Raw genomic sequence first — 57,671 nt, forward strand, 5'->3', positions numbered from 1 at the left:
ACAATATTATTTGCGCTGAAGGTACAAAAAAACCAGTAATCACGGTGTTTATGACACTGCATGAAAACTGGTTAATGGTTTATGATGGGCAGTCAGGGGATCGAACCCTGGACCCACGGATTAAGAGTCCGTTGCTCTGCCAGCTGAGCTAACTGCCCATAACTCAACAAAAAATATAATATCATGAATTTTGAGTTCTGACAACACTATTTCGAAAGTTTTTTCGAAAAAAGTGTTTTTTTGAGTAATTAATTGGTGAAAACGATTGCTTGAACTGGCAAATGATTTCCCGGGAAATACTACGGCCACGCGGATTAGCAATCAAAGAAAGCCAACTACATTTGTGATATACTAAAACCAGTGTTGAATTTAGTTTCAACCAACCCTGACACGAGAAAGGACCTGTTTTCTCGTAATATATCGCGAATTACCCTAAAAATTGAAATGTAAACCTGTTTTCCCCTAAGGAGGAAGAATCGTTATGAAAAAAATCTTAGTAGTTGATGATGAAAAGCCCATCTCTGATATCATGAAATTTAATCTGACCAAAGAAGGCTATGAAGTTCACGTTGCAGCTGACGGAGAGGAAGCCTTACAAAAAGTGGATGAAGTCCACCCTGATTTGATTTTGTTAGATTTGATGTTGCCTAAGATGGATGGCTTGGAAGTTGCTCGACAAGTACGGAAGAACTATGATATGCCAATTATCATGGTAACGGCAAAGGACTCTGAATTAGACAAGGTGTTGGGCTTGGAACTGGGCGCGGACGACTATGTGACCAAACCGTTCTCAAACCGGGAACTCGTGGCTCGAGTCAAAGCAAATCTACGGCGGCAAGGTGCACCAAGTGCTCAACCAGCTGAAGTTGAAGAAAATTCAGACATTGAAATTGGCGATCTGGTGATTCATCCAGAAGCTTATATGGTTTCCAAACGCGGTGAAAACATCGAATTAACGCACCGTGAATTTGAACTGTTACATTACTTAGCCCAACATATCGGCCAAGTCATGACGCGGGAACACTTGTTGCAGACGGTCTGGGGCTATGATTACTTTGGTGATGTCCGGACAGTTGATGTGACCGTGCGGCGGTTACGTGAAAAAGTTGAAGATAACCCGAGTCATCCAAAATGGCTGGTGACGCGGCGGGGCGTGGGTTACTATCTCCGCAATCCTGAAAATGAGTAGAGGTTGCTAAACCGTGTTGAGATTTAAACGGAAAAATTTTTTTAAAACAATTAATTTCAAAATTGCGCTCGTGTTTGCCCTTCTATTATTGATTACGTTGGAAATCGTGGGTGCAATCTTTGTGAAACAGTTGGAATCAAAGAACATCCAGGATTTTAAACAGTCGGTGCAAATTCCAACTTATATTGATAATTCGTTGTCCGAACAATTGACCGTCAGCAGTACGCGCAAGGCCAACGGCCAAATCAAGACGATTTTGTCGAACTACAACAATACGAATGTTGATGAAATCCAAGTTGTTGACAGCAAAGGAACAATTCGTGGGACGAGTGATGTTAATGATCAGTCAGTAGTTGGACAAAAAACGACCGATCGAAACGTCAAGAATGCGATCTATAATAATCGAACTTACACTAAAAGTACCTATGACACTCAGAATAATGGACGCTACTACGTTTCAATCGTGCCGCTATATAGCTCCAATTCAGCGGGTAATAGCAGTCAGTTAGTTGGGGTACTGTATGTACGGGCAAATATGAAGTCTGTCTACAGTACGATTAACAACATTATGGGAATCTTTGTGATTGCGTCACTTGCTGCGATGGTCTTGGGACTGGGAATTGCAATCATTATTGCCCGGGCAATAACTCGTCCAATCGAAGAAATGAAGCAGCAGACGCAACGAATTGCCCGTGGTGATTATGCGGGGCAAGTCCGAGTTTATAGCGATGATGAGTTGGGCCAGTTGGCTAAAGCCATTAATAACTTGTCGATTCGAGTGGAAGAATCGCAAGAGTCGACAGAAGCTGAGCGGCGCCGGTTGGATAGTGTGCTCTCACACATGAGTGATGGCGTGATTGCCACTGATCGCCGGGGTAATATTACCATCATCAATGAAACAGCCTCGGACTTTATGGATGTTACGGCCGAAAAGGCAATCGGTAACTCGATTTTAGATATTTTGAAAATCCGTGATGATTATTCATTGCGTGATTTGATTGAAAATCAAGATGAATTGATGCTTGATTTTTCTTCGAACGAGCGTGACCTAATCTTGAATGCCTACTTCTCGTTAATTCAACGGGAGTCTGGGTTTATTAGTGGGTTAGTCTGTGTGCTCCACGATGTCACGGAACAACAAAAGATTGATAATGACCGGAAACAATTTGTTTCGAACGTGTCTCATGAATTACGGACACCACTGACTAGTTTGCGGAGTTATATTGAAGCACTGAGTGATGGAGCGTGGAAGGATCCTGAAGTGGCCCCAGGATTTTTGAAGGTCACTCAAGAAGAAACCGATCGTATGATTCGAATGATCAATGAACTCTTAAGTCTATCACGGATGGACTCAGGGACCACCCGGGTCGATATGGAATTGGTCAATATTAATGAGATGTTCAATTACGTGCTTGATCGGTTTGATATGATCTTAAAGAAGGATGATAATCCAGCTAAGTATTACACTATTAAGCGCGAGTTTACCAAGCGTGATCTGTGGGTTGAAATTGATACCGATAAATTCACTCAAGTATTGGATAACATTATGAATAATGCGATCAAGTATTCACCTGATGGCGGTGTCGTGACTTGTCGCCTGTTAGAGACGCATAACCAAGTGATCATTAGTATTAGTGATCAGGGCTTGGGTATCCCACGGGCCGACTTAGGACACGTCTTTGACCGATTCTTCCGAGTCGACAAGGCGCGGTCACGGGCCCAAGGTGGGACGGGCCTCGGTTTGGCGATTTCAAAAGAAGTTGTTCAGATGCTCGGCGGTCGTATTTGGGTTGATAGTGTTGAAGGTAAGGGGTCTACGTTCTATATCTCCCTGCCATACGAACCTTATGAGGAGGAGGACCTTTGGGATGACGACTCACAAGCTTAGACGCTTTATCTTACCCATTTTATTGACGATTCTGATCTTATTGAGCGTGGTTTTATCCATGTATATCTGGTTGAATCCGTCACGCTATGAGCATGAAAGCAAGGTTAGTACGACGTCATCGAACTCTTCGTTGACAACTCGGACAATCGATGATATTTATTTACCGACACAATTAATTCACACTAACAGTCAGGGTGGCCAATCCCTGCTGATTAATAAAAATGTCAGCTTAGTCAGTCAATTTAGTGAGCAGTTACGCAAATGGGATGCGCGGAGTATCTCTAAAGTTCGCATTACGTCGGCAAAAAGCTACCGTGCGCTCTTAAATGGAACTGATTCGTACGTATTGAACTTTCCTGACAGTATTACTGTCAGTATGTTTAATACGGTCTTCAAGCAACATCTCAGTAATTTTCGCTCCTCGGAATTTAGTCGGATCGTGATTCCAGTCAATGATACGAATCACATCTACTTTTTGAATGATGACCATCATGAGATTTATAGTGTTCGGTTGAAGAAAAAATCTCTGTCGTCGTTGAAAAAAGTTTTGGCAGTCGACAAGGTCAAACGGATTGCTGTCAAGATGACCTATGAGGATAATACAACGTATATTGATTATCCAAAGCAAGTTACGATGCAACATTATAGCTACTTGATGAGTAAAGCGGCTGCGAGTGAGATTGCCAACCGATTACTAGATGCGGATGGTAATTCGACCGTTTCAGTGCATAATCGCAGTGGTAAACAGGAGTATACAACGGGTAGTTACAAGCGCATGACGGTGGATTCTAAGCTAGGAACAGTGTATTTCGAAGATTATAGTGATTCAGGAACCACGCGGAACCTATCACTGACTAATCAGCTAAAGAAGAGCTTCAATTTGTTAACTAGTCTCGGTGTCCCAATGGATAATATCCGCTACTACGGTTTTGACGCAACGAGTAATAGTGTCATTTACCGAAGCTATGTTGAAGGGTTCCCGATCTTTAATCAGACCGAAAATGGCGATGTCCGGATTCAGCTCACTTCTAACGGGTTAGACCGTTACTACTTCTCACTGTACAGTTTGCAGGTGCCAGTACCAACTACTGGTCAGAAGCAAGCGGTGACCTTACCGAGTTCGACAAGTGTGTTAAAACGTCTGAAGGCCGCTGGTTATAAAGACAGTAAAATTGGCAGTATTGAACTTGGCTACGAATGGTCACAGAACAAGTCGTCCAAACTCGTGATCGACCTGACGCCGACGTATTATGTCTACTATAATGGCACTTGGCGGACATATACGTCGATGTTAAGTGGATCTTAGGAGGTGGCCGCATGAATTTTCGGAGAATTGAGTGGATTTTCCTACTAGCATTTGTTGTTCTAGATATCTTCTTGGGTTTTATGTTCGTGCAAACGAGCTCTAAGTTGACACAAACGACTGGTGATACGGCGACCACGATAATTCGTGAAATGCGCGCAGATAATATTAGCTTTAAAAACCCGGACACGAGCGAAGGGACGGGTTACTATATTGCGGGCAGTAACGAGAGTGGTCTCAAACAATTGTTGAGTCAGTTAACTGAACAGACAGCCCGGGTGCAAAGCGGCGGTAAGCTCGTGAGCACACTACGGGCAACCACCACTATCGATACCCGCAATCCTAAAGCGGACTTGACGACGTTTATGAGTCAGCGGACCAATGTAATCCATGGAACCGAGTACGTCTATGATGCGGATTTGTCGTCTAACGGCGATTACGTTTTTGTTCAAAAGGTTGCGGATGGCGAGATCATGACTGGCGCTGGGCAAGTCCACCTATTTGTTAATAAAAACAAGCAGCTGACAAGTTATACTCAGACGTACGTCAATCACGTCAAAACTTTACGCGAAAAGGCTGTTACGATCAGTGAAAAAAAGGCCCTGGTTGCGTTGTATCAATATAATCAGGTGGCAAGTAGTTCCCGGATCGTTTGGGCAAAGCTTGGGTATTCTCGGTTATTGAAATTGAAGGATAGTAGTGTTTACGTCCCAACGTGGATCTTTGCGGTCCGGGGTAAGAATAGTTCTAACGTTACACTGCACCGTATCAATGCCTTTACTGGTTCTTCAATGAAGAACGGTAGTACGGCTAGTGATACGAGTAGTTTAGATGCGACGGTCGGAATGATGTGGAATGCAATTGATTAGTGAAAACCAGTTTAACGACTAGGTGTCGTTGTCGAATAACGGGTGCTGTGAAGAAGGGTGTTTTTCCTAACAGGCCCGTTTTTTGGTGACTAGATTTTTGACTAGTTGTGATACGCCAATGTCGAGGTGGCATGACGTAGCGTGGATTGCTCAGCGTTGATGTTCGCGGTTTCGTGTGAGTTTAATGGCCGGTAAACTAGTGTGCGCATACACGACAGTAAACTAGACTAACCGCGTGATGGCGATAGTCGTGGACGTTAAGTTTGAGCACTTGCAGGTGGCTTGCTTTTCAACCCCGCTAAAAGCGTGTATCATATGAAGATAGTAATGGATTTCAGAGATAGGAAGAGCCTAAATAATGGTATTAAAATTAGCAACGGATGATATGAAAGTAAGCATTCTGGCATCGGGTAGTACGGGTAACGTGACATACATCGAAACGCCAGAGCACAAAGTATTGGTTGATGCGGGGCTAAGTGGCAAAAAAATTGCTAATTTAATGGCGTCGATCGATCGTGATATTAATGAAGTCGATAGTTTATTTATTAGCCATGAACACACTGATCACTGCCATTCTGCGGGGATTTTAGCGCGGAAGTATGGTATGGATGTTTATGCTAATCAGGGGACCTGGGACGCAATGGCGCATAAAATCGGCAACGTTCCTGCCGAATTATGTCATGTCTTTGACCCGAACACGACGCTTGGACTAGGTGATCTCGACGTGGAATCATTTAGTGTGTCACATGATGCGGCCGAGCCACAATTTTATGAACTACATCATGCCGGAAAATCGTTTGTCATCATTACGGATACGGGCTACGTTTCAGAGCACGTTGAAGGTGTAATCAAAGACGCTGACGGCTATTTATTTGAATGTAATCATGACTTAGAAATGTTGCGGATGGGTCGGTATCCATGGCCATTAAAGCAGCGAATTATTGGTGATGAGGGCCATTTATCGAATGAAGATGGTGCGAACGCCTTGATGGATGTGATTGGCCGGCATACCAAGCGGATTTACTTAGGGCATCGTAGTCAGGATAATAACTTGAAGTCCTTGGCGCATTTAACGGTTGCTTCCATGATGACGGAACGAGATTTTGGCGTTGAGCATGATTTTCAATTGTACGATACGGAGCCAGAACAAGCGACTAAGTTAATTACGTTATAGGTTAGCTTTAATGTTTCACAACGCTTCAGTCATAAAAAAATCACACTTTTTCGCTAAAATAAACTTAAAATAAGCATTAGTAGGGAGGGATCGCGTTTCGACGCGCAATTATGGCTAATAAATCATTAATCAAAGTCGCAGTAACCGCACTAGTAGCTGGTTTAATCGGTGGTGGTGTTGCTTACGGCGGTATTAATTATTTCCAAAACAATAACATCGCAACGTCATCGACCAGTGTACCAACTGGTTCTAATAAATCGGGGTCAACGTCAACGACGAACGTTAAGGTCAATGTCAGTTCACAGGCGACCAAGGTGTTTGAAAATAACAAGGCGGCCGTTGTATCGGTCATTAATCTCCAAAAGAAGAGCTCTTCAAGCAGTTGGAGTGGTATTTTGGGTGGCGATGACTCGTCTGGCAGTGATAGTTCATCCAGTTCAGATTCTAGCTCTAGTAAGCTGGAAGAGTACAGTGAAGGTTCTGGGTTGATCTATAAGAAGAGCGGTGACGCGGCTTATATTGTAACGAATAATCACGTGGTGAGTGGTTCAAGTGCCATTCGAGTGATTATGAGTGATGGGACTAAGTTGTCAGCTAAAATTGTCGGAACCGATTCTGTGACTGACTTGGCCGTTCTGAAAATCAATTCTTCTAAAGTAACGAAGACGGCTAGCTTTGGTAACTCAGATAATATCAAGGTTGGTGAAACGGCCTTAGCCATTGGGTCACCGATGGGCTCTAATTACGCAACGACCTTGACGCAAGGAATCATTTCAGCGAAGAAGCGGACCGTGGCGACGACGAATACATCTGGTCAAACGACGGGGTACGCGACGGTTATCCAAACAGATACGGCAATTAACTCTGGAAACTCTGGTGGTCCGTTGTTCAACATTGCTGGACAAGTTATCGGGATCAACTCGATGAAGTTGGCCTCAGATAATTCTGGGACTAGTGTCGAAGGGATGGGCTTTGCAATTCCAAGTAATGAAGTTGTGAAGATCATCAATGAATTGGTTCAAAAGGGTGAAGTCGTTCGGCCGGCTTTAGGGGTTGCAACCTATGACCTATCCAATATTTCTTCTAGTGATCAGAAGTCTGTTCTTAAGTTACCAACCAGTGTGACGAAGGGTGTCGTCATCATGAAGACGTACTCAGGTTCACCGGCTAAAGCTGCTGGGTTAACGAAGTACGATGTGATTACGGAGCTAGGTGGCAAGAAAGTGACCAGCTTAGCCACGTTACGGAGTGCCCTGTATGCCCATTCGGTTAATGATACCGTGACGGTGAAATACTACCATAACGGAAAACTCAAGACAGCCAACATGAAGTTGACGGAAACTACCAAAACGTTAACTAAACAAAGTAACTAATAAATGAGAATTTCATAAACGTCCCTGACTGGATAAAGCAGTCGGGGGCGTTTTTTTAGGTTAGTAGCCGAAATTATGAAAAAACGAAGAATCGATTTTCAATAATCGACTAAATTTGCGAAAGCTGGCAATGGTTGCGACAAAAGCCGAACAAACTGGTTGAAATAGCAGAAAGCATTTATTGTCGAATTTGATGGTGTGCAAAAGTGTGGACAACTTTGGTGATAAATTTTAGTCGCGTTAGTCGAAATTTATGAACAGCCGGAACCATGGGGTTGAAGCTTGTTTAAAAGTTATCCACAGGCGCCGGACTGTCCTGTGGATTTAATTTTAAAAAGTTATTTTAATAGGCCTCGGTTCTTGATATAATAGGATTTGTAACCGGAATCCACGAACAAGTGTTGCTGTGCAAAACTGTGGATAAGTCGGAAAGGTCTTGACAAAACGAGGCTAAATAAATATTGTGGCGAACTGGTGTTCAACACAATATATTGATTATTGAGTTATGCACCTGTGGATAACTATGTTAATAACTTGTGTAAAGGCGGTCAATTATGAACATCAAAATTATCTGTGTCGGGAAATTAAAAGAGAAATACTTCAAACAGGGGATTGCGGAATATGCGAAAAGAATGAGTAAATTTGCAAAATTCCAGATTGTTGAAGTGCCAGATGAAAAGGCTCCAGAGTCATTAAGTAACGCAGAGATGGAAAATGTGAAGGCCAAAGAAGGCCAACGGATCCTAGAAAAGATCAAGGATCGCGATTACGTATACGCGCTAGCAATTTTGGGCAAAGAACGCTCGAGTGAAGAATTTGCGGCGGAAATTGATAAACTAACGACGTATGGTCACAGTGATATTGATTTCGTAATCGGTGGTTCGCTGGGATTATCACCGGAAGTGCTGAAGCGCGCGGATACTCAGATTTCGTTTGGGCGTTTCACGTTACCTCACCAATTAATGCGGTTAGTGCTGTCGGAGCAGGTTTATCGGGCGTTTATGATTAATGTGGGAAGTCCGTACCATAAGTGATGCTAAAATTTGTTTTTCAATAGTTACGGATTTATTAGGTGAATAGGAATTCTAATCTGTTTTTGATGGTCGTATTTATAACAGTTTAGATAAGGCTGCAAAGAATTACAGTTACCTTACTAAAGTGTAAGCAGTATATAGATATGCAATTACCATTAAATAATGGCGAAATAAAAAAGGACGGTAGCAACGATTTTTCAGATGCTGATATTAAGGCTAGATTGAAATAGCCTGGTTATCACTATACTCAATTGATTGATAATAGCAAAGTAAGCGGCAGGTGCTCCTCAAAAAGGCTTGCCGTTTTTGAGTATACCCAATCCCCAAGATGCTGATTGTAGATTCTCAGGTATATATAGCTAGTGATTTTTTGCGTACAGGTGCCACATCCATAAAATTTCTAATAATTTTAATTGACATTTATTAGGGATAGTTTTATATTATTAATCGAACGTTCAATCGATTAAAAGAGGGTGCCAAATATGCGGGAAAAAGATTTAGACAAAGAGAAGAGTATTATCGATGAAGTAAGTCGTATTATTCTAAAAGAGGGAATTGCGGATGTTTCGATGTCCAAAATTGCCAAAGCGAGTGGTATTTCTTCGTCAACTATTTACGTTTATTTTTCAGATAAAGAGGATCTTCTAAAACAGGTCTACCTTGCTAAAAAGCGACAGTTGGCAGCATTTTTAAGTCAAAATATCAATACCAAACCCAATAACTCAGTTAAGTTTGTCCAACAGTTTATGTATGCGTTATACGATTTCGGCATGCAATATTACGAAGCATTAATGATTATTGAACAATTCAATAATTCGCCCATTCTTGATAGCTTAAAAATCAAAAAGGAGGAATCCTATCAAGGTTTCGAGCAACTTTTTGAAGCAGTCAAACATACACCTGAATTTGTCATTTCTTCACCAGCAGTTATTTTAGGTTTTGTTTATGCACCAATTGTTTTGTTTGTTAAAGCCTTAAAAACACGTCAAATTGATAATAAGACAATTATGATCGATCAAGTGGTTGTGATGTGTATGAATGCACTATTGAAAAAATAAAATATCAGAACATGATATTTTTTTGTCTATAATTAAACGATTGTTCGATTAAAAAGGAGAGCTATGATGACTACAATTAATGAGATGCACCAAATTTTTAACTTGCAAAAGACACAGTATGACCGTGCGCAACCAATGACCTATGAAGAGCGTGTGACTGTTTTAAATCAGATTGAGGCATTGATTCGGGATAATATTTCAGAATTAATCACGGCACTTCAAGCAGATTTTGGGCAGCGTGATCCGCTACAAATTGTAAGTGCTGATTTAACCGGACCACTAGCGACGATTGCATATATTAAGAAGCATCTTCGTAAATGGATACTACCAGCTAAGCAACGGTCGGGTTTGATGGCATTAACTGGAACTAAACAGTATGTTTATAATGAACCATTGGGTGTAGTTGGTATCATGTCGCCGTTTAATGCACCAATCGATCTTGCGCTAGATCCAGCGGTAGAAGCGATTGCAGCGGGGAATCGAGTGATGGTAAAGATCTCTGAGTATACCCCTAAGACAGCGGCACTGGTCCAGAAATTGTCACAACAGTATTTAAATGAAAAGAACTTTGCAGTAGTGACAGGAGAAGCTGATATTGCGGCTCAGTTTTCAGCACTGGATTGGGACAAACTAGTTTTTACAGGTGGCTCTGAAACTGGTAAGAAGGTATTATCGGCGGCGGCTCCTAATTTAACACCGGTTGTTTTAGAACTGGGTGGTAAAAATCCAGCCGTTGTTTTACCAGATGCTAACAAGCAAATGACAGCTGCCAAGATTGCGCGTAGTCGTTCTGGTAATAGTGGTCAGATTTGTTTGGACACCGATTATGTGTTACTTCCCACTGACCAGTTGGATGAATACGTGCGCTTAATCACTGCACAACTTGCGCAAGCATTTCCAACTTACATTAATAATTCTGAATATTCTGCCATTATCAACGATCGTTCTTACGATCGGATTTTGAGAATGCTTACTGAAGCTCGGCAACGGGGAACTAGGCTGATAACGATTAATCCAAATAATGAATTGGTTCCGGACGTGAAAAGACGGCTAATTCCATTAACGTTGGCGATTAATCCTGATCGAGATTTACAGATTGCCAGAAATGAAATTTTTGGACCTATTTTATCGATTTTTACGTATGATTCACTTGATGAAGCCATCGCTTTTATTAACTCTCATGAAAAGCCGTTAGCCATGTACTTATTTGGTAGGAGTTCAAGGCATTTGAATCAAATTATTTCGCAGACATCATCTGGTGGAGTAGATATTAATGAGTTATCCTTGCATGCGGGTTCGCATTCAATGGGTTTCGGTGGTGTGGGTTATTCTGGAATGGGACGCTATAAAGGCGGTAAGACGGGCTTTGAGACGTTTAGTAATCAAAAATCTGTGTATAAGCAAGGTGTTTTGGCAAAATATACTACGCGCTTAATGGTGCCGATCCATAATAAACGTAATGAAAAGCTGCTGAAGCGAATGTTGGGACTATGAAGTCGTGTTTAATCTAGGGCAATAACATGGTTAGGACTTTTCTTCGTGTCTATGACTAATTGATGTAAAATACTAGTATAAGTATGAACATTGATTAGGAGTTAATATGGATCTCTACAAAATAAATCAAAGTAAAAATAGTTTAAATAAGGTTAGGGTCTCAAGTTTTAATATTGAGCGTGAATTACAAGATTTGATTGAAAATAATTTAGAATTAGTTTTAGGGATTCAATTTATTGTCAGTGAATTTACAGTAGGTCATTATCGGTTGGATACAGTGGCGTATGATAGTGAGGTTCGAGCTTTCGTAATCATTGAATATAAACGAACGTCTAAGGATAGCGTAGTTGATCAGGGCACTGCCTATTTAAACACACTTTTGCAACATAAAGCCGATTTTACGTTAGCCTACAATGAAAAGCTTGGTGCACGGGCGCGAGTGGCTGACTTTGACTGGACACAAACACGGGTTGTTTTTATCGCTGGTAGTTATACTAATTATCAAAAAGATGCTATCGATAACCCCAATTTGCCAATTGAGTTATATGAGGCTAGGAAAACTGAGAATGGCTATTTGACTCTGCTTCAAATTATGAATAATAGTGAAAATAGTCGTTTTGCCAATAAGGTTAGTGCGTTATCGTCACAATCCAAAGTAATCTCGAAAGCAGCGGATGTTGATCAGGTAAGTGATTTGAAGCCCTATACTGAGGAAATGTTCCTAGATAAAGCTACTGCTAATATTTGTGACTTGTATGATGAGCTTAAAGCCGCCATTTTGCTGTGGGATTCAGAATTTGAAGTTAAACCGACCAAAGTTTACATCGGACTACGTATTAAACATCATAATGTGGTTGATTTGTTACCGCAAAAAAGCCAGTTAAAAATTTGGATTAACTTATCAAAAGGAGAACTAAACGATCCCAATAATTTATTGAGAGATGTTAGCAGTATCGGCCATTGGGGAAATGGAGATTATGAAGTAATTATAAAAGATGATACTCAGATTGAATATATTCTGAGCTTAATCAAACAGGCATGGGAAAAGTATCGTCACTAAAACTAAAAACGAATCGCAGGTGCATCTATATCACAACAATCAAAGAAATTACTGAAGCTATCAAGGCTGATCCCGATAACGCTGAATATACGGCGAAGGGGTGGGACCCATTATTTCATGTGTTACCGACAGCCACTATTTTAGTGATTAGTCAGGCGCCGGGACGTATTGCCCAAAATACCAAGACGTATTTCAATGATGCGAGCGGCGACCGACTTCGAGATTGGATGGGCGTGACGCGGGAGCAATTCTATCAAAGTGACCGCATTGCAGTTATGCCACTAGATTTCTACTATCCTGGTAAAGGCAAAAGCGGTGACTTGCCACCGCGCAAGGGCTTCATGGATAAATGGCATGAACCGCTGCTAGCAATGATGCCTAACGTTCAACTGACGTTACTTGTGGGCCAATATGCAATTAAGGCTTATTTAGGACGTTCACGGCAAAAGACGTTGACTGCAACGGTTCAAAATTATCAGGATTACTTGCCTGATTATTTCCCATTAGTGCATCCATCGCCCCTAAATTATGGCTGGCAAAAGAAGAATCCATGGTTCCAAGCGACCGTGGTGCCAGATCTTCAACGACGGGTACAGATTGCATTAAAATAAGGTCTATGACAGCCTTGTTAAGGCCAGTGTTCATAGCTTGTTGACTGTAACTTCAAGGGCCTAATTTGGTTAAAAACGTGGTAATACTGAGCATGAATGGCTCGGTATTACCACGTTTTTAGTTTACTGGTTTATGACGATGCGCTTAGCTAGCCAAGCTTTCTCACTTGAAAAAGATAGTACTATCTTTTATAATGATATTTATTCTCTTTGTTCATCACTATTTAAAATATAGGAGCTAAAAATTCATGGAAACAATTAAAGCGGTTCACACCCGGCATTCAGTCCGGGCTTTTAAAGACGACCCTATTGAGCCACAGTTATTAACAATGATTGTTACGGATGCTCAGCAAACCCCCTCGTGGGGCAATTCACAACCATGGCAAGTCTATATTGCAACGGGGCACGCACTAACTAATATTAAACAACACTATGCTACTGCCGCTGAGCAAGGGATTGCGGAAGACGCTGATCTCGCCAAAGTACACCGGGGTGATTTTTCGGCGTTTGCTAGCCAAAATATGGGGCACTGGGTCGGAACTTTTCGGCCCGTGATCGACTCAGACCCGACCACTTATTGGGATAGTCGTGCTAATCTTTATCGCGCACCGGCGATTGCCTATCTCGTACTCGACGCTAACCCTAATAGTTGGTCAATCTATGATTTAGGCGCTTTTTCGCAGACGTTAATGTTGGCCGCAACTGCTCGCGGAGTACAGTCAGTACCATCTTATGAATTGGTTAAATATCCGGCCATTGTACGAAATGCACTCGGGATGCCTGCGAATAAAGTAGTGGCGATGGGGATTGCTTTAGGCTATGAGAAGCCTGAAAAACCGTTAAATCAATTTCGAACTGACCGAGTTGCTACGCCGCAAGTTTTGCATATTATCAACTAATTTAGACTCACTTTTGCAGCAGAAAACCAGCTGTTTACCAGCAGACACTATTGCCAACCGACACCGTTTCATCTAAGATGGAGGGTAACTTGAACCTGATAGGGGAGGCTGGGCAATGCCGACTAAACAACGAACGTACAAAATTAAGTCCTATGTCAACGCTAGCCATGCGGTGCGGTGGGCAACTGGCTCCGGAAAAAAGCACACGCACACGTGGGAAATTGTTTGTGAATTGCACACGGTTGATGCGATGGTCGCTTTTTACGATATTGAAAAAAACTTGCATCAAGCGTTGGATGAATTGTCAGGTAAATTTTTGAACGACTTACCTGAATTTAAAACTGTTAATCCAACTGTTGAAAATGTCACGGAGTATTTATTTACCAAGATTGATAAGACATTGCGAGACAACGGGGCGCAACTGCTGCGAATTGAAGTTAGTGATTCGCCAACACGCGCTTATTGTATTAGTGTCACCGAATAAGATTAATGAAAGGGGCCACCAAGAACGGCAGTTGCAGCTGTTCTTGGTGGCCCTGATTTTTATTTAATTATCGTTTTGGACGGACAACTGCTAAAAAGTCAGCTAAAGCCTGCGGGTTGGTCAATTGTCGATTACACTGATTGCTGTCACGACAAATGTAATTGCCGTTACGCGTGTAAGGTCCGAGACCAGATGACTTGGTTGTCGACATAAAGAGTGCGACGTTGCCAATTGTTTGGCAAATGGCACAGACGCCCTTGACTGTTTGTGGTGCTAAATCTCCCTGGATACCAATGAGACGATCATGATCCGGGATTACTAAATACTTTTTCTGGTTACCACCATCATTCCAACCTAGGTAAGTCAATTCGTGTAATGCTAATTGTGACCATACAGGCTGCTTCAACTTTTTGACCTTGCGAAACAACTTGCTTAGTTGCTTTGTCGTCAAGGATGGAAACGGAATAATTAGCGGAATTAGCGTTTCAAGTAGTTGAGGGGCCTTGGCACGGGTTAGCCGGTCCGTTTGCAAATGGGACAAGAAATTAGCGGTGATTGGATTGTCACTAGGAAGCAGTGGCGTAATCCGCTCGATAGCTTGTGCCCGTACGACGGCTCTAATTTGAAGATCGTTTACGGCGAGCTCGGCGCTAATTAACTGATTGACTTGCTGAGTAATATAACTGTATTGATAGGTGGTAATTGTCGGTTGCATAATATAATTCCTTTCAGATTCAAACCAGACACTTCTCTGAAAGGTTCTGTCGAAAAGTGTCGCTAACGAGCAGCACTTTTGCGTACAGATAATGATGCCATCATCATTAATCATCTCCTTATTGTGGCCGATTATAGCCACAGCGATAAACAGTATAACGTATACTGCTGATTTTGGCAATAGATGGTGTCTGTTTTGATAGGCACCTTGCATAACTTATATTTGGAAATCAAATACCGTAAGTCCTAAAATGTTTCACGTGAAACTTTCGCCATGGGACACTAAAACATCACGCAACTCGTGAGTTACGTGATGTTCTCAAATACATATTCGCTTTGAATTGTGCTTAATTCGTGACTGAATCTTTGACTTGTTTCAGCGCATTTTGGACCGCTTCTTTAATAGCTCGGCTAGATGCAGAGGCACCTAAAACGGCGTCAACGCTAGTGGAGTTGGCTGCCACAATTTCTTGTGGAATTTGATCGATAGCGGTTAAACCAACATCTTCACTTTCATGGTGTTGAATAACATCGACTGCTTGAATTTTATGGTCGTTGTAAGTCACACGCACAATAACTTTGCCACCTAGCCCGGCATTGGAACTGCCGAGATATTGATCAGCGGCCAGTTTAACATTAGATGCTGTTTCGCCATCAACAAGGTCATTAATTCCGTTGGCTTCGTTGGCGGTGACAGATTCACTATCTACCTTTGGACGAGCAGCGTTTTCACCGGCTAACTTACCAAAGATCAAACATTCGGCTAAATTACCACCACCTTGATAGCAGTTTGCAACGATACCGCCTAATTCACCAGCGCCGAACAAGCGTGGAATAGGTTCGTCATTGACGTTGAGAATTTGGGCATTTTCATTGCGTTGTGGCCCCCCTTGCGTGTTGAGGACGTCATTGGCCGCAGCAATGGCATAGTAAGGGCCATCGTCCAGTTGACGCATCGTTTGCGGATCACGACCAAATTCAAAATCACGTCCCACTTCTGTGTAGTGATTAAAGTCAGTTACCGTCTGTTGTAGATTATTAGCAGGAACTCCCAATTTGGCGGCCAATTGTGCAATCGTTGGCGCGGAAACGAGCTTGGTCATGAATTTCGGATACGGTAACTGACCAGCCTGACTTTCTTCTTGTTTGAAGGCATCGTACTGGGTTTGATCAAAAATTAAGTAGGGGTGCTGATTATTCATTGGGATTAGCCAAGAGCCATGTGTGTAAACGTGTCCGTGACGGTGCTTAGCGTCTTCTTGGAAGTAGCGTGTCCCGTCATCAGCGATAACGAAAATACTACCGTTTTTTAATAAAGGCCAGTGTTCAATTTGACGGCCCCGTTCATTGGCGTCTTCTTTGAAGGTGATTCCAGGTAAGATACCGTGAGATTCATAATTGGTCATGTGCCACATTTTGGCATCAACTTCTTGAGCCATTTTGATACCATCACCGCGGTTATAGAGCGTCCCAAGTGGTGTCAGATGATCACTGTGCAAGTAGGTTTGCTTTAACTCAGGATTGTTTTCAAAACCACCCATAGCTAAAACGACGCCATTATTGGCATGGATATTAAGCAGTCGCTCGCCCCGTTTGATTTGGACCCCTTGGATCACTTTAGTATTAGGATCTTGGATCAAATGTTGTGCCCGTGAGTCCAACCAAACGTCAATATTGTCAGCTCGTTCAAGGACTTTTTGCCGGAGTAGTTTCCATAATGCAGCGTCTTTATCACGTTTGTGAACGAGGGCAAAGTCAATCGTATCACTTCCGGCTAGTTCTGGGTATTCCGCCATGGTTTTCTTGATGGCAACGGCATCACCGGGTTTAATATCATGTTTCCAACTAACGGCTTTAATCCCCAGATATTTTTCAAAATATGCTGGAATTTTACTCATGCCGCTTAAATAGGCGTTGAGTGTCTTAGTAGGGGTACTGAATGGCGCGCCCAGTGCTTGATAATAAGCGGTTAGTTTATCTAAGCTTTCACCCGTAACGACGTGTTGGGCGGAGTAGCGGGTGTTGCCACCTTCACGGCCAAATGGTGCCGCATCAACTACTAGTACGTGGGCACCATTATCAGCAGCAAAACGAGCCGCTGAAGCACCGGCACCACCAAAGCCTAAAACGATGACGTCGTAGTTACCGTGCCAGTTCACATTGAGCGCGGGCGTGCCGTTGAGTGCCTTAACGTATTTTTCAAAGTTATCGAAGCACCGTTCCAAGAACTTGATAGAAGGGGCATCGGTCATTTGACCATTCTGATCAAAGGCTTTAGCAGCGTAGCTTAACATGTATTCATTGCCAGGGAGTACCTGAGCATCAACTCCGGGCGCATTGAGAATATTGCGTAAGTCACCTTGAGCACGACACGTCCCCTGTACGCCAAGGGAAGTACCAACTAACATGACCGGTTTATTAGCAAAGGGGTGGAGCTGGTAAGAAAGCCATTCAATAACGTTCTTGAGTGCGGTCGGAATGGCATGATCGTATTCGGGTACCCCGATGATCACCCCATCGGCCTGGCTAATTTTATCATTTAAGGCTTGAACGGTCGCCGGGATATGATTTTGAGTTGGTTCATTAAAAAGGGGAATCCCTGTAATTTCATTAACGTCAATGGTAGCCCGTTGACTAAAATGATGCTTCATAAATTGTAATAATTCACGGTTGTAAGACTGTTGTGCCGCCGTACCAATCAAGGCAATATATTTCATAATTAACATTCCTTTATTAGTTTTTAGTTGGATAAGTATACGAATTGTTTACGCTTTCAATATAAATAGTTACCTAGAAAAAACAACCGTTAATTTTAACGAAGCCAACAGAATGCTATTGTGACAAGGATAACAAGCTGTGATTAACTTGACGGGTTGTCGAAACTTTAGTGAGAATTAAGCAAGTGGCAAACTTTATTTTAGCTTTTTATAAATTCTATTTATAAAAGTGTCCGATAAAAGGCACTAGTCGCTATGATAATTTCAGGTATTTTTAATCGCAAACAGGTCCCTGTAGGCTGTATATAACGGGTTTTATTGCGACACCTCAAGCAACTACAACTAAATTTAAATTGACAGACTTATAAATTAAGTTATGGTGATATTTAAAAACGGCAAACAACCGTTAATGGCAAGATATGTGAAAATCTTAACAATTATATGAAGATTAGGAGGAAGTGCAGATGTTGAGTGAAATAAAATGGAAGGGCTTTCTGTTACCGCTAATTTTTGGAATTGGGTTATGGCTAGTTACGCCACTACGACCAGTAGCAATTAGTATTATGGCGTGGCACTTATTTGCAATTTTTGTGGCAACGATTATTGCTTGTATTACCAAGCCATTACCGATGATGGCCGTCACGCTGATTGGGATTGTTGTCGCGACGTTAACGGGTGTTTTTACGATGGACGAAGTCGCTACTGGTTTTGGTAATTCGACGGCGTGGATGGTTGCCATGTGCATGTTCATGGCTGCTGGTTTTATTAAATCAGGACTTGGCAAGCGGATCGCCTATCTGTTTGTCAGTTTATTTGGCAAGCGCACGCTGAGCTTAGCATACGCCTTATCCTTTGTTGATGCCGTATTGGCGATTGGTATTCCTAGCAATAATGCGCGGGTCAACGGGATTATGTATCCCATTATTGATAATCTTTCTCGTGAAATGGGATCTGATCCGAAACAGGGCACACAGCGAAAATTAGGCTCATTTCTAGTTTTTAATGAATATGAAGTTAATAATATTACATCAGGCTTGTTTTTGACCGGTTTAGCTGGCAACATGGTGGCTATTGGTTTAGCTAAGATGCAGGGAATCACGGTAACTTGGATGCAATGGTTTATGGCTGCTTGTGTCCCAGGTATTTTATCGCTACTAATTATTCCATGGGTACTATATAAAGTCTATCCCCCTGAGGTGAAACAAACGCCAGACGCGCACCGCTGGGCAACGACGCGTTTGGCCGCACTTGGAAAAATGACAGCTAGTGAAAAAATTATGTCAATTACCTTTATTTTAGCGATTGTTTTATGGTTGATCGGGACTAAAATTGGCATCGATGCGACCGAAGTAAGTTTTATCGCAGTTGTTATTTTGCTGATTACGGGCGTGTTAACGACTAACGATTTGCTCAATGAACATTTTGCTTGGAATATTTTAGTCTGGTTATCGATCATCATGATGATGTCTAAGAAGCTAATGATACTAGGCTTTTTCCCATGGTTTTCCAAAACGTTAGGTCATTTACTGAATGGTATGAACTGGATTAGCGTGCTCATTATCCTGTTTTTAGCTTATTTTTACTTACATTACATGTTTCCGAGTGTTTCAACACAGATTTCGGCGTTATATGCTGGCTTTTTATCCATCGCCATTGGTGCCGGTGTTCCCCATGTTTTAGCGGCGTTACTATTGGCATTTGCTGGTTCAATCAACTTGTCAACGACGCCGTACTCGGCCGGGCCCGCGGCATTATTGTCAAGTACAGGCTATGTGACTAGTGCGGAGTGGTGGCGATTGAGTGCAATTATTGGGGTTATTTTTAACGTCATCTGGTTAGGTGGGGGCTTGCTGTGGACCAAGTTATTAGGCTTTTGGTAAGACTAACTGAGCAATATAGATGCGGTAAGTCGTGATTGATCCTGACCACGATTTGCCGCATCTTTCGTGTTAAAATTAGGTATTAAATAGATTGAATGGGGGCGTTGACGTGAATGAACGCGATTTAAAGTACTTCTGTTCATTAGTTGAGACGGGAAATTACACGGCCACGGCGACCAAGTTTCACGTCACACAACCGGCTATTTCTGCAGCTTTACGACGATTGGAAGAAGAATACCAAGCAGTATTACTAACGCAGGCCAACCATCGGGCCCAACTAGTAACGACGGCAGCGGGGCGGACCTTGTATATTAAGTCTAAGCAACTCTTAAAAGACGTTGCGCAGATGGCACTGGAAGTTCATCACGCTAATGAGCAGCAAGTTCGGCTCGGATTTTCCAATGTTGCGGGTGGTATTTGGCTTCCCCGGGTGATAAAAAAATTTATCTCAGTTGATTTATTAGACCAGGTCACAACGACCGTTGCTGATTCAGAACAATTGTTAGTTGACTTGCGGCAAGGCAAGTTAGACGCAGCGGTTTTTTCAACTTTGGTCCCAGAACGTGCCACGGATTTACGGGTGAGCATCTTAGAGGAACATCAGATGCAGGTCTTGGCCAATGTCAATAGTCCATTAAGTCACTTAAAAACGATTCGAGCAACTGACTTACAAGGAGTGCCTATCATCGCTCGTCCTAAACACGCATTACCACGGTTAGCATTAGAACAATATTGTCAGCGCGGCCACATACAGCCTAAAATCGTCTACGAGGCAGCTACCAACGCGTTAGTCGAAGGTCTAGTTGCTCAAAACGTTGGTGATGGGGTGGTCATTGCGGATTCCGTAGTGCTAAGTGATCAGGTTGTAGGGATTCCACTAGCTGCCCAAGAGCAATTACACTGTTACATGCAACTGGCGGTGCGGAAGTCCTTTTTGCCTAACGCTAAACAGCAGCGGTGCATTGACGTCCTACGTCAAATTAGACGGGCTAATTAGGTCTTCAGCACTAATCCAAAAATAGCGCTCGCATTGACTTTTTCAGTCAACGCGAGCGCCGTCAAATCATTATTGAGCTAACATTTTTTGAGCGAATTCCTTAACGAGTTCAATCTGCTCATCTTTGAGCTTGCCGCCAGTACTGCCGATGATTTTCATTCCTTTGCCACCCATGACTTGGTGGAAGTGGCCGATGACGGGAATGCCCTTTTCGGTGGCAATCTTTGTCAGGGCTTTGTCTGAAACCATTTCTGGTCCGCCAGAAGTTGTGAATAGGGCGATTTGTTTGATCTTAGTCGGATCAAGGTTCTTCATAAAAGCAGATGCGGTTTTGTCGGGTTTCATAAAATAAGTACCGCCGCCAAAAAAGAGTGTGTCAGCTTGTTCGACAGGTGTATCGATGGATTGTGCTGGAACACCTGCCACGCTAGCGATTTGTTCGGCAAATGCTTGTGTATTGCCATTGCGAGTTTGATAACGAATTGCTACTGTCATGGAAAAGACCTCCGATAAATTAGTTGAAATAAGACCGTTCTCGCGATGAGTAACTGCTCAGGGGGACTGGTTATAAGTTTAGAATAATATTGTAATATCAATTCTAGTATAAATCGTTTTGAAATCGATTACAAAAATATAGTGAGCGCATTCTTGAGGGTTAAGGCTAGCTTATTCGATTGCTGGAATAGTCACAGCAATCTATCGCGGTTACGCGCATGACGATGTTGTATCTTAATGGTTATTAGCGGAGCAAGCGGGATTCTTGCGGGCATAATATTGGTGATGATACGCGATTAGTGTCGTTATCGTCAGTAATTTAGGAGGACGGCGAAATGCCAAAAATATATTTTTTATGTACGGGCAATGCCTGTCGCAGTCAGATGGCAGAAGGCTTTGCACAGCAATTATTGGGACCAAACTGGCAAGTTGCTAGTGCTGGGGTGGAGACACATGGCCTGAACCCACTAGCTGTTCAAGTAATGAGCGAGGTGGGTATTGATATCAGTGACCAGGTTTCTAAATTAATCGACCTGACCTATCTTAATCAGTGTGCAGTCGTGGTGACGTTGTGTGGTGATGCACGGGATCGCTGCCCCGTCACTCCGGCAACGGTGACCAGGCTACACTGGCCATTGCCTGATCCGGCTCGCACGACTGGCAGTGTTAGTGACCAATTGCTAGTATTTCGACAGGTCCGAGATCAGATCAAAGCACGAGTGATTGATCTGGCACGGACCTTGAATGTTTCGGCAACGTAGCCGTGCACAATGAACGGTTGCAGTATTAAGAAAATAAATCCAATTATAATGATGCGCATGTAAGCTAAGAAGGGCTGGCATGCGTTTTTATGAGCTAATTAAAGTTGGAACCACACTTTAGTTAGTTATAATTGTGAACCAACACACATGTATAAAAGCTACAGTTTAATCGTCGTAAGACTAGTACTTTTATCCATTACTCAAACAAATTTAGTGGGTTAATATGAAAGCGTAGTCAAGATAAATGACCGGTCATCAGGTTAATATTTACTGATAAGTTAATAAAATCACAATTTCGTCGAGGAGGACGCAAAACATCATGAAAGATTTTAAAGATAAAGTTATGTTTATCACGGGTGCGGCCCACGGATTTGGTCAAGTTATTGCTGAAGGCGCCGCGGATCGGGGTATGAAGCTCACGATTGTTGATATCGACGAACCAGCTTTGAAGAAAACGTACCAACATATTCTCGACAAGGGTGCCGAGGTGTTGATGGTTACCGCTGACGTTACAAAGGAAGCTAGTGTCGACGATGCGGTTGAGCAGGCCATGGAAAAGTTTGGGCGGATCGACCTACTGATTAATAATGCCGGGATCGCGCTACCTGGCCGAATTTGGGAATTGCCGACTCGTGATTGGGAATGGATCATGCATATCAACTTAATGAGTCAAGTTTATGCGATGAAGCGCGTTATCCCAATTATGATTCAACAGAAGACCCATGCGGATATTCTTAACGTGGCTTCGATTGCCGGCTTAGTTGATACGCCCGGAATGCCTTCTTATCATGCTAGCAAGTTCGCTTCTGTTGGGATGACTGAAGCGACCGCCTATGACTTACAACGGGCTAATATTGATATCGACATGCACGTGATGTGCCCTGGCTTTGTTCAGACGGATCTCTATCACACTGAAAATCACCGGCCAGCGCAATACAGCGACCCAACGGACCCGTATTATCAAAGTGAAGCGTACTTAAAGGGACAACAATTTGCGAAGTATGTCATTACCAACGGGAAACCAATTGATACGATTGCCGATACCGTCTTTAAAGCCTTAGAGGATAACCGTTTCTACATTTTGACCCATCCAGAATATAATCCACTGATTGAAGACCGAGTTAAACGGATCGTGACGGATGGCGCACCAGACGTGCACATCATGGACGGTATCATGTAAGCTAATCACGCAAACAAAGGAGTGTTTTACCATGGCAAGTTTTATTGCAAGTGATCAGGATGTTAAGAACTTTTTGACAGCACCAAGCATGAATGACCAGGAAGGTATTGGGTTTGCTTATGCCACTGACGAAGCGGTGCTTAAGGCTTTAATTCCAGCACCATTAAAATTAATGGCACCGGTGGTTTGCGGTTATGTCGTTCATATGGGAAAACCGACTTTTAGTGCCCCATACCTTGAAGAAAGCCTATTTGCGTTAGTTAGCTACAAGGATAAAATGATGGGCGCTTACCCGATTAACCTCTTACTCCACGGTCCCGGGGCGGAGAGTGGTGTGATTGCAGGTCGGGAAGGTGCTGGGATTCCTAAGAAATTAGCGGATGACATCGAATTGCGCCGGAATGACAACAGTGCGACAGCCACGGTCGAACGCCATGGCAAGACATTACTGAACGTTTCGTGGACGGCCGGTGAACTGAATGATCCGTCAATTATGAAACAATTTGCGGGGCAGCTCGCGTTAGGTAAGGAAGCCGAAATGAATAGTTTCTTCTATAAATATGACATTGATCAACATGAAGATGGGACGAACCATTTCAGTAATGTCCAATTAGTTGCGACTCAATTACGGTCCTTAGCTGATCAAGTTGAACCTGGGAACCTAAGTATTCAGTTGGAGTCAACCGATGATGATCCATTTGGCGAATTGAAGGTCTTGAAGCCACTCGGTGCCGCTTGGTTTCACTTCGACACGTCAGTTATGTTCAACACACTGAAGTTGGACGAAGTTGATGCTGCGACAACAATGCCAAAGCTCTTAACGGGTCGGTATGACCGGAGTTTCTTCAATCCCAAGGCAGCGACTTACATTATTTAGGCCGATTACGAAAGCGAGGAATAGCTGATGTCAGAAGCAGTAAAAAATTTGGTGAACAATGATTTAGCAGACGTGATGTTTAACCGCCATTCAGTTCGGCAGTTTGACCCGAACGTTAAAATTGGACGTGATGAGTTACAAAAGATGATTGCGGAAGCAGCCACCGCGCCATCGGCATGTAATTTACAGTCATGGCACTTTGTCGTCGTGGATACCCCCGAGGCAAAGGCTAAGTTCAAACAAGCCGTGATGAAATTCAACTACCCACAGGTCGACAGTGCATCGGCCATCGTCTTTATTGCCGGTGACACCCAGTCGCATTATGTTTATCGCGATGTCTGGAACAAAGTTTATGAGGATGGGAATATTACGAAGGAACGCTTGGATCAGATTCTGGGAACCTTCTTACCATTATATGAAAATGCTACACCAGATTTCTTGAAATTCGATGCGACGATTGATTGTTCCGTTGTCGGGATGCAGTTGCTGCTAGTGGCACGGGCTCATGGGTATGATGCCAATGCGTTCTCCGGAATTGACTTTGAAAAGATGATTCCGACGCTGGGTCTTGATCCTAAACGATACGTGCCAGTAATGGGGATCGCAATCGGGAAAGCAGCGCAAGAACCGCTCCATACGACTCGGTACGATGCCAAAACACAGACTGATTTCTTAGCCTAATAGGTTTATGAAAAGAGCGGGATTCCCGCTCTTTTTTGTCCGAATACGGGCCTAAGAAAGCTGAGGGCCTTTCGAGTGGGGTGGTGGGTTGTCAGTAGGCCTCTTTACAAAAGCGCTTACATTATTTATGATGAAGGCGACAAGCGTGAATAAGGAGGTTACTTGAGTATGCAATTAAAGCCGTTATTGCGGCAGTTAGCCACAACGTTTGAGGTGACTGTCGATCCAACATTTACACATAATCCCGAAGTTACTCACGTCCAATTTGTTGATCCGACGGAAGTGTTAGCAAGCCACCGGTTATATTTGTCCCCCGACTCGGGTCAGCTAGTTCAACTTGCTTATAGTTGGCACGGCCATCGTCAGTCGGTCGGACTAGTAAATCTGGGAACCGGTCTGACTACGATCATTGCGGCACAAAATCAGTTATTGAAATTATTAATGACGCTTGGTCAGTGCTTACACCACGATGTTCAAATTCAAGCAGCCATCAATCAGCTCGCTATCCAAGCAATCACGGCGGATTTTGATACCACACTGGCCCAAGCAGTACACTTATTAGAGAATCCGCTGGCGATTATTGATCTGAACGGGGAGATTCTGACACGGTCGCATACGACGCAACTCAATGGGACTAGTATTCACGCTGCAGTTGAGACGAATCGAGTCGGACGCTGGCTGTTAGACCACGGATTTGCACCGGATACGCCGGATTTTTTAACGCAAGTCTATGTGGCGGAAGATCAGTTGTCGGCGGGGCCCATGCTAATTACGCCGTTAGCAAATGGCACCGAGCCGATCGGTTATTTGGTGATGCCAGCACTCAATAAACCACTGAATGATCGACAAGCACTACTGATCAATTCGATTGGTCAGGTTATCGCTGGCTCGTTAGTTAAAAATCAGATTATGCCAACAGCTGAATCGCAACGGGACCGGTTATTAAACTTATTATTGACGGAACATCAAGGGGGAACGTTTGCTGATCAGTTTGCTGAACAACACGTGCAATTACCGACAGCCATGGTGTTAATCCGCTGCGAACCACTAGCTGATCAAGCACCGATGATTTTACAGCAGCGACTACAGTACTTGATGATGCCACGATTCAAACAAGTGTTGGTTTCGACTTATCAGCAACAATGTGTGGCACTGATCCCAATTAGTCTGGTCGCATATAATCAGAATCAATTTAAACTAACGTTGCAGCAAATTACGAAGCAAGCGGATTGCCGCTTGATCGTGTCTCAGCACTACGTTAATCCGGAAGATACCTTTGCCGCGTATACAGTTTGTGAACGAACGGCGCAACTGAAGACTGGCCGTGGTCGGGTGATTTTTTGTGAAGACCAATTCTATAATCTTGCGTTGGCACGAGTTAATCATCTTGAGATCTTACCGTTCTTTATTAATCCAGCCCTACGTTTGTTGTTAGCCTATGATCAGCAAAACCATACAGAACTGGTACCAACATTAGATGTCTACTTACGGGCGACTTGTAATTTGACCCGCACGGCTAAGCAATTATACGTTCATCCAAATACACTGCGTAATCGACTGCACCATATCACAACACTGACCGGATGCGATTTACGGGATGCGGAAACGTGCTTTAAATTGGCTGCTAGTTTTAAATTACGGCAATTTTTAACCCAGCATCAGTACCAGTATCGACCGGATATTCCAATTCCGACCCAAGATTAAGCGGGGCATAAAAGCGTGCAACCGTTTGTGGAAAAATGGTTGGAACAGTCATTATTAGTAAATCCGTAAATTCAGGATGGACGGCAGTAATGGGGCCGCCATTGCGATTTGATCGGCGGGCAGGCGTGTGATTGGCAACAATCGTCATTAAAATCGCTATGCAACCGGTTGCATTGAAACTGAAAGCGTTTTATAATGTTAAGTGAACATTAACGGTGTGCTTCAAAACAAGACGGGTAGCCGTCACTCTTGGCGCATCTATTGATGATTGCGCAGTTGTCCGGTACCCAGCAATCAATTGTGCTGGTAATTAACGAGGAGGAACCATTAATGAGTAAATTTGCAGATATTAAAGGGTTTGTATTTGATTTAGATGGCGTGATTGCGGATACGTCCGTTTATCACTCACAAGCTTGGCATCAATTAGCTGACGAGTTGGGCGTTGCCTGGAGTGAAGAACTTGCCGATAATTTAAAGGGTGTTAGTCGAATGGACTCGTTGAACTTGATCTTAAAAACGGGTGGTAAGGAAAACGACTATACGGAAGCTGAAAAAGTGGCTTACGCAGCCAAGAAAAATACTAATTATCTGAACCTGTTGAAGGGAATGGATAAAACTGCAATTTTACCTGGTATCGAAGACTTCTTAGCCGATCTCGCCAAGCATGGGTATCGTTTATCTTTGGCCTCAGCTTCTAAGAATTCACCATTGGTTCTGGAACAGTTAGGCTTGGCGCATTACTTTGAAGCCCGGGTGGATCCCGCAACCTTGAAACACGGTAAGCCAGATCCAGAGATCTTCGAACGTGGCGCGGAAGTGCTTGGCTTGAAGCCTGAAGAATGTGCGGGCGTTGAAGATGCTAAGGTCGGTATTCAGTCAATTAATGGTGCTGGTGAAACGTCGATTGGGATTGGTGATCCTGCCATTTTGACGGGTGCGGATGTTAACTTCACTTCAACGAGCGAATTAACCTTAGCTAATCTAAAAGCCGCGTTAGCCTAAGTTTAAATAATACGAAAAGCTTACGTCACAAAATCAACTAGATTTGTGATGCAAGCTTTTTTGAGTTACTGCTTTTCTGAAAGTCTTAATGGGCCACTGGCAAGGTGGCAATATCGGGAGTTAGTAATTGGACGTGCGGGGTGCGACTAAGGGCGTATTCTAACGGAACGGTCTGTTTTTCTAATAAATGATCAGTTAAGTTAACTTGCTGAATCACTCCCGGATTTTCGTACAGTTCTAGTGCGTACGTTTGATGATTCAAGTCCATGTAGCTACGGTACTCAGTATAGGTTGCTTGGCCGTTGGCGGCTACTTTGGCGCCCTTGGGAATAGTCACAGCATTCAAGATGTGTTGAAGTAAGTTGACTGTATCTGTTGTTGTCGCTGGCACTTGCGCATAGTGTTTCAAGAAGACGGTCCGTGCAAAGCGAGACATCGAAGTATAGTCACCAGGTAGAACCTAATGCGCCCGTACCAGGTCCCTGTGAACCAGGTTGGTAGTTAATGAATTTATTTAGTGGCCGCTCGGTGTTAGTCAGGGTGCCATACTTACTTAAGTTTTGTAGCTGCCATTTGAGGTTTGGTGAATTGGTCAGGACGCCGACTGGGTTATTAAGCAGGCGAAGCTCGCCGCTAGTTGGTTCCAAGACGGCGGTTTCACCGGTTTGGTCACTGATGATAAAGTGAAGTGGTGGAATTTCGTTAATTAATTCTGCCGTGCTACTAATTAATTGAACGTCTTTGACGCGCTCACGTAGGTCAGCAACACTGGTGATTTTTCCGAGTACCCAGGCGACGAAATCGTGGGGTGCGAGATCGAGTTTGTCTTGGTTACTGTGAGGCTGGTAAATTGCATGATTCGGAAAGTAGAGTGCTGCGATGCTGACACCACATTCGTTAACGCCGTCCGTGAAAATTTCATGGTTCAGTTGGCGACCCGCGCCAATAAAGCCATAAGTCGTGGTGAAATCACCAAGGTCACCCGTCACGCGGTAATGTCGAGGCATGAACATAATACGGGTCTCAAAGTCAACGTTAAAATCCATTGTACGAGCTAAGAAGTGGCCTCCATGACTATTTGTATAAGTTAGACTAGTGCACATACAAATCGCTCCTTTATTAGATGATATCGGTAACTTATCATATGATTGCGGATAGCGGCGAAAATTGTGACGCTTAAATTAACGAATGGTAATCAAGTTTACTTTTGAGGGGGTAGTTCAATTAACAAGCTGGGGAAACTCATCATGAGGCTAATGTTTCACGTGAAACATTATGCTTTTAAAATGACAAAATCGCTATCATAAATGATGTTAGTAGCCTAAAATAAGGGGGAAAGCTACTAACATAATGAACGATCTAAGACGGAGGAAGAAATGAATAAAGAGCGTAAGTCGGTGATGCCACTATCACAACGACATCATATGACAATTCCATGGAAGGACTTTATCCGTAATGAAGATGTTCCCGCTAAGCATGCTAGCTTACAAGAGCGAACATCAATTGTTGGTCGAGTTGGCATTTTAATGTTGTCGTGTGGGACGGGAGCGTGGCGGGTTCGTGATGCGATGAATAAGATTGCTCGCAGCCTGAATTTAACGTGCTCGGCAGATATCGGGTTGATTTCGATTCAGTACACGTGTTTTCATCATGAACGTAGTTATACGCAAGTATTATCGATACCAAATACTGGTGTAAATACGGATAAACTAAATATTCTTGAACAGTTTGTCAAAGACTTTGATGCGAAATATGCACGGTTAACGGTGGCACAAGTGCATGCAGCAATTGATGAAGTTCAGACGCGTCCTAAACAGTATTCGCCACTGGTTCTTGGGTTGGCAGCTGGCTTAGCCTGTAGTGGATTTATCTTCTTACTTGGTGGGGGTATTCCCGAGATGATTTGTTCCTTTTTGGGCGCGGGTCTTGGTAACTATGTTCGGGCGCTGATGGGTAAACGGTCGATGACGACGGTTGCCGGGATTGCGGTCAGCGTTGCGGTAGCGTGTTTGGCTTATATGGTTAGTTTTAAGATTTTTGAATATAATTTCCAAATTCTTGCCCAGCATGAGGCGGGGTATATTGGTGCCATGTTATTCGTGATTCCGGGTTTTCCGTTCATTACGAGTATGTTGGATATCTCTAAGTTGGATATGCGCTCAGGACTGGAGCGCTTAGCTTACGCGATTATGGTTACCCTGATTGCAACTCTCGTCGGCTGGCTAGTCGCGACACTGGTGAGCTTCAAGCCAGCTGATTTCTTACCGCTAGGACTTTCACCGTTAGCGGTACTTTTATTACGATTACCAGCTAGTTTTTGCGGTGTTTACGGGTTCTCAATAATGTTTAATAGCTCGCAAAAAATGGCCATTACCGCGGGATTTATTGGGGCCATTGCGAATACATTGCGCCTTGAACTAGTTGACTTGACAGCAATGCCACCGGCCGCGGCCGCCTTTTGTGGGGCGCTCGTTGCCGGCTTGATCGCATCGGTGGTTAATCGTTATAACGGCTATCCCCGGATTTCATTGACGGTACCTTCAATCGTAATTATGGTTCCGGGATTATATATTTATCGTGCAATTTATAGTATTGGCAATAATCAAATTGGTGTCGGTTCACTATGGCTGACGAAGGCCGTGTTAATCATCATGTTTTTACCGCTCGGGCTATTTGTAGCGCGTGCGTTGTTGGATCACGAATGGCGACACTTTGATTAATTGAGTCTATCAAGTTAGCGGTTAAAAAGTCATTTAGTCACCAGATCAGTTAGGTCTGGTGACTAAATGACTTTTTAAATGGCCTTTGACTGAAAATTTAACGGTGACAGTTTACAATTAAGTTATCAATCTAGCAGGGGGCTTGGTCATGGAAGGGATTACTAATTTACGGTCACTAGGTGGTTATCGCAATAAAAATCAGCAAGTAATCAAAGATGGTTTAATTTACCGGTCAGGACAATTGGATCAATTAACACCGGCACAGACGCAGTATCTAGCAACCACGCTTGGCATTACGCGAATCGTGGACATGCGTAGTGCTGATGAGCGTCATCAATTTCCAGATGCGACATGGCCACACGTCCAGTATCACGTGCTGGATGTGCTAGCACAAGTCATGACGAACGACGCAAGTTTACAATCGATGATTAGTAGTACGGGGGCGGTCCATGACCGCATGGTTCAGTTATATGAACAGATAGTGTTAGATCCTACTGCCCGTCAAAGTTATTGTCAATTTATACAGCTACTACTGGTTCCAGATCAGCCACTACTGTTCCATTGTTTTGCCGGTAAGGATCGCACCGGCGTTGGGGCCGCCTTATTTCTAAAAATTTTGGGTATTAGTGACGAGCAAATCATGGCTGACTATCTGCTCACAAATCAAGCACGTGCGGCTGCTAATCAACAAATCTTGGCAACGATGGCGTCGCAATTATCTGATGAGCAACAACGGGCCGTGAACCAGGCATTATTAGTAGACGCTGATTACCTGAGCCATTACTTTGAAGTCATCAAAGCCCGGTACGACACATTTTCAAATTACTTGCAGACGGGTCTAGGGCTGACCTCAGCGGAATGTCAACAGTTACGCGAATTATATTTGACTAAATAGTCAATAATATAAAGGCGCAAAAAATCACACCAATACTCACTTAAGGACTAACCTGGGTATTGGTGTGATTACTTATTCATGGGTGTTTGCGTTGTCCGCTGACAATAGTCGGTCAATCATCTGATTGCCAGCCTGTAAATCGGCGCGTTGATAATGTTGGGCACGAATACGCATTGGATCACCACCATGATAGTATTCGTACATCAATTGGCGCTGACCAAAGCCAGAACTTGTTAAATCGAAGGCTAAGTTCAACAAGCGCGTGCGGGTTTTAGCGGTGGCTCGGTCCGTCGTGAGTGCCTGGTTGAGGATTGTCGCATTATCGCCGTCAAATTCCGCAAAACTTGGCACGCCAACCATGGAACCGGCCGCTAAGTGTTGAGTCACGCGCAAGGCCTCGTCATAGTATTCGGGAAGGGTCGAGCGAACCGCTTGCAAAGCTTGGAGACTGGGCGTATAGATACCGAATTCGTCTAGATGACCGTTGTCTTCTGAACGGGTGATGGTACCCTTGATGAGTTCCAGATTAGCGGTTAACCGACCGAGTTTTTCTTGGACACCTAAGAAACCATCTAATCCTAAGATATGAGCAATCCGAAGCGCTAAACTGGTTGCTAACTCAAGCTTAGTAATACCTCGAACCTCATCTTGATGGGAAGTGTGGCTAAACATGCCTGAATCGATGAAGAAACGATTACTCATTTCAACATTATTTTCAACAAATACTTTTGACCACGGAATAAAGGCGTGATCAAAGACAATGTAGGCGTCAATCTCATCAAGGGCGTTGCTGAGTGGGTAATCCGTAATGGAAGCGGTGGGATGATCTAATAATTTGCGACAAATGATCTTGACGCCCGGATTATTGAGTGGCGTAGCAAAGGCGACAGCATAACTACTATCGCCGTTTTCTAACAACAGTTCCGGCGGATTAAAAATCAGGAGGTCATCAGCAATTGGGGCCATCGTATTGACCATTTTGGCACCAGAAACGAAGATTCCATCTTGATTACGTTCAATGGTATGAACACCCGCGTATCCAGACGGAATGGCATTGATGGCTTTTTGACGGTTGAGTTGTGGGTTTTGAAGCGCATGGCTAATGAAGATATCGTTAGCTTTGACCTCCTTAGCGTAATTGCGGGCATTAGCTGCAAAATCAGTATATTGATTTTGCCCGAGGAAGGCAGCGCGTTCTGCTAAGACGGCCATCCCAGTATTAAGAAAATCCGGTGTGCGGCCTAACATGCCGCTGTTACTTTGCGCAATTTCTTGATAAGCACGGTGCTTTTGTTGTAAATCAGCGACGGTGCGTGGCACTTTGAAAGCAATATCGTAGCGGTGACCATTTTCCTGATAAGTATGTACTTCGGGATGGTTGTGTTGCAGGTCATAGTACTGATTATTGAGTGCTAAAGTTTTACGAAAAATGGGCACATCGGCGACATTGACGCGGTGACCATTTAGATAGACCGCGCGCCCGTCATTGAGTTGTTCGATAGTATGCATGTGTCGTTCCCCCTAATGAAAGTTCTATTCCAATATACCACTAATGGAAGCGAATTCACCAGTGCCGATTGGAACGCTATTTTTAGTGAAAGGGATAAACGACGTGGAAGCGTTCCAGAACCATTTGTGCAGTATGGGGATCAAAGCGCTGATGCTCGCTTTGGTACTCCTGCTTGAAGAAGGCATCATGAACACGGCGCCAATAGGCATAAGTACGATCGCCTTCACCTTCTAAGTAAGCGTGGGTTGCATCGATGTCCAAGTAAGGCGTAATCATGACTTGATCGGTCCGGGTCACACAGACAGGCTGATTATGAGCATCTAAGATGACGTCATAAGCGCCCACTTTTGGCAGTGGTTCATCAGTTTCGTATAGGTCATAAGCGCTGGTGGTAGCCGTTTTTGTGCCAGTTAGTACGAGCTGTGCAAGTTTATCAGGATCGCTGCCAAACTGATAAGCACTTTGTAATGGGGTACTTTGTGTCAATTTGAGCGTCGTTTTAGCTTGTTCGAAAAAAGATTGGACGTCCATTATTATCACCTCTAAATTATGATCGGTTTTAAGTTTAACATAAGCGCCCATGGCTCAAGTAATTAGCGTGGTATAATGACTCTATCTTGGGTAATTGCAGGCGATACCCAGACCAAACATTGCCGTTGTGGAAAGGACTAATCATGCGAATTAATGTGTTGCAACATACCCCCAATGAGGGCCCTGGAATGATTGCTGATTGGGTGCATGCCCATGGCCATACCATGTATGTCTATCACCCGTATCAATTCGGTGTTCTCCCAACGGCGGATGAGACGGAGATGCTTGTTATCCTCGGCGGACCGATGAGTCCCAACGATACGCTGCCATGGATCAAGCAGGAACGAGACTTGATTCAACAATTATTGGACCGCGATATCCCAATGTTTGGTGCGTGTTACGGCGCGCAACAAATTGCGAAGACCTTAGGATACCCTGTCACTAAGGCGCCAGCTAAGGAAGTAGGTTGGGCACCGATTTACCGACAGAGTCCTGTGATTCCGGGGATTCCAGCAAAACTGTCGGTCTTGCATTGGCACGAGGAGATGTTCACCGTTCCAGCCGAAGCAACGCTGTTGTTCTCTAGTGATCGTGTGACCAATCAGGGCTTCGTATGGAAGCATCGGGTAGTGGGGTTACAATTTCACTTTGAGCCGGCTGCGGACAATGTTCGTGAGATGGTCGTCAATGATTATCGGTATATTAGGGGGTCGGTCCTAAACCAAACAGCAGCAGAAATTTTACAAACGCCGGTACCACGAGAGAATCAACAAGTTCTGAATGCAATTTTGAATTATATTACGGCTGAATAAAGCAGTTAAGAAGAGAATAAGCAGGTTAGTAAAAATGTCGGTAGTCCTTGACGGGGCTACCGACATTTTTGTTCAGAAAACCAAACGTTAATAGAAATCTTGAATTTGCTGCAGTTCTTGCAGATAGGCAGTTTTTAACGCTTCCGGATAAATAATTCTAACGTTGCGGCCAAGTCCCAGTAAATAGTCGACCATATAGGCTAATTCATCTTGATTATAACCACCAATGAGATAATCTTGGTCGTTCTGATGTGTTAAGTGCATATTAGGATAATTATTCTTTTGTACATGTTCACGGCCTAGAGGTGTTAGTGCACATTTATAACGTATATTGTGATGATGGTGATCGTAGGACCGTTGCCGTTGCGCGAGCTGTTTCCAAGTATACCGAGCTGGTTGCTCACTGGTTTGAAATGCTTTGATCGTATCACAGCGATAGATGCCCCAAGCATTGTTATCGAGATTGACGCCACTGAAAAACCAAATGCCATGCCGATATAATAAATCAAAAATCTGAAACCCAGCTGTCACAGTAGTCATCGTTAACTGGACAACATTTTCATCAAGTATAGCCGTTAATAAATCACTTAAATGGGTTGGGGCATCCAAGTTAGGAATTGAGTAGTAGTTAACCACACGTTGCAATTTGGCGACCTGGCGCTGGTTGCTTAAAGATAGTGTTGCCATGAGTTTTTTGTAAATTGTATGGTAGGACTTTTCAAAGGGGGTCGCCGACAATAAACTGAGTGCTTTGAGCGCAAAAAAGAGCGCATTAATTTCCTGGCTGTTTAATAAGATGGGTACCCATAGTTGTTGTTGCATGATTTGGTAGCCACCGTAACGTCCCGGTTCAACGTAAATGGACAAACCAAGTTGTTCTAACGAGTTAACGTCGCGCAAGGCGGTCCGTTTGGAGATATTGAATTCTTGCATGAGTTCTTTGATGTGGAATTCTTGTCGGTAACTGAGAAAGATCAATTCTTGATTAAGACGTTCAGAGCGGTTCATATAAATAACTCCTAAAAATGATTTTAATGGTGACATGGATTGGCACCTTTCGACTGTAGTATATAACTGTTGTCAAAAACAACCAATAAATAGATTATTAATTAAGGAGATATTTAAATGACTAAGACTTTGATTGTTAATGCACATCCCGATTTTCGTAATGCGGCGCACTACTCAGTTCAACTAGAACAAGCTTTTTTGCAACTTTTTCAGACTCGCTTTCCTAATGATACTGTGGATGTGATCAATTTGTATGATACGGTGATTCCCCAAGCAACGGTACCTGAATTGCTGGGAATCTGGGAAAAGCAAGCGCAACATGTAAATTTATCGATTGAGGAACAACGCCTGTTTGCAATCAATCAGCAACTCCTACAACAGTTTAAAGCTCATCATCGGATTGTGATTGCGATGCCGTTGCATAATTTCAACGTGCCGGCACGGTTAAAGGACTATATCGATAATATCTTAGTTGCCAGGGAGACTTTTCGTTATACCGAAAATGGATCAGTGGGTTTGATGACCGATAATTATCGTGTCATGTTACTGCAGGCCAGTGGGTCAATCTATACTCGTAATGACCGTTATACACCCATGGAATTTTCTCGGCTGTATCTTGACAAGATGTTTACTGAAATTATGGGGTTTGACCGGTTTGAGATTGTCCGTGCACAAGGACTGCAAACGAACGGGGTGGCGGTATCACAGGCATTAAAGCAAGCCAAAATGGACCTGAAGGCAGCTTTTGAGCGTTTTTATGATTAAGTCTGAAAATGATTTTAAGGTATCGGTAGTTGTAGGCTACGGATACCTTTTTTGCGATACTGCACGGGAAATGGGTCACCACTACTTTAAAGTGATCGCAACTATGGAAAGTAATCAGCCTGATTTTGGTGATTAACATTGGGCTAAAACACGCCAAATTTCATGCATATTTAACGTTAGTGGCAGACCTTTACTAGCCGTTCAGTGCTGAGAACCGGTATACTGGAAGCAGTGATTCACTAATCGTGAAGGGAGCCCAATATGAAACGGATTGTAGCGGGAATTATTGCCCACGTCGATGCCGGTAAAACGACGCTGTCAGAAGCATTACTATACCGGTCTGGCGCGCTACGGCAATTAGGGCGCGTCGATAATGGCGATGCTTTTTTAGATACGGATGTGCTTGAAAAACAGCGTGGTATTACGATTTTTTCACACCAAGCTAATTTACAATATAAAGACATTAATTTAACACTCTTGGATACCCCGGGCCACGTCGATTTTGCGACCCAGACTGAACAAGTACTGTCGGTTTTGGACGTCGCAATTTTAGTCGTTTCAGCGACTGATGGTGTGCAGGGGTACACGCGGACGTTATGGCGATTATTAGCCCGTTATGACGTTCCTACCATTCTGTTTGTAAATAAGATGGATGCGCCGGGGACGGATAGCGACCAATTGATACAACAAATTCAACAGACATTATCGCCTGGTTGTGTGGCGTTTAACACGCCGGGAGCCGGGGACACGTTGGAAGATCGGCCAGTCATACCGACTGCGGCAGTTGAAGATATTGCGATGCAAAATGACGAAGTGTTAACGGATTACTTAGAAACAGGGACGTTAAGTGATGCCACGATTCGGCAGATGATTCAACGGCGGGAAGTTTTTCCGTGTTATTTTGGCGCGGCACTTAAGCTGGACGGGGTTGATGCGCTAATGGCTGGTCTTGATTATTGGACGACGCCACAATTAACGCGTCCTGAATTTGGCGCGCGGGTGTTCAAGATTACGCACGATGATCAAGGTGAACGGCTTACTTGGATTCGGATGACCGGTGGCACCTTACGACCTAAAGATATCGTGTATGATGACCAAAAAGTCAATCAGTTACGGGTTTACAACGGGACTAAGTATGCGACCACGTCCGCGCTGACGGCAGGATCCGTTGGTGCCATTACCGGTCTAACGGGAACGCGGCCGGGGCAAGGATTGGGACAGGCAGCAACTAGTCTACAACCCGTCATGCAGCCCGTACTGACTTACGCACTTGATCCTCAGCGTGAGGAGTTACACACCTGCTTAGCAGCCTTGCGTCAACTTGAAGATGAGGATCCACAATTACACGTGACTTGGTCAGAACCACTTCAGGAATTGCGAGTACAGGTCATGGGAACGATTCAACTGGAAGTTTTGCAACAAATCTTGCAGGATCGTTTTCAACTGACTGTAAAGTTTGGAACGGGGAGTATCTTGTATCAAGAGACGATTACCCAAGCTGTTGAAGGCGTTGGGCATTTTGAACCGTTACGACACTATGCGGAAGTACATTTGTTGCTGAAGCCCGCACCGCGGGGAAGTGGGCTTCAATTTACGACCGATTGTTCATTGGAAGTGCTTGGCCGAAATTGGCAACACCAAGTCGTGTCAAACCTACAAGCCAAAACACAAGTGGGTGTCCTGATTGGCGCACCACTAACGGATGTTAAGGTAACACTGGTTAGTGGTCGGACTAGCAATGTTCATTCGGTTGGTGGTGACTTTCGTGAAGCGACGTGGCGCGCGTTGCGTCAAGGCTTGATGATGTTAAAACAACGTGGTGATTTTCAGTTGTTGGAACCGTGGTATCGGTTCCGTCTAGAAGTTGGTCAGGAACAAGTTGGCCGGGCGATGACTGATATTCAGCGGATGAATGGTCAGTTTGACGCACCAGTCGCTAATACAAGCGTAGCCACGGACGGGACTGACCTGACGACAATTACGGGAACGGCGCCAGTAGCAGCGATGCAGGACTATTCACAGACGGTTCGAGCTTACACGCATGGGCAAGGGCAATTGGAATGTATCGTGGATGGCTATCGGCCGTGTCATAACGAGATGGCTGTTGTCGATAAGGCCAAATATGTCCCCACAGCAGATTTAGAAAATACACCGGACTCGGTCTTTTGCGCACATGGTGCGGGTTATCCGGTGGCTTGGAATCAAGTGCCAGAGATGGCGCACGTCCCGTACGTTTATTCGAATACGGAATTGGCACATTTTAAGGCGCCATCAAAATAGAAATTGAGGAAATTCAGATGATGGATGTGACGTTTAATTCGACGTTCGCGGTAACCTTGCAACATGAGTTGCACCAGCCAGTATTGAGTTTGCCATTGTCGCTACAAATCGGTGATTTAACTCGATTGACAACTGATGATCCAGCACAGCTTGCTATCATGTCACACAGTACCGATGCCACGGTTGTCAAGCAAGCGTTGGTAACATTAAAGTCTCAAGTTGAGCAGGGGGGCGTGCTACGAGTATGGTGGTCTACCATGCCCGATGATTGGTTAGGATACGACTGGTTGTGTCAGCAGTTAGCAGACACAGACACGCAATTGAGACAAGTGATGGTACCGCTAAGTCAAGTGATAACTCGGCCAGGTCTAGCTTTACAGACTTTGTCGGATTTATCGGAAGTATTGCCAGCGGATATTGCGCATTACTTACAGTTGGCACAAGACGTTTCTGAGGACGAACAGCGTGCTCATAGTTATGAATGGCAAGCGCTCGTGGTAGAAAATGCGCCGTTACGGGTCAATCTTAACGGGCACTTAGTCAGTGCCCCAGCGGACTTTTATGACAGCTTGTTAGAACGCCAAATACAACCGGGACGCCCAATTGTGCAAATTATTGGTGAGATGCTGATGCGCTACTCACTGGGCTTGCCAGACTGGTGGTATCGTGCCCGGCTCCAACATATCTTGTCAACGAGAGGATGATTAATGTGAAGAAAATTGCGCCCCTGTTCGTTGGCTTAGGGGCCGTTAGTTTTGGAATTCCGGCGTCACTATTTAAAATTGCGCGTCGGCAGGGGGTTGTCAATGGGCCATTGCTATTCTGGTCCTTTCTGAGTGCGGTTGTGATTTTAGGCGTGATTCAAATTTTACGCCGTGCGCGTTTGCGTAATCAGCAAACGAATTGGAAGCAAATCGGACTGGTAATTGCGGCTGGAACGGCTTCGGGATTTACCAACACCTTTTACATACAGGCGTTAAAGCTTATCCCAGTTGCTGTGGCCGCGGTAATGTTGATGCAGGCGGTCTGGCTGTCGACATTACTAGGAGCAGTGATTCATCATCGGCGTCCCTCCCGACTGCAGGCGGTTAGTATTGTTTTGGTATTGATAGGCACGATGTTAGCTGCTGGTCTGTTTCCAATTACGCAGGCGCTCTCGCCGTGGGGCTTGATGTTAAGTTTTTTAGCGGCATGCTCGTATGCTTGCACGATGCAGTTTACGGCTAGCTTAGGCAATAACTTAGACCCGCTATCGAAAACGTGGTTGTTGTGTTTGGGCGCTTTCATACTCATTGCCATCGTGTGGGCACCGCAATTAATTACGGCACCTACCACGCCAGCAACAGTCGGCTGGGGAGTACTGATTGCACTATTCTCAATGGTTTTCCCACTGGTTATGTATTCATTGTTTATGCCATACTTAGAGCTTGGCATTGGCCCAATCCTTTCTTCTTTAGAGTTACCAGCCTCGATTGTTGTTGCATTTGTATTGCTTGATGAAACTATTGATTGGGTGCAAATGGTTGGCGTGGTCATTATTATTACGGCCGTAATTCTGCCAAATGTGTTAAATATGCGACGAATTCGGTCATAGTTCAGGTCAATACCAAACTCAAAATGAACATGTTGTACTGGATTCATTTTTAATTTTTGAGTGTACTGTGTTTTTTGTTTCACGTGAAACATTCATCTAATTGATGCTCTTTATGAATAGTTGGTGGATACCTTATTTATATAAATGATTAAATGCGTCCCACTTAGGGACAACTTGAATTGAAAGGTGGTCAGGCTGATGGCGCTAACCTATCGGATCGTCCGCGCTGAAGCAAACAGTGATTTTGGAAAAATTCGACAGTTATATTATGAGACCTGGCAATCAGCATATCGTGATTTGATGCCTGCAAGTTATTTACAGCAATTGACGCCAACAACTTGGCGGCCAGAACGGCGGTGGCAAAATATGTTGTTGGCAATGACGGCTGTTGGTGAAGTTGTGGGTGTTTGCACATTTGGTCCGGCCAGACATGCAAACTATGAGGGGTGGGGCGAACTGTATTCGCTATATGTTCACCCGAACTATCATCATGGCATTGGTCAGCAGTTAATAATCCAGGCCCATCGTCGCTTGAAGGCGGACTATCCACAGAATTGTCTACTTGTTCTGGCCAATAATGCTGTGGCCCAGCGTTTTTATCAACGTAATGGATTTCACGACACTGGTCAGATTTATGTCGATCATGCGCCGTTTGGTGTTTTGCATGAGCGGATTTTTGAAGATTAACGCAAAAAAACGAGCCTTGTGCTCGTTTTTTTATAGTTTAGCAATCAATTGGCGTGCGACCGCGCGTGCTGAGAACGGATTTTGACCAGTGATCAATTGGCCGTCAGTAATTGCATATTCGCGATAAAATCGATGCTGACTAAAGATAGCACCGTGAGCAGTAGCTCGTTCACGGTTAAGGAACGGGACGATCCGTTTTTTGCCGGCAATCAGCTCTTCAGTTGCGGTAAAGCCCGTAATGGTTTTGCCAGCAATCAAGTATTGGCCCGTTTGGTCTTTGATGTTTAGGAGGCCAGCAATTCCGTGACAAACGGAGGTCACATATCCACCATGTTGATAAATGGCCAGTGCGATGGCTTGTAACTCAGGGTTGTCCGGAAAGTCCCACATCACACCGTGGCCCCCGGTATAGTAAATAGCAGTGTAATCATCGGGATCGACCTGACTAGGCTTGAGCGTGTTCTTAAGGGCCCGATTAATGAAGTCAGAATCTTCATACACGGCCATTGTGGCGGCATCGGTATATTTCATACTACGCGGGTCAAGGGGCACGAAGCCACCATTAGGACTAACATAGTCAACGGCAATTTGGGCTTGCTGCATTTCATCGACGAACTCAGCGGCTTCACCTAACCAAAGACCAGTCGGCTCATTAGTTCCTTGGTAACGAGTGATATTGGTTTCGACAATTAAAACTTTTTTCATTGATCATGACTCCTTAAAAAGATTGATTTGAAGTTAGCTAATTAGGTTGAATACTGATAATGATTTTACCGGTAGCATGACCGGAATGCGAGTATTCTAACGCGTCGTTGATGTCGGTGAGGGGGATAATCCGATCAATAACTGGCTTAATAACGTCCTGTTCAATTAGTTGTCGCAGGCGTACAAGTTGCTGGCCACTAGGTTGCATGAACAGAAACGAATAGGTAGCTTGGGCTTGTTGTTCCAGTTGACTCAGTTTCCGCGTTGCTAGACCCAATAACCATTGTTTCCATATTGGCAGTCCGTAATCCTTACCAAAACGCGCGTTTGGCAGTCCGGCAATGCTGACAATCTGACCGCCTGGTTTGATAATCTGAAAAGCGGCCTCGAGGGATTGCCCGCCACGAGTATCTAATACGGCATCGTAATGGGATAATACATCAGTAAAGTCTTGCTGATGATAGTCAATGATTTTATCAGCACCTAGTGATTGAACGAGGTCAAAATGTTTCGCACTGGTAGTGGTTGCGACGTAAGCGCCGAGATATTTGGCCAGTTGAATGGCAATAATCCCAATACCACCCGAACCGCCGGGAATGAAAACCTTCTGTCCCGGCTGGATGTTCATTATATCGTGTAGTGCTTGGTAACTGGTTAAACCTACTAATGGAATTGCAGCGGCTTCTTCAAAATTGAGATTGGCTGGTTTCAGTGCGATGGCTTGATGATCAATGGCGATAAATTCAGCAAAGGTTCCAATTCGATCTTTGGGTGCGCGACCGTAAACAGCATCACCAACTTTAAAGCCCGGTACTTGGTCGCCAACGGCAGTAATTACACCGGCAAAGTCACTGCCCATAATTAGTGGCATGGTGTATTGTAGTAACAATCTTAGATCGCCATCTTTGGTTTTCAAATCGATTGGGTTGACACTGGCGGCAACGATTTTGACGAGAACATCGGTGGGAGCTATTGTCGGAACAGGGACTTCTGTCACCATGGGGGTTATTTGCTTGTATTTAGTAATAATGGCAGCTTTCATAGTGGACTCCTAACATATTGGTTTAAACGTTTAACATCTTGAACAAATCATGCTGTTGATTCTAGTCGCTTACTTACAAAAAGTCAACGATTAATTCTTGACTTTCAATTTTAGCAAGCGTTAAATGGTTTAAGAATACGAACCGTAATTGGAAAGGTGTGATTTTTTGGCAGAACGAACGATGGCAATATTTAAGAAGGGTGTTCCGATTTTTACAATTCTTCAAGACGAAAATCGGCAACGAATTTTGGTGATGCTGTGCCGGACTGATCAGATGACGGTTAACCAAATTACAGCGCAAATCGCCTTATCACGACCGGCCGTATCGCACCATTTGAAGTTGATGCTGGATGCCGGCATTTTAGCGGTTAGCAAAACAGGTACTGAACGTTATTACCGCGCTAACATGACGGCGACTCTAAAACTATTGAAGGCACTCACTGCGTCATTAGAAGCCGATTTAGCCCATACTCAGTCTGTAGACGAATAAAAACTGAATCAGAGTGAAAAAGCTGGTACTTTTGGAATGACGTCTCTCATTCCAAAAGTACCAGCTTTTAGTTCACTTATGCATTTCAGCGCACTGAATCACCAGTACTTGAAATGGATGGCGCCATTTAATGATTATCAGTGAGCTAACGACATGATATCGTTATTATTAATTTGAGGATGGTACTTGAATATCTTTGAAGGTGTGCCGATAAAGTAACCAGCCAAGTAAGCACGTTAAGACATCAGCGACCGCTTGAGCCCAAATAATACCAGTTAGTCCAAAGAACTGTGCCAGAATAACGATGGCGATACCTAGTAAGATTGCTTGCCGCGAAAGCGCCATGGCTAGGGCACTCAAACCCGCACCGACTGATTGAAAGACGGTCGTGAACACGAGGATGAAGCCCACTAATGGTGTCGTAATCAACATTGCTCGCAACATTTGTGTACCCATAGTGACAATGACTGGTTGATTCATAAATAGTTTAATAAGTTGAGGCGCAAAAATCATTAGAATAATCGCACAAATGGTTGCGTAGCCACCTTCGACTTTTAAATCGAAGCGCAACGTTGCCCGTAGTCTTTGCCAATTTTTAGCACCGTACGTGTAACCAACTAAAGGCTGGGCCCCAAAAGCAAAGCCGACCATGACCATCATAACGACCATGTAAACTTTTTGAACAATTCCCATGGCCGCCACGGCTTGGGCGCCGTATGCGGCTAAGTAGCTGTTTAAGATCATCATGCCAAAACTCTGGGTTAGGTTAGTCAGTGAGGCTGGAATCCCAACCGCGACGACGGCTTTAAGGGTTGGTCGCGAGATATGGGCTAACTTTGGTGCTAAGGAGAGCGTTTTGGCTCGGCGCATAAAAAAGACTAACAGACTGGTGTTGACCGCGTACCCCAAAACGTTGGCAAAAGCAACGCCCGAAGCACCCCAGTGAAAGCCAAATAAGAATAAGGGATCGAGAATAATGGTCAGAACCGTCCCACTGATGGTCGCAATCATGGAAAGTTGTGCCAGACCCTCCGTTCGGATAATGTTACCGGGAACCAGTGAAACGATGATAAAGGTTGATCCTAATACCAATATACGATAGAAGTCCGCAATGTAGGGACGGGTAGCTGCAGTAGCACCTAGCAAGCCTAAAATTGGTTGTTCGAATAGTAATAATAAGGCTGTCAGTACTAAGCTAAGCGCGATCGCAATGTAAAAACAAAAGCTACTGATACGTGCACTTTGGTGATAATCATGACGGCCAAGGACTCTTGAAATAACGGCACTCCCACCGAGGCCAAAAATATCACCAACTGCTAACATAAACGAAAATAGCGGACTGCCGAGGGCAATACCAGCAACTAAATCAGCATTACCAGTTTGAGCAACAAAAAATGTATCTGCTAAGTTATAAATCATGCTGGCAACCATGCCAAGAACCACAGGAAAGGCTAAATGGAAATACGCTTTGGGAATCGGGGCCTTCTCAAATAAATCATTCATAAAAATAAGTCACTCCTTCTCTGAACGGTCGGTCGAAGCGTGACTAGACGAACAGAAAGATAATATAAGTTAATGATACGCTTGACTGTCAAGCTGCTCAATGCACCAAACTGATAAGGACGGTCAGCTAAAGGAACGACAAAAAAAGCATTGCCCAGTGTTTCAGCGGCAATGCTAAAAATTAACGTGAATTTTTAAGAGACTAACGTAAGTCGATTTGGTGAAGGTTAGCCGGCATCTGACCAACATGATGGCCGACCGTTCCTGCGTGCATCGCTTGTGCGCCATTGATAAAGTGCACACCAGTGGCTGCAATTAATCCCATTCCTAATACTGTAATAATACTTAATACCATCATTATTCACCCGTTTCTGATTATTTCTGCACTTCTATTGTAGCGCTTACATCACCATTGTCATTTGAGTTGTATTAGAATGGAATTAAGTTTTTCACTTTTTCAGGTGGACATTAGTATTGGGATGGAATAAGTACGCATTGTGCGAGTTAATTTGTCATCGATTATGATTAAAACGTGCCATTTTTTAAATTCAAAAGCAGCCAGCTTAGGTTCGCTGAGAACAGTTCGAGTTAGCGTAAACTTGCTTAGAGTGCGCGTCCTACACCGACCTCCAGGCATTTCTGCCAATTGCCGGAACGTGGTGGGCACAGATTTGAGCCGAAAACCCACGTCTCAAATACTGGCCTTTCACTAACCAAGCACAGGACGCTTGCTAAGTGAAATTTCACCACTGGGCATTGTCAGAAACGCCTTCCAGTCGGGACAGTATTCGAATGGCAGACAGTAAGGGACCTAACTTTTGTTGGACTCATCATTGTTCTTCATAAACAGCAATTTTGTCGAGCAGCTGTCAGGTAGAAAATGACATTGTGATAGCTCACTATTTCGGAATCGCCATAGTAATAATCGAACGTCTCAACAAAGTGGTTAATGTAACCCTAATGTTTCTTTTAAGGTTCCATCATCAAAATAGTCAGCGACCAATTGTACCAAGTTAAGTGGCTGTTCATCAGCCATTCGAGCGGCTTACCGACTGGAGGAGCTGGGTGACAATGCTCAGTAGCCAAATTATTCTTAGTCGGAAGTGGGTTGCTTCCGGCTTAGAATAAGACTCGTATTTGAGACTGGGCGGGTTGTGCACGGGCTCTAATCGACGTCGGCTTACGTTCCAGCAATTGTCACCCAGCCCCGGAGGTCGGAATCGGACGCGCATTGCTGACGAACAGGAATCCATCTGTTTGGCACGTTTTAATCAAGGCTAATGCTAAATAGCGGCTAGCATAACGCATAACGCGTAACAAGTAAAAAATTAGTAACGAAAGTGAGTGATATTTTGGACGTGCAAGAAGGATACATGCCATTTAATGGTTATCAGACGTATTATCGAATCGTAGGGGATCGGCAATCAAATAAGACACCGTTAGTTTTGCTACATGGTGGTCCAGGATCAACGCATAATTACTTTGAAGGATTTGATGACCTGGCCGTTCAAACGGGACGACCAATCGTCATGTATGATCAATTAGGCTGTGGGCGTTCATCGATACCTGATGACGATCAATTATGGCAAGCCGCAACGTGGGTGGCAGAGTTACAGGCGTTACGTACGTATTTAGACTTACCCGAGATTCACTTACTAGGGCAGTCCTGGGGTGGTATGCTAGCTATTATTTATGGTTGTGACTATCGACCACAGGGGATTAAAAGTTTGATTTTAGCCAGTACCTTGTCTTCAGCCCGACTGTGGGCTCAGGAACAGCATCGGATGATTCGGTTAATGTCCCCAGCGGATCAGTCGGCTATTGCGACAGCAGAACGGTTACAGGATTTCACAGGTGCTGCCTACCTGACTGCTAATCAACATTTTATGACGCAACATGCGTCGGGCCCGATTACTGCTGATGATCCTGAATTCCTACGGCGATCAAAACGGGTGGGGACCACGGCTTATAATGTAGCGTGGGGTCCCAATGAATATAATCCGACTGGTACGTTGGCGGATTATGAGTATACCGACCGATTACAGTATTTGCAGATGCCAACTTTAGTCACCAGTGGAACGGATGATTTGTGTACGCCATTAGTCGCTAAGACCATGGTCGACCAGTTACCTCATGCGACTTGGACGTTATTTCCCCGTAGCCGTCACATGGCGTTTATCGATGAAAACACGACCTATATGACGCGATTGCGTCACTGGCTAGCAGCCCATGATTAGAGAAATGAGCGTAATCATTTCCCGGGAAATAATTTGCTGAATAGCTAGATTGAGAAGTTTATCGGCGTGATCTGATTTTGTTTGGCTGTCACTATAATGATTATTAAAAGGTTTAAAGTAGACCAAAGCGCCTGTGGAAGTTAGCCTTCTGCGGGCGCTTTGGTGATTGCTGTGATGATGTTTAATGTTGATAGATAAAGACGAATCGATTGGCCGTCGAGCGCTTCTCGTCAAATTGATAATCGGGATGATCAAATGTGCGAATGGCCGTCACATCATCGATTTGATGTTCAGCCAAAAAACGGACCATGGCCCCACGTGCCATCTTAGCTAATGTGGCTTTAGTCTTGAGTTTGCCGTCGATAAAGCTTGCAAAGACAATATCAATCATTGATTGATGCGGAGCCAGATAAGGTGCAATGGTCTTAGCATATTCTTGAGAAGCAAGATTGATAATTGGTTCTGGCCGCGGAGTCAGTGCCTGATAGAGGCGGTCGCCCCAAAACGCATAGAGGTTCTTGGCTTGACCAACAGCCAACCGTGCTTGCATTTCTAACCGATAAGGAACGATACCATCAAACGGTCGGAGAATGCCGTAAAAGCCTGACAAGATTCGTAAGTTTGCCTGAATATAGTCAAGGGCTGGCTGGGTAAAGACGTCCGGGGCCATGTAACAGTACTGAATACCGCTGTAACTGAGAATAGCGGGAGTCAGATTGCGGGTCAGGTCAATTTTTTGAAGCCAATCATAATTAGGTTGGGCTAGTTTGTCACTGCAATGCCATAAGGTCTTGGCCTCAGGATAGGTGAGGTGTTGCAGTTGAGCCAGTAATTGTTGCGTCTGATCAAGATAGATTGGTTCAGTTAGGGCTGGAAAGGCATCTTGGTCGATAATCATTTTTTTCGCAGGTGCAATGATGATTTTCATAAGGTCACTACTTTCGAAGCGTTCAGTTTATAAATAATGTTGATAGCATTTAAAGCAAAAACTAAGCTATAGAAATATGATAGCACATTAGACAAACGTACGTTCCTAAAACTATCAATTGCGGTATAATGAAATTATGATACTAATTGAGTAAAAGGAGTTTGTCGGTATGGATATTTCACTATTAAAACAAGTGGTTCAATCAACTAATAAGATTGCCCTCAGCACGGCCGTCAATAATGAAGCAGATGTTAAAATTGTTAACTTTGTCTGGTACGAAGCACAACCAGATACGCTATACTTCTCATCAGTCAAGACGAGTCCCGCTTTGAAGGTTTATGACCAGAATCCGGATATTGCATTCATTACGATTCCTAATGATGGAACAGCGGGCAATCCATATCTACGAGCCCAACACGTTAAGTTACAACGGTCAACTAAGACGATGACTGACTTGCTACCCCAATATTTAGAAACAGTTCCGAATTATCAACAAGTCTGGGATGCTATTGGGTCGACACTCGTTGTTTTTGAGTCTGGGATGCTATTGGGTCGACACTCGTTGTTTTTGAATTGAAACTAACTGATCTTTTTGTTGACGCGGGTGTTGGTGGTGAGAAGCAAACACTGACTTTTAATTAACACTGGATTCCTATACTAAAAGCGTTTCAAGGCTGGCTTAGGTTAAGCTACGGTCTTGAAACGCTTTTTGGTCGGGTAATTTTAGGAGCAACATATGAGGCGTTATTTCACATATGCGGTCCGATAATTGGCGGCACCGCTGAAATTATTATAGATGACGCCCTTTGAGTGCGACTTAACGAGCAGATGGGAACGGCCTTCGTAGAGTGGGGTCACGGCCTGATCAGTTAGCGCCGTTTTAGCGGCTTGAACTAAGTCTTGATAGCGCTTGGTCGCGTTCAAAGCATCTGGACCATCAGCGGCTTGCATTGCCTGGTCGTAAGCCTTGCTTTGATAGTGGCCCATGTTGGAGTTGCTGTCGCCAGTCAAAATTGTTAATGATTGTGAAGGGTCGGCAAAATCCATACTCCAGCTAGTTAAATTAAGCTGGAAGGCTCCCTTGGAAACTTTACCTAGCATTGCGGTAAATGGCATTGCCTTGATTGTTACCTTTAGTCCGGGGAGGTGACTGGTTAATTGTCCCTGGATGAATTCAGCGACCTGATGTGAGTTGTCATCATCACCACAAGTAATCGTTAACGTTAGCGATTTTTTGCCCAATTGTCGTTGTGCTTTATGATAGGCGGCTCGAGCCTGGTTGAGATTATAATTAACAGTACCATCAACGGTCGCATCATTGACAAAATCGGTACCAGTTTTAGGATTCTTAGCCATATTGCGCACACCAAAGCTTTTGGCTGGAAGCGAACCATTTTCTAGAACTTTGTTGGTCAGTTGCGACCGGTTGATTGCTAAGGATAAAGCGGTGCGGAGTTCACGGTTGGCTGCTACATGGTCATGGTGATTGTATTGAATAAAGCTGATTTGACCACCCGCAAGTGTTTTGAGTTCTTGATTATTTTTATTCTGGACACTTTGCTCGCCATTAAGTGTCACACTATCTAACTTATTAGATTGATATAAATTATAGGCAGTCGTATTGGACTTAATAACCTGATAATTGATTTGGTGCAGTTTCACCAGTTTGTGATCGTAATAAGCTGGATTTTTCTTTAAGGTCCACGTATTATTAGTCCCGGTCCAGCCAGTAAGCGTAAATGGCCCGTTGTAGACGGTCGTCGCGGCCGAAGTCCCGTACTTCTTCCCGTATTTGTTAACAGCAGGTTGATTGACCGGATAAAAGGTCGAAACAGCTAAAATCTTTTTAAAGTAGGCGACAGGTTTGCTTAACGTGATTGTTAATTGATAGTCACCATTAGCTTTGACACCAAGGGTTGATGGCTTTTTCTTGCCGGCTGCAATGGCGTCAGCATTTTTAATGTTCGTGAAGACATAGGTGAATTCAGATTTACTTTTTGGATCAAGAGTTCGTCTCCATGAATAGACAAAATCGTGAGCGGTCACCCTGTTACCGTTACTCCAGCGCGCATCGTGGCGTAATTGAATGATATAGGTATGACCACCATTGGTAACAGTTGTCTTAGTAGCCAAAGCGTTGACGGGTTGGCTCTGACTGTTCAGCCGATAGAGCCCCTCGTCAACTTGGGTGACTTGGCTATTAGAAACGCTGTCCGTCATTTTAGCGGGATCTAAGCTCATAATTTCTGAGCCAGCTGATAGGTTGATAACTTGTGATTGTTTAGTCGTAGCTGGGTGTGAGTGGGCGTTGACGGTAAAGCCGATGCCGCCAATAATGGCCACGCTGCCGATTGTTAAAATTAATTTGTGTGTTCCGGATAAACTCATAATTAAATCCTCCAAAAGTATAATTGTATTTGGTTAGTTTGATCCATGAGTTTTGCCATCGTTTCGTGACCATTTATTTCACCCCGTTTTTATCGTCAAAAAAACCGTCCTTATCCAGCCAATGCTGTGTTAAGGACGGTTTGATAACCGCGGTGCCACCTTAATTGAGTGTTCGCCAATTTAGTGATTAAATCACGCGTACACTCCTACTCCATAGGAAACTAACATTTCCCTGACAACTGACGTATGTCGCACGTCTTTCCGTACTCTCAACTGACGTTAATTTCGGCAAAGCCCTCGGTGGTCCATTTAATTACCTGCGTTCGGCCATACTCTCAGCAACGATGACTCTCTGTGCGGGCACGATAATCTTGATCTCCACCTCATTGGTTTATAAGGACGATATTTTGTTGAAGTGAGTATACCGCTTTTGAAAATCAGTTGTCAAGAGCTGGAAAAATATTGTTCAACTATAAATTTAGTCAAACAGAAAACGATGTTCGTAAATAAACCGAGGATTAATATAGTGTCGCGTGGCATTGATTGCGTGGTTTTTAATAACGGCTGCAAGCATTAATTACTTTCATTATGCGCGAATAAAAATTATAATGACATCAATAATGTAAACGGGTTCAATATTGCGGTGACAAGATTAAGGAGGGCTAAACATGAGCTTTAGAGTTGTAGCCGGTTATTTCGGTGAATTTAGTGATGAAGCGAAGCGGGCCAATCAAGACTTAGGTGTAATCGGCATGTCGTTTCAGTATCAATGTAATCTCGTTTATCCAGAAGGGGCGGGGCCAAACTTTGGTTTTCGAACCGACGCGCAAGCGATTGATGTGTTCGATGCGTTAAAAGTTGGTTACGATGGTTTCAAAGTGCAAGCTGGCCTGATTAAGGCGATGGGACTAGTTGATTATCAATTGGTTGGTGGTCGTTACGAACTAGTCGGCCATGATTTCCGGGAATTACCTTTAGCTGAGATCAATGCGAACTTGGAAGCGATGCCCGGACTTTTGGCTCAGGGACCGATGCCGGTTCGATATGTGACTTATCGTCGGACAGATGACCCTATCGACGCGGTTGGCTTTAGTGGCAACTGGGCACTAGGAGATAGCGGTGGCTTTCGACAGTTAAGTGAGACGTTGGCAGAACCAATGCAAGCACCAGTGGCGGCGCTAATTAAGGCAATTGATCAACTTGGTTTAACGTTACAACAAATTAATCTACCCACACCGCAAAGTTCAACGGCTTTGCCGACACATTTGAGTGATGATGTTCATCAAGCGAACGTTGACGTGTGGGTGGTGTTAACACAACCACAAGGTGACGAGCAGCAAGTTTTGCAGACCATTCATAACGCTCAAGAGTGTAATGAAAAATTGTGCGAAGCGCTGACTCGTGTTTATTTGAAGTAGGATGTTTCACGTGAAACAACTGGCACTTGGTAGTTCGTTATTTTCTTTAGTGCGTTGTATGATATGATACGCACGAACCGTAACACATCTTCACGGGAGAAAATATGTTATTAGAAACTTATCAGCATCGCTCATTTATCAAACAAACTGGCAATATTTCTATCGAACGTGATTGGGAAAAGCTTTTCGATGAAGCGTGGTTGATTAAGCATCTTCGTGGCTATCGCTAAGCTCAAGACTTAGAGGGGAGTGGTTTGATGATGACATCGACACCACGGTTATTACAAGCCATTCAACAAACGACCACCGCAATTTAAAAAACAAACCTTGTTGGTATTTACCTGCATGGATCCTATGTTTTAGGCTCATATAACGAACAGGTGAGCGATTTAGACTATCTGATCGTTGTTCGGCGTTCGTTAACATTAGCTGAAAAACGGCAGTTAATGACAGCTACCATAACGCAATTGTGGCCATTAGCGCTACACAAGGGATTGGAGTTTCATGTGCTGTTACTGAGTGCAACCCAGTATTTTGTGCATCCTTGCCCATTCGATTTTCATTTTTCAAAATACCATTATGAGGATTATCAACGGACACCGCTAGCCTACCTAAAAGCGATGCACGGCACGGATCCTGATCTTGCTGCCCACTTAACGATTCTCCAAGCAGCAGGACAAGTCTTACTTGGGCCAGCTATTACAACGGTCTTTGGCCCCGTTCCTGCGACGGCCTATTGGGACAGTATCAAGTCTGATATCGCGAATGCTGAAACGGCGATCGTTCAGTTACCAATGTATACGGTATTAAACCTTTGTCGAGTTCGCGCTTACCAGCAAGATCAGTTAATTATTTCTAAGCAGGCCGGGGGTGAATGGGGGGTACAACAGCTGCCAACACAGTGGCATCCGTTGATCAGGCAGGCGTTAGCAGCCTATGCTGGTCAACAGGACGAACAGGTTATACGATGGTCACGACCAAACTTAGTGGCGTTTGCACGAATCATGTTAGCCGAGTTGGGCTTAAAATCAGAATAGTTTGTGAGTTTAACAAAAAATGCTTACTGGCGATCATCCACCAGTAAGCATTTTTGTCACCACCAACTTAAAGTCGGCTGTTATAAATCAAGAAACTAATGTAGCAGTTATCGCCATCAGGTAAATCATAGCCAGTGTTTTCGTTGCTACCGTCATTTTCGTGTAAAACAACGAATTCACCAGAACCATAATCTTGGTCGTTTAAATACTTTACTAAACGTTCATCACATTCAGCTAAAGTCTTACCGGTCACAACGCGCCGGTTCCAACCACGATGGATCTCAGTATTTGGATTAAGCATCTCTTCTCAACTCCTCTTAATTATAAAGTCATCAATTGCGCTTGCCGAGCGGGTTGCTGATCAAGATCAGCGCGCGTTAGGTCAGCGTCGACTTGGTGGGTACTGTTAAAAATAATGAAACGTTCACCAACGGCTTGGACTTGCTGGTAGTTATGGCTTGCCATAATGATAGTTTTGCCGGCAGCTTGTAGCCGTTGCAGTAGGGTTAGCATTTGCTGCTGAGCGGCAATTGTTAAGCCGTTCAGCGGTTCATCTAACAATAAAATTTCAGGGTTCAAGGCGAGAACGCTGGCTAGTGCCACGCGCTTCTTTTCACCACCTGAAAGTTGGTAAGGGACCCGGTCTGCTAAGTTAGCACAGTCCGTTAATTGTAAGCAGTCGGCGACGCGTTGCGCAACCATGGCTGCTGATAAACCGAGTTGTCGGGGACCGAAAGCGACTTCCTCAGTGACCGACGTGTTGAATAGTTGAACATCAGTATTTTGAAAGACCATGCCGATCCGCTGATGAAGTTGTTGTCGATTTTGGGCATCAGCGAGATAAGTGGTCGTAATCGGCTGATCGTGAAACTGATAAGTGCCACTAGTTGGACTAGCTAATCCACTCAATAGTCGTAAAAGGGTCGATTTACCAGATCCATTGGGCCCCATTAGACAGACAAAGTCGCCTGAGTTGACCGTTAAGCTGAGGTCCTTCAAGCCACACGTATCAGGATAATCATAGCAAATATTCACCAATTTAATCAATACCACGTTAATGCCTCCAAAAAATAAATAATATCCAGACAATAATCGCTGGGCTCAGGGCAAGATAATCGCGCCAATGGGTACGACGCCCGGTTGAGCGCGCGTAATGACCATTGAACCCGCGTGCTTCCATGGCAGCGTATAGTTCTAGCGCATAAGTGTAACTTTTAAGATATAAATTACCAAATAATGCGCCGATTAAACGGTATGGATGAGCCGTTGGGGCGACCGTCCGCAATTCTAGTGCTTCCATCGTCAGCAATAGATGTTGGCCGAGCATTCGTAAGTACGTGATGGCAATGGCCAAAGTCATAATTAATAGATCAGGGCAATGGAGTGCCTTCAAGCCAGCCAATAAATCTTGAAACGGCGTGGTTAGACGGTAATATTGAGCGTTTGCCAGCATTAGACTGGTTTTAAGGCCAAAGAATAATAGCGTGGTGGGACCGGCTAACCAGTAGCTCGGTAATACGAACAGCATGGCCATCCCAACACTGATTAGCCAGCTTCCCATAAAACGGCGCAGTTGGCGTGGAGGTAACCATAATAATTGGCACCCAACTAATAGTGCTAGGCCCCATAACAGAATGAGATTATTACTTAAAGCAATTAAAATGACGAGCAACAGGAGCTGAATTAATTTGAATTGCGGTGCAACGCGCCAATGAGACGTTGCCGTGACTGGCGCTGGCTGTGCTAGTCGACTGAGTAATTGGCGTAGGTGACGCTGATTACGTTGCCAAAATTTCGCTTTAATAGCAGGTGTTGGCGTGGTGGTCGTAGTTTGCAGCCAAGCTGGAATATCAGTGTTGGGACGTGTCGGTTTCATGTTGAAGACCTCGAATCAAAAGTAAGAAAATCAAAACAGCGGTAATGGCCGATAAAATATAACCCACACTGACCGGTAAGCCCGCGATGGCGTAATCACTGAACAGGGCCTGAAAATGGAACCCGTGGACCATTCCTTGAGGCGCGTGAGTACTGATATGTTGTTGCGCTAGCCGTTGCTGTAATTCTTGGGGGCTCCATTCGCCCCAAGCCGTATTGCTAGCCAACAAGCCTAATGGTGATAACACCGCTAATCCGAGTAGCAGTGCGATCCACGGCCGCTGATTGCGCCGAGTGGGTGTCTGATAGAGGTTAGTCGGTGCGACTCGTTTTACAAATTGAAAGACAAGCAGTGTGAAGACGACTTCGACCCAGCCGGCGACTAATAAGTGAGCCGTCAACATTGCGGGTATCGTAATGTTGAGGCCGTATGGGCAGTAGAGCGGCGCACCACTTGCCGTATGAGCCAGTATGGGTTGTAACCCGAGCTCGATACCAGCAACTAGCGCCGCCATATTAATGCCTAAGTAAGCACCAATTGCGAGCCCCAACTTTTCATGGTGCCATTTTTGACCTAGGCGATAGCAGGCGTAGCCGACAAACGGCATAATGACCGCCATATTCAACGCGTTAGCGCCAAAGGCTAGGATACCGCCATCACCGAATAATAAGGCTTGTAGTAGTAACGTCACGGTCAGCGCAAGACACGCCGCCCATGGGCCAATCAAGACAGCTAACAGGGTTCCCCCGACAGCGTGAGCCGTGGTCCCACCTGGAATCGGCAAGTTGAACATCATAATTAAAAAAGCCAATGAAGCGGCGATGCCGAGCATTGGCAGGGTTTCATGATGTTTTTTGATTTGAACTTTAACTTTTAAAACGGCGACGGTCCAGACGGGAGCCATCGCGGTGACCAACGTTCCGCAAGTTGCGGGACTTAAATAATTATCCGGAATATGCACGGATGAGCACCTCACTAATTTGCAATTTGATCTAAGAGGTAACTAACATCTTGAATAATAAATTTGTGATTTTTGACCGTAATGACGCCGTCTGTTCGTAATTCCTTGAGCATCCGGTTGACACTGCTCCGGGAGCTAATACCACAGAAACCGGCAATGTCGTCATTGGTGACCACAAAGTCAATCAGAATCCCTTCGTTAACTTTTCGTCCGAACAAATCAACAAGACTATAGATAAAGGCACAAATGGCTCCTTTTTTACCGTTCATGACCATCCGTTGCAGTCGAAGAATGTTTTCGGACAACTTTTTACGGTAATAATTTTTAACGTAGTTTTGCAGTTCAGGCGTGCTGTTGACGTACTTCCAAAAAGCGACCCGGTTGACCTGGTAAAAAGTGGCGTATTCGGACTCAATACGGACGTTAAACGGTTGGTCCGTAGAACGAGAAACTTCATCACGCAGCAGGGAGATCACGTCGGGCTTGGCAATATAAGATAAATTATATTCGCGACCGTCTTGTAAAATAATGCTGTTTTTGATGATGCCGTCCTTTAAGACGTACGTATAGTGTTCGGCTAAACCATGATAGGTCAGGTAAGTATGCCGCTTTTTTTTGATTGTCGGCACGTGATGGGCTTCCAAATAACTTAGTAAATATTCAATATCAGTTAATACCATCTTAGTTTTTCAGTTCTTTCGTGAATAATTTTTAAGGTTGAGGTCAGTAAGAATAGCGATTCTCAACAGTAATCACGACGATAACGCTACTTAAGCATAGCGGTTTTCATGATTGTGACAATCGCATTTAAAGTATACATTTGTTAACTATTTTTGAAAACTTAAAATGTAACGGACAAGTTATCCGTCTTCTAGTATAACAAAACGTGCATGTAAAAATTAGTTTTTAGAGAAAGAGGATGGCTAAAAGTCATGGTTGCAATTGATTTACCATATGACAAGCGCACAATTACGGCTCAGATTGATGATGAAAATTACGCCGGTAAGTTAGTGTCGCAAGCTGCAACATATCATAACAAATTATCAGAACAGGAAACGGTCGAGAAGTCGCTGGATAATCCAATCGGCTCCGATAAGCTGGAGGAACTTGCTCGTGGGAAGCACAATATTGTGATTATTAGTTCCGATCACACGCGCCCAGTTCCTTCACATATTATCACCCCGATCCTATTGCGGCGGTTACGGTCAGTGGCGCCCGATGCACGGATTCGGATCCTCGTAGCTACTGGTTTCCATCGGCCATCAACCCACGAAGAATTGGTGAATAAGTATGGTGAAGACATCGTCAATAACGAAGAAATCGTGATGCATGTCTCAACCGATGACAGTAGTATGGTCAAGATTGGCCAATTACCATCTGGCGGTGATTGCATTATTAATAAGGTCGCTGCTGAAGCAGATTTGCTAATCTCCGAAGGCTTTATCGAATCACATTTCTTTGCTGGTTTTTCAGGTGGTCGGAAGTCCGTTTTACCTGGGATTGCTTCATACAAGACGATTATGGCGAACCATTCCGGCGAATTTATTAACTCACCGAAGGCCCGGACCGGTAATTTAATGCATAATCCGATTCATAAGGATATGGTGTACGCTGCTCGGACCGCTAAACTTGCCTTTATTATCAATGTTGTTTTAGACGAAGATAAAAAAATCATTGGGTCATTTGCCGGTGACATGGAAGCCGCCCATAAAGTGGGCTGTGACTTTGTCAAAGAACTTTCTAGTGTACCAGCCATTGATTGTGACATTGCGATTTCGACGAATGGTGGTTATCCGCTTGATCAAAATATTTATCAGGCCGTTAAAGGAATGACCGCTGCTGAAGCAACAAACAAAGAAGGCGGCACGATTATTATGGTTGCCGGTGCTCGTGATGGTCACGGTGGTGAAGGGTTTTATCACAACTTAGCTGACGTTGATGATCCTAAGGAATTCCTGGACCAAGCAATCAACACGCCACGGCTTAAAACTATTCCTGACCAATGGACGGCCCAAATCTTTGCTCGAATCTTAGTTCATCATCACGTGATTTTTGTGTCAGACCTCGTTGATCCTGATTTGATTACGAATATGCATATGGAACTAGCCAAGACGTTAGATGAAGCCATGGAAAAGGCCTACGCACGCGAGGGTCAAGCCGCTAAAGTGACGGTTATTCCTGATGGTTTAGGCGTTATTGTGAAGTAGTATGGCAACCACAGCAGAAATATTGCAACAAGTGGCGGCAGGGCAATTAAGTCCGACGGCGGCTGCCCAACAGTTAGAAGCGGGCAAAACAGCGGCATTAGGTTTTGCCAATGTCGATTTAGATCGTCAACGCCGCAATGGCTTTCCGGAGGTCATCTACGGTGCTGGTAAGACGGCAACCCAAATTGTGGGTATCGTGCAAGCCTTGTCCCAACAGACGTTGCCGATTTTAACGACTCGGTTATCCGCAGAAAAATTCGCGGCACTCCAACCAGCGTTACCAACGGCTGTCTATCATGCCACTGCGCAGTGTATGACGGTCGGGGAACAACCCGCACCGAAAACACCAGGGTACATTGCTGTGGTGACGGCGGGGACCTCCGATCAACCGGTTGCTGAAGAAGCAGCAGTAACCGCGGAAACTTTTGGCAATCGTGTTGAACGAGTCTATGACGTGGGTGTTGCGGGAATCCACCGACTGTTTGCCAAGTTGGATGTGATTCGTGGTGCCCGGGTGGTCATTGTGATTGCGGGCATGGAAGGTGCGCTGGCCAGTGTCGTTGGTGGACTAGTTGATAAGCCCGTGATTGCAGTGCCGACCAGCGTTGGTTATGGTACTAGTTTTCAAGGTAT

General features: G+C 44.2%; 53 protein-coding genes, 1 tRNA gene and 2 pseudogenes (1 of these 56 running past the window's edge). 37 read left to right on the forward strand and 19 right to left on the reverse strand.

Features of this window, described 5'->3' with window-relative positions; all coding sequences use genetic code 11:
- Positions 1 to 85: 85 nt before the first annotated feature.
- Positions 86 to 158, reverse strand: a tRNA-Lys gene (locus MMY95_RS05690).
- Positions 159 to 481: 323 nt separating this feature from the next.
- Here MMY95_RS05690 and yycF point away from each other — a divergent pair.
- From yycF to MMY95_RS05755, 13 genes are all read left to right on the forward strand, one after another.
- Complete coding sequence (gene yycF, locus MMY95_RS05695) at positions 482 to 1,189, forward strand: response regulator YycF (RefSeq protein ID WP_003637294.1); 708 nt, start codon at positions 482 to 484, stop codon at positions 1,187 to 1,189.
- A gap of 13 nt (positions 1,190 to 1,202) precedes the next feature.
- Positions 1,203 to 3,077: a cell wall metabolism sensor histidine kinase WalK gene (gene walK / locus MMY95_RS05700; protein WP_003641656.1), complete on the forward strand. Its 1,875-nt coding sequence runs from the start codon at positions 1,203 to 1,205 to the stop codon at positions 3,075 to 3,077.
- The gene (gene yycH, locus MMY95_RS05705) at positions 3,058 to 4,383 is read left to right on the forward strand and encodes a two-component system activity regulator YycH (RefSeq protein WP_003646176.1); all 1,326 of its coding nucleotides are present in this window, start codon (positions 3,058 to 3,060) and stop codon (positions 4,381 to 4,383) included. Before walK ends, yycH begins: the two co-directional genes overlap by 20 nt.
- A gap of 11 nt (positions 4,384 to 4,394) precedes the next feature.
- Complete coding sequence (locus MMY95_RS05710) at positions 4,395 to 5,249, forward strand: two-component system regulatory protein YycI (RefSeq protein ID WP_241277535.1); 855 nt, start codon at positions 4,395 to 4,397, stop codon at positions 5,247 to 5,249.
- 358 nt (positions 5,250 to 5,607) lie between these two features.
- Positions 5,608 to 6,423 carry an MBL fold metallo-hydrolase gene (locus MMY95_RS05715; protein ID WP_003641659.1) on the forward strand — a complete coding sequence of 272 codons (816 nt, stop codon included), beginning with the start codon at positions 5,608 to 5,610 and terminating at the stop codon, positions 6,421 to 6,423.
- Positions 6,424 to 6,533: 110 nt separating this feature from the next.
- The gene (locus MMY95_RS05720; RefSeq protein ID WP_003641660.1) at positions 6,534 to 7,796 is read left to right on the forward strand and encodes a trypsin-like peptidase domain-containing protein; all 1,263 of its coding nucleotides are present in this window, start codon (positions 6,534 to 6,536) and stop codon (positions 7,794 to 7,796) included.
- A gap of 554 nt (positions 7,797 to 8,350) precedes the next feature.
- The gene (rlmH, locus tag MMY95_RS05725) at positions 8,351 to 8,830 is read left to right on the forward strand and encodes a 23S rRNA (pseudouridine(1915)-N(3))-methyltransferase RlmH (RefSeq protein ID WP_003643636.1); all 480 of its coding nucleotides are present in this window, start codon (positions 8,351 to 8,353) and stop codon (positions 8,828 to 8,830) included.
- A gap of 482 nt (positions 8,831 to 9,312) precedes the next feature.
- The gene (locus MMY95_RS05730; protein ID WP_003641662.1) at positions 9,313 to 9,888 is read left to right on the forward strand and encodes a TetR/AcrR family transcriptional regulator; all 576 of its coding nucleotides are present in this window, start codon (positions 9,313 to 9,315) and stop codon (positions 9,886 to 9,888) included.
- A gap of 66 nt (positions 9,889 to 9,954) precedes the next feature.
- Complete coding sequence (locus tag MMY95_RS05735) at positions 9,955 to 11,382, forward strand: coniferyl aldehyde dehydrogenase (protein WP_003646173.1); 1,428 nt, start codon at positions 9,955 to 9,957, stop codon at positions 11,380 to 11,382.
- A gap of 106 nt (positions 11,383 to 11,488) precedes the next feature.
- Complete coding sequence (locus MMY95_RS05740) at positions 11,489 to 12,442, forward strand: DUF5655 domain-containing protein (protein WP_003646172.1); 954 nt, start codon at positions 11,489 to 11,491, stop codon at positions 12,440 to 12,442.
- Entirely contained in the window at positions 12,421 to 13,053 is a 633-nt protein-coding gene (locus MMY95_RS05745) for a uracil-DNA glycosylase family protein (RefSeq protein ID WP_003646171.1), read from the forward strand. The genes MMY95_RS05740 and MMY95_RS05745 overlap by 22 nt, the downstream gene beginning before the upstream one ends.
- A 248-nt stretch (positions 13,054 to 13,301) precedes the next feature.
- Positions 13,302 to 13,952 (forward strand): nitroreductase, encoded by a 651-nt coding sequence (locus MMY95_RS05750; protein WP_241277536.1) that lies wholly within the window; start codon positions 13,302 to 13,304, stop codon positions 13,950 to 13,952.
- A 115-nt stretch (positions 13,953 to 14,067) separates the two neighbouring features.
- Entirely contained in the window at positions 14,068 to 14,436 is a 369-nt protein-coding gene (locus tag MMY95_RS05755) for a 6-carboxytetrahydropterin synthase (RefSeq protein ID WP_003646169.1), read from the forward strand.
- 67 nt (positions 14,437 to 14,503) lie between these two features.
- Here the strand turns inward: MMY95_RS05755 and MMY95_RS05760 are convergent, their stop codons facing one another.
- Positions 14,504 to 15,151: an elongation factor G-binding protein gene (locus MMY95_RS05760; protein ID WP_003646168.1), complete on the reverse strand. Its 648-nt coding sequence runs from the start codon at positions 15,149 to 15,151 to the stop codon at positions 14,504 to 14,506.
- A gap of 346 nt (positions 15,152 to 15,497) precedes the next feature.
- Positions 15,498 to 17,867: an FAD-binding protein gene (locus MMY95_RS05765; RefSeq protein ID WP_241277537.1), complete on the reverse strand. Its 2,370-nt coding sequence runs from the start codon at positions 17,865 to 17,867 to the stop codon at positions 15,498 to 15,500.
- A 464-nt stretch (positions 17,868 to 18,331) separates the two neighbouring features.
- On the opposite strand from MMY95_RS05765, the gene MMY95_RS05770 reads away from it, so the two are divergent.
- Together MMY95_RS05770 and MMY95_RS05775 are read left to right on the forward strand one after the other, a co-directional pair.
- On the forward strand, positions 18,332 to 19,747 hold the full coding sequence (locus tag MMY95_RS05770; RefSeq protein WP_241277538.1) for a DASS family sodium-coupled anion symporter: 1,416 nt from the start codon (positions 18,332 to 18,334) through the stop codon (positions 19,745 to 19,747).
- Positions 19,748 to 19,856: 109 nt separating this feature from the next.
- Positions 19,857 to 20,744 (forward strand): LysR family transcriptional regulator, encoded by an 888-nt coding sequence (locus MMY95_RS05775; protein ID WP_241277539.1) that lies wholly within the window; start codon positions 19,857 to 19,859, stop codon positions 20,742 to 20,744.
- Between the two features lie 69 nt (positions 20,745 to 20,813).
- Here MMY95_RS05775 and MMY95_RS05780 read toward each other — a convergent pair whose 3' ends face one another.
- Complete coding sequence (locus tag MMY95_RS05780) at positions 20,814 to 21,239, reverse strand: flavodoxin domain-containing protein (protein WP_003641671.1); 426 nt, start codon at positions 21,237 to 21,239, stop codon at positions 20,814 to 20,816.
- A gap of 335 nt (positions 21,240 to 21,574) precedes the next feature.
- Between MMY95_RS05780 and arsC the strand changes: the two genes are divergently transcribed.
- The 6 genes from arsC (at position 21,575) to pgmB (ending at position 27,444) form a co-directional block, all read left to right on the forward strand.
- Positions 21,575 to 22,000 (forward strand): arsenate reductase (thioredoxin), encoded by a 426-nt coding sequence (gene arsC, locus MMY95_RS05785; RefSeq protein ID WP_003641672.1) that lies wholly within the window; start codon positions 21,575 to 21,577, stop codon positions 21,998 to 22,000.
- A 319-nt stretch (positions 22,001 to 22,319) separates the two neighbouring features.
- Positions 22,320 to 23,180 (forward strand): SDR family NAD(P)-dependent oxidoreductase, encoded by an 861-nt coding sequence (locus tag MMY95_RS05790; RefSeq protein ID WP_003641673.1) that lies wholly within the window; start codon positions 22,320 to 22,322, stop codon positions 23,178 to 23,180.
- A 31-nt stretch (positions 23,181 to 23,211) separates the two neighbouring features.
- Positions 23,212 to 24,057: an acetoacetate decarboxylase family protein gene (locus MMY95_RS05795; RefSeq protein ID WP_003641674.1), complete on the forward strand. Its 846-nt coding sequence runs from the start codon at positions 23,212 to 23,214 to the stop codon at positions 24,055 to 24,057.
- A gap of 27 nt (positions 24,058 to 24,084) precedes the next feature.
- Positions 24,085 to 24,738, forward strand: a complete 654-nt coding sequence (locus tag MMY95_RS05800) for a nitroreductase family protein (protein WP_003641675.1) — start codon at positions 24,085 to 24,087, stop codon at positions 24,736 to 24,738.
- A 168-nt stretch (positions 24,739 to 24,906) separates the two neighbouring features.
- Positions 24,907 to 26,442, forward strand: a complete 1,536-nt coding sequence (locus MMY95_RS05805; RefSeq protein WP_003641676.1) for a helix-turn-helix domain-containing protein — start codon at positions 24,907 to 24,909, stop codon at positions 26,440 to 26,442.
- Positions 26,443 to 26,772: 330 nt separating this feature from the next.
- Positions 26,773 to 27,444, forward strand: coding sequence for a beta-phosphoglucomutase (gene pgmB / locus MMY95_RS05810; RefSeq protein WP_003646163.1), 672 nt, complete (start codon positions 26,773 to 26,775; stop codon positions 27,442 to 27,444).
- An 85-nt stretch (positions 27,445 to 27,529) separates the two neighbouring features.
- Here pgmB and MMY95_RS16070 read toward each other — a convergent pair.
- Positions 27,530 to 28,547, reverse strand: a pseudogene (locus tag MMY95_RS16070) (choloylglycine hydrolase family protein).
- Between the two features lie 273 nt (positions 28,548 to 28,820).
- Between MMY95_RS16070 and MMY95_RS05820 the strand changes: the two are divergent.
- Together MMY95_RS05820 and MMY95_RS05825 are read left to right on the forward strand one after the other, a co-directional pair.
- Positions 28,821 to 30,164, forward strand: coding sequence for a threonine/serine exporter family protein (locus MMY95_RS05820; RefSeq protein ID WP_003641680.1), 1,344 nt, complete (start codon positions 28,821 to 28,823; stop codon positions 30,162 to 30,164).
- Between the two features lie 148 nt (positions 30,165 to 30,312).
- A complete protein-coding gene (locus MMY95_RS05825; RefSeq protein ID WP_053267569.1) occupies positions 30,313 to 31,059 on the forward strand; it encodes a tyrosine-protein phosphatase in 747 nt (248 codons plus the stop codon).
- Positions 31,060 to 31,131: 72 nt separating this feature from the next.
- On the opposite strand, the gene MMY95_RS05830 is transcribed toward MMY95_RS05825, so the two are convergent.
- Positions 31,132 to 32,568 (reverse strand): 4-hydroxyphenylacetate 3-hydroxylase N-terminal domain-containing protein, encoded by a 1,437-nt coding sequence (locus tag MMY95_RS05830; RefSeq protein ID WP_003641682.1) that lies wholly within the window; start codon positions 32,566 to 32,568, stop codon positions 31,132 to 31,134.
- A gap of 82 nt (positions 32,569 to 32,650) precedes the next feature.
- Positions 32,651 to 33,100, reverse strand: a complete 450-nt coding sequence (locus MMY95_RS05835; protein WP_053267570.1) for an ASCH domain-containing protein — start codon at positions 33,098 to 33,100, stop codon at positions 32,651 to 32,653.
- 143 nt (positions 33,101 to 33,243) lie between these two features.
- Here MMY95_RS05835 and MMY95_RS05840 point away from each other — a divergent pair, with 143 nt between their 5' ends.
- The gene (locus tag MMY95_RS05840; RefSeq protein WP_241277540.1) at positions 33,244 to 33,912 is read left to right on the forward strand and encodes a type 1 glutamine amidotransferase; all 669 of its coding nucleotides are present in this window, start codon (positions 33,244 to 33,246) and stop codon (positions 33,910 to 33,912) included.
- Between the two features lie 87 nt (positions 33,913 to 33,999).
- Here MMY95_RS05840 and MMY95_RS05845 read toward each other — a convergent pair whose 3' ends face one another.
- Complete coding sequence (locus MMY95_RS05845) at positions 34,000 to 34,920, reverse strand: WYL domain-containing protein (RefSeq protein ID WP_003641685.1); 921 nt, start codon at positions 34,918 to 34,920, stop codon at positions 34,000 to 34,002.
- 117 nt (positions 34,921 to 35,037) lie between these two features.
- On the opposite strand from MMY95_RS05845, the gene MMY95_RS05850 reads away from it, so the two are divergent.
- From MMY95_RS05850 to MMY95_RS05870, 5 genes are all read left to right on the forward strand, one after another.
- Complete coding sequence (locus MMY95_RS05850; protein WP_003646157.1) at positions 35,038 to 35,685, forward strand: NAD(P)H-dependent oxidoreductase; 648 nt, start codon at positions 35,038 to 35,040, stop codon at positions 35,683 to 35,685.
- Positions 35,686 to 35,946: 261 nt separating this feature from the next.
- Complete coding sequence (locus MMY95_RS05855; RefSeq protein ID WP_202861214.1) at positions 35,947 to 37,965, forward strand: TetM/TetW/TetO/TetS family tetracycline resistance ribosomal protection protein; 2,019 nt, start codon at positions 35,947 to 35,949, stop codon at positions 37,963 to 37,965.
- A 20-nt stretch (positions 37,966 to 37,985) separates the two neighbouring features.
- Positions 37,986 to 38,669 carry a DUF3658 domain-containing protein gene (locus MMY95_RS05860; protein WP_241277541.1) on the forward strand — a complete coding sequence of 228 codons (684 nt, stop codon included), beginning with the start codon at positions 37,986 to 37,988 and terminating at the stop codon, positions 38,667 to 38,669.
- A 5-nt stretch (positions 38,670 to 38,674) separates the two neighbouring features.
- A complete protein-coding gene (locus tag MMY95_RS05865) occupies positions 38,675 to 39,559 on the forward strand; it encodes a DMT family transporter (RefSeq protein WP_053267573.1) in 885 nt (294 codons plus the stop codon).
- A 198-nt stretch (positions 39,560 to 39,757) separates the two neighbouring features.
- Positions 39,758 to 40,246: a GNAT family N-acetyltransferase gene (locus MMY95_RS05870; RefSeq protein ID WP_053267574.1), complete on the forward strand. Its 489-nt coding sequence runs from the start codon at positions 39,758 to 39,760 to the stop codon at positions 40,244 to 40,246.
- A gap of 30 nt (positions 40,247 to 40,276) precedes the next feature.
- Here MMY95_RS05870 and MMY95_RS05875 read toward each other — a convergent pair whose 3' ends face one another.
- Both MMY95_RS05875 and MMY95_RS05880 read right to left on the reverse strand, forming a co-directional pair.
- Entirely contained in the window at positions 40,277 to 40,951 is a 675-nt protein-coding gene (locus tag MMY95_RS05875; RefSeq protein ID WP_003643650.1) for a type 1 glutamine amidotransferase domain-containing protein, read from the reverse strand.
- A 37-nt stretch (positions 40,952 to 40,988) separates the two neighbouring features.
- Entirely contained in the window at positions 40,989 to 41,993 is a 1,005-nt protein-coding gene (locus MMY95_RS05880; RefSeq protein ID WP_003641694.1) for an NADP-dependent oxidoreductase, read from the reverse strand.
- 166 nt (positions 41,994 to 42,159) lie between these two features.
- Between MMY95_RS05880 and MMY95_RS05885 the strand changes: the two genes are divergently transcribed.
- The gene (locus MMY95_RS05885; RefSeq protein WP_003641695.1) at positions 42,160 to 42,483 is read left to right on the forward strand and encodes a metalloregulator ArsR/SmtB family transcription factor; all 324 of its coding nucleotides are present in this window, start codon (positions 42,160 to 42,162) and stop codon (positions 42,481 to 42,483) included.
- Positions 42,484 to 42,651: 168 nt separating this feature from the next.
- Here the strand turns inward: MMY95_RS05885 and MMY95_RS05890 are convergent, their stop codons facing one another.
- Together MMY95_RS05890 and MMY95_RS05895 are read right to left on the reverse strand one after the other, a co-directional pair.
- Entirely contained in the window at positions 42,652 to 43,986 is a 1,335-nt protein-coding gene (locus MMY95_RS05890) for an MATE family efflux transporter (protein ID WP_003646153.1), read from the reverse strand.
- A gap of 202 nt (positions 43,987 to 44,188) precedes the next feature.
- A complete protein-coding gene (locus MMY95_RS05895) occupies positions 44,189 to 44,341 on the reverse strand; it encodes a hypothetical protein (RefSeq protein ID WP_003646152.1) in 153 nt (50 codons plus the stop codon).
- A gap of 997 nt (positions 44,342 to 45,338) precedes the next feature.
- Here MMY95_RS05895 and pepI point away from each other — a divergent pair.
- Positions 45,339 to 46,223, forward strand: a complete 885-nt coding sequence (gene pepI, locus MMY95_RS05900; protein WP_033615502.1) for a proline iminopeptidase — start codon at positions 45,339 to 45,341, stop codon at positions 46,221 to 46,223.
- A 181-nt stretch (positions 46,224 to 46,404) separates the two neighbouring features.
- Here the strand turns inward: pepI and yaaA are convergent, their stop codons facing one another.
- Positions 46,405 to 47,151, reverse strand: a complete 747-nt coding sequence (yaaA, locus tag MMY95_RS05905; RefSeq protein WP_027822286.1) for a peroxide stress protein YaaA — start codon at positions 47,149 to 47,151, stop codon at positions 46,405 to 46,407.
- A gap of 169 nt (positions 47,152 to 47,320) precedes the next feature.
- Between yaaA and MMY95_RS05910 the strand changes: the two genes are divergently transcribed.
- Positions 47,321 to 47,728 carry a pyridoxamine 5'-phosphate oxidase gene (locus tag MMY95_RS05910; RefSeq protein WP_241277542.1) on the forward strand — a complete coding sequence of 136 codons (408 nt, stop codon included), beginning with the start codon at positions 47,321 to 47,323 and terminating at the stop codon, positions 47,726 to 47,728.
- Positions 47,729 to 47,895: 167 nt separating this feature from the next.
- Here MMY95_RS05910 and MMY95_RS05915 read toward each other — a convergent pair whose 3' ends face one another.
- Positions 47,896 to 49,539, reverse strand: coding sequence for a peptide ABC transporter substrate-binding protein (locus MMY95_RS05915; protein ID WP_241277543.1), 1,644 nt, complete (start codon positions 49,537 to 49,539; stop codon positions 47,896 to 47,898).
- A gap of 668 nt (positions 49,540 to 50,207) precedes the next feature.
- On the opposite strand from MMY95_RS05915, the gene MMY95_RS05920 reads away from it, so the two are divergent.
- The 3 genes and pseudogenes from MMY95_RS05920 to MMY95_RS05930 all read left to right on the forward strand — a co-directional run bounded on the left by MMY95_RS05920 (position 50,208) and on the right by MMY95_RS05930 (position 51,994).
- On the forward strand, positions 50,208 to 50,957 hold the full coding sequence (locus tag MMY95_RS05920) for a hypothetical protein (protein WP_027821595.1): 750 nt from the start codon (positions 50,208 to 50,210) through the stop codon (positions 50,955 to 50,957).
- A 104-nt stretch (positions 50,958 to 51,061) separates the two neighbouring features.
- Positions 51,062 to 51,187 carry a hypothetical protein gene (locus tag MMY95_RS05925; protein WP_003641704.1) on the forward strand — a complete coding sequence of 42 codons (126 nt, stop codon included), beginning with the start codon at positions 51,062 to 51,064 and terminating at the stop codon, positions 51,185 to 51,187.
- 27 nt (positions 51,188 to 51,214) lie between these two features.
- Positions 51,215 to 51,994, forward strand: a pseudogene (locus MMY95_RS05930) (aminoglycoside adenylyltransferase domain-containing protein).
- 67 nt (positions 51,995 to 52,061) lie between these two features.
- Here the strand turns inward: MMY95_RS05930 and MMY95_RS05935 are convergent.
- The 5 genes from MMY95_RS05935 to MMY95_RS05955 are packed head-to-tail and all read right to left on the reverse strand — an operon-like array spanning position 52,062 to position 55,511.
- Positions 52,062 to 52,295 (reverse strand): hypothetical protein, encoded by a 234-nt coding sequence (locus MMY95_RS05935; protein WP_003641706.1) that lies wholly within the window; start codon positions 52,293 to 52,295, stop codon positions 52,062 to 52,064.
- Between the two features lie 20 nt (positions 52,296 to 52,315).
- Entirely contained in the window at positions 52,316 to 53,047 is a 732-nt protein-coding gene (locus tag MMY95_RS05940; RefSeq protein ID WP_003646303.1) for an ABC transporter ATP-binding protein, read from the reverse strand.
- A gap of 1 nt (position 53,048) precedes the next feature.
- Positions 53,049 to 53,870, reverse strand: a complete 822-nt coding sequence (locus MMY95_RS05945; RefSeq protein WP_003641708.1) for an energy-coupling factor transporter transmembrane component T — start codon at positions 53,868 to 53,870, stop codon at positions 53,049 to 53,051.
- Positions 53,845 to 54,831 (reverse strand): cobalt transporter CbiM, encoded by a 987-nt coding sequence (cbiM, locus tag MMY95_RS05950; RefSeq protein WP_003641709.1) that lies wholly within the window; start codon positions 54,829 to 54,831, stop codon positions 53,845 to 53,847. Before cbiM ends, MMY95_RS05945 begins: the two co-directional genes overlap by 26 nt.
- A 14-nt stretch (positions 54,832 to 54,845) precedes the next feature.
- Complete coding sequence (locus MMY95_RS05955; protein ID WP_003641710.1) at positions 54,846 to 55,511, reverse strand: Crp/Fnr family transcriptional regulator; 666 nt, start codon at positions 55,509 to 55,511, stop codon at positions 54,846 to 54,848.
- A 252-nt stretch (positions 55,512 to 55,763) separates the two neighbouring features.
- Here MMY95_RS05955 and larA point away from each other — a divergent pair, with 252 nt between their 5' ends.
- Together larA and larB are read left to right on the forward strand one after the other, a co-directional pair.
- Complete coding sequence (larA, locus tag MMY95_RS05960) at positions 55,764 to 57,038, forward strand: nickel-dependent lactate racemase (RefSeq protein ID WP_003641711.1); 1,275 nt, start codon at positions 55,764 to 55,766, stop codon at positions 57,036 to 57,038.
- A gap of 1 nt (position 57,039) precedes the next feature.
- Positions 57,040 to 57,671: the 5' portion of a nickel pincer cofactor biosynthesis protein LarB gene (larB, locus tag MMY95_RS05965; protein ID WP_003641712.1), read on the forward strand. It continues 109 nt past the right edge of the window; 632 of the gene's 741 nt are visible here — the first part of the coding sequence; the start codon lies at positions 57,040 to 57,042; the stop codon falls past the right edge of the window.

It is taken from the genome of Lactiplantibacillus sp. ME-2 (genome assembly GCF_022549155.1).
GTDB classification, from domain to species: domain Bacteria; phylum Bacillota; class Bacilli; order Lactobacillales; family Lactobacillaceae; genus Lactiplantibacillus; species Lactiplantibacillus plantarum.

Coding starts and splice junctions, on each gene's coding strand:
- yycF (WP_003637294.1), top strand. CDS start 482: ATGAAAAAAATCTTAGTAGTTGATGATGAAAAGCCCATCTCTGATATC.
- yycH (WP_003646176.1), top strand. CDS start 3,058: ATGACGACTCACAAGCTTAGACGCTTTATCTTACCCATTTTATTGACG.
- MMY95_RS05710 (WP_241277535.1), top strand. CDS start 4,395: ATGAATTTTCGGAGAATTGAGTGGATTTTCCTACTAGCATTTGTTGTT.
- MMY95_RS05715 (WP_003641659.1), top strand. CDS start 5,608: ATGGTATTAAAATTAGCAACGGATGATATGAAAGTAAGCATTCTGGCA.
- MMY95_RS05720 (WP_003641660.1), top strand. CDS start 6,534: ATGGCTAATAAATCATTAATCAAAGTCGCAGTAACCGCACTAGTAGCT.
- rlmH (WP_003643636.1), top strand. CDS start 8,351: ATGAACATCAAAATTATCTGTGTCGGGAAATTAAAAGAGAAATACTTC.
- MMY95_RS05730 (WP_003641662.1), top strand. CDS start 9,313: ATGCGGGAAAAAGATTTAGACAAAGAGAAGAGTATTATCGATGAAGTA.
- MMY95_RS05735 (WP_003646173.1), top strand. CDS start 9,955: ATGACTACAATTAATGAGATGCACCAAATTTTTAACTTGCAAAAGACA.
- MMY95_RS05740 (WP_003646172.1), top strand. CDS start 11,489: ATGGATCTCTACAAAATAAATCAAAGTAAAAATAGTTTAAATAAGGTT.
- MMY95_RS05745 (WP_003646171.1), top strand. CDS start 12,421: ATGGGAAAAGTATCGTCACTAAAACTAAAAACGAATCGCAGGTGCATC.
- MMY95_RS05750 (WP_241277536.1), top strand. CDS start 13,302: ATGGAAACAATTAAAGCGGTTCACACCCGGCATTCAGTCCGGGCTTTT.
- MMY95_RS05755 (WP_003646169.1), top strand. CDS start 14,068: ATGCCGACTAAACAACGAACGTACAAAATTAAGTCCTATGTCAACGCT.
- MMY95_RS05760 (WP_003646168.1), bottom strand. CDS start 15,151: ATGCAACCGACAATTACCACCTATCAATACAGTTATATTACTCAGCAA.
- MMY95_RS05765 (WP_241277537.1), bottom strand. CDS start 17,867: ATGAAATATATTGCCTTGATTGGTACGGCGGCACAACAGTCTTACAAC.
- MMY95_RS05770 (WP_241277538.1), top strand. CDS start 18,332: ATGTTGAGTGAAATAAAATGGAAGGGCTTTCTGTTACCGCTAATTTTT.
- MMY95_RS05780 (WP_003641671.1), bottom strand. CDS start 21,239: ATGACAGTAGCAATTCGTTATCAAACTCGCAATGGCAATACACAAGCA.
- arsC (WP_003641672.1), top strand. CDS start 21,575: ATGCCAAAAATATATTTTTTATGTACGGGCAATGCCTGTCGCAGTCAG.
- MMY95_RS05790 (WP_003641673.1), top strand. CDS start 22,320: ATGAAAGATTTTAAAGATAAAGTTATGTTTATCACGGGTGCGGCCCAC.
- MMY95_RS05795 (WP_003641674.1), top strand. CDS start 23,212: ATGGCAAGTTTTATTGCAAGTGATCAGGATGTTAAGAACTTTTTGACA.
- MMY95_RS05800 (WP_003641675.1), top strand. CDS start 24,085: ATGTCAGAAGCAGTAAAAAATTTGGTGAACAATGATTTAGCAGACGTG.
- MMY95_RS05805 (WP_003641676.1), top strand. CDS start 24,907: ATGCAATTAAAGCCGTTATTGCGGCAGTTAGCCACAACGTTTGAGGTG.
- pgmB (WP_003646163.1), top strand. CDS start 26,773: ATGAGTAAATTTGCAGATATTAAAGGGTTTGTATTTGATTTAGATGGC.
- MMY95_RS05820 (WP_003641680.1), top strand. CDS start 28,821: ATGAATAAAGAGCGTAAGTCGGTGATGCCACTATCACAACGACATCAT.
- MMY95_RS05825 (WP_053267569.1), top strand. CDS start 30,313: ATGGAAGGGATTACTAATTTACGGTCACTAGGTGGTTATCGCAATAAA.
- MMY95_RS05830 (WP_003641682.1), bottom strand. CDS start 32,568: ATGCATACTATCGAACAACTCAATGACGGGCGCGCGGTCTATCTAAAT.
- MMY95_RS05835 (WP_053267570.1), bottom strand. CDS start 33,100: ATGGACGTCCAATCTTTTTTCGAACAAGCTAAAACGACGCTCAAATTG.
- MMY95_RS05840 (WP_241277540.1), top strand. CDS start 33,244: ATGCGAATTAATGTGTTGCAACATACCCCCAATGAGGGCCCTGGAATG.
- MMY95_RS05845 (WP_003641685.1), bottom strand. CDS start 34,920: ATGAACCGCTCTGAACGTCTTAATCAAGAATTGATCTTTCTCAGTTAC.
- MMY95_RS05850 (WP_003646157.1), top strand. CDS start 35,038: ATGACTAAGACTTTGATTGTTAATGCACATCCCGATTTTCGTAATGCG.
- MMY95_RS05855 (WP_202861214.1), top strand. CDS start 35,947: ATGAAACGGATTGTAGCGGGAATTATTGCCCACGTCGATGCCGGTAAA.
- MMY95_RS05860 (WP_241277541.1), top strand. CDS start 37,986: ATGGATGTGACGTTTAATTCGACGTTCGCGGTAACCTTGCAACATGAG.
- MMY95_RS05870 (WP_053267574.1), top strand. CDS start 39,758: ATGGCGCTAACCTATCGGATCGTCCGCGCTGAAGCAAACAGTGATTTT.
- MMY95_RS05875 (WP_003643650.1), bottom strand. CDS start 40,951: ATGAAAAAAGTTTTAATTGTCGAAACCAATATCACTCGTTACCAAGGA.
- MMY95_RS05880 (WP_003641694.1), bottom strand. CDS start 41,993: ATGAAAGCTGCCATTATTACTAAATACAAGCAAATAACCCCCATGGTG.
- MMY95_RS05890 (WP_003646153.1), bottom strand. CDS start 43,986: ATGAATGATTTATTTGAGAAGGCCCCGATTCCCAAAGCGTATTTCCAT.
- MMY95_RS05895 (WP_003646152.1), bottom strand. CDS start 44,341: ATGGTATTAAGTATTATTACAGTATTAGGAATGGGATTAATTGCAGCC.
- yaaA (WP_027822286.1), bottom strand. CDS start 47,151: ATGAAAATCATCATTGCACCTGCGAAAAAAATGATTATCGACCAAGAT.
- MMY95_RS05910 (WP_241277542.1), top strand. CDS start 47,321: ATGGATATTTCACTATTAAAACAAGTGGTTCAATCAACTAATAAGATT.
- MMY95_RS05915 (WP_241277543.1), bottom strand. CDS start 49,539: ATGAGTTTATCCGGAACACACAAATTAATTTTAACAATCGGCAGCGTG.
- MMY95_RS05920 (WP_027821595.1), top strand. CDS start 50,208: ATGAGCTTTAGAGTTGTAGCCGGTTATTTCGGTGAATTTAGTGATGAA.
- MMY95_RS05925 (WP_003641704.1), top strand. CDS start 51,062: ATGTTATTAGAAACTTATCAGCATCGCTCATTTATCAAACAAACTGGC.
- MMY95_RS05935 (WP_003641706.1), bottom strand. CDS start 52,295: ATGCTTAATCCAAATACTGAGATCCATCGTGGTTGGAACCGGCGCGTT.
- MMY95_RS05945 (WP_003641708.1), bottom strand. CDS start 53,870: ATGAAACCGACACGTCCCAACACTGATATTCCAGCTTGGCTGCAAACT.
- MMY95_RS05955 (WP_003641710.1), bottom strand. CDS start 55,511: ATGGTATTAACTGATATTGAATATTTACTAAGTTATTTGGAAGCCCAT.
- larA (WP_003641711.1), top strand. CDS start 55,764: ATGGTTGCAATTGATTTACCATATGACAAGCGCACAATTACGGCTCAG.